Genomic DNA, 55,247 nt, shown 5'->3' on the forward strand with positions numbered 1-55,247 from the left:
AGCGTTAGGGAAACGCCCGGTTACATTCCGAACCCGGAAGCTAAGCCTTTCAGCGCCGATGGTACTGCAGGGGGGACCCTGTGGGAGAGTAGGACACCGCCGAACAATTTTTGAAAAAGGCCCGGTCGGGAGCTTCGGCTCCGGACCGGGCCTTTTCGTATATCTTCAGCACCTCCCCGGTGAGGGACCCCGGTGGCACTACCGGTAGAGTCATGGGGCATCATCGACTGATTCCCTCACAGGAGGCCCCCGGGTGGAGGTTCAGGAGACACGGGTCCAGACGGATCGTGTACTCACCATCCCGAACATCCTCAGCACCGCTCGCCTCTTCGGCGTACCGCTTTTCCTGTGGCTGATCCTCCGGCCCGAGTTCGGCGGGCCCAAGAGCGACCTCTGGGCCCTGCTGGTGCTGGCGCTCAGCGGTGTGAGTGACTATCTGGACGGGATGCTGGCCCGTCGCTGGAACCAGATCAGCAGCCTTGGCCGCATCCTCGACCCGGCCGCCGACCGGCTCTACATTCTGTCCACGCTCATCGGCCTCACCTGGCGGGACATCCTGCCGCTCTGGCTGCCGGTGGTTCTCCTCGCCCGCGAGGTCGTGCTCGTTGTCATGGTGTGGATCCTGCGGCGCCACGGCTATCCGCCGCCCCAGGTGAACTTCCTCGGCAAGGCGGCGACGTTCAACCTCATGTACGCCTTCCCCTTGCTCCTTCTGAGTGATGGAAGTGGCCCACTTCACACGACCGCCGCTATTTTCGGATGGGCGTTCGCCGGATGGGGTACAACACTCTATTGGTGGGCAGGAGTCCTCTACGTGGTTCAGGTCCGCCGGCTGGTGAAGGCGGACGCCGCGGCCGACTGAGTTCGCCGCCTTGGGCAGCCCAGGACCGGGTGCCCGTAGCGATTTCACGGGCCATCGGGCGCGCGCGGTCGGCATGACCGTCATCTCTTTCGAGGAGGACGCTTCCGACATGAAGGCCGTCGTAATGGCAGGGGGCGAGGGAACTCGTCTGCGCCCGATGACCGCGACCATGCCCAAACCACTGCTTCCCGTGGCCAACAGGCCGATCATGGAGCATGTGTTGCGGCTGCTCAAGCGGCATGGCCTGTCCGAGACCGTGGTCACCGTGCAGTTCCTCGCGTCCCTGGTCAAGAACTACTTCGGGGACGGCGAGGAGCTCGGCATGGAGCTCACCTACGCCAACGAGGAGAAGCCGCTCGGCACCGCGGGGAGCGTCAAGAACGCGGAAGAGGCGCTCAAGGACGACGCCTTTCTGGTGATCTCGGGTGATGCCCTGACCGACTTCGACCTGACCGAGCTGATCAATTTTCATAAGGAAAAGGGCGCGCTGGTCACAGTGTGCCTGACCAGGGTCCCCAATCCGCTTGAATTTGGAATCACCATCGTCGATGAGGCGGGCCAGGTCGAGCGCTTCCTCGAAAAGCCCACCTGGGGCCAGGTCTTCTCGGACACGGTCAACACCGGCATCTATGTCATGGAGCCCGAAGTCTTCGACTATGTCGACCCGGACGTCCCCGTCGACTGGTCCGGTGATGTCTTCCCGCAGCTCATGAAGGAGGGCAAGCCCATCTTCGGCTATATCGCCGAGGGCTACTGGGAGGACGTCGGCACCCATGAGAGCTACGTGAAGGCCCAGGCCGATGTGCTCGAAGGAAAGGTCGACGTCGAACTCGACGGCTTCGAGATCTCGCCCGGCGTCTGGGTCGCCGAAGGCGCGGAGGTGCATCCGGAGTCCGTGCTCCGCGGCCCGCTCTACATCGGTGACTACGCCAAGGTGGAAGCCGGGGCCGAGATCCGGGAGCACACCGTCGTCGGCTCCAACGTCGTCGTGAAGAGCGGCGCCTTCCTCCACAAGGCCGTCGTCCATGACAACGTGTACGTGGGCCAGCAGAGCAATCTGCGCGGCTGCGTGATCGGCAAGAACACCGACATCATGCGCGCCTCCCGCATCGAGGACGGGGCGGTGATCGGCGACGAATGTCTGATCGGCGAGGAATCGATCGTCCAGGGGAACGTCCGGGTCTATCCGTTCAAGACCATCGAAGCGGGCGCGTTCGTCAACACCTCGGTCATCTGGGAGTCCCGGGGACAGGCCCACCTCTTCGGGGCCCGGGGCGTGTCCGGGATCCTCAATGTGGAGATCACCCCCGAGCTGGCGGTGCGGCTGGCCGGTGCGTATGCCACGACCCTCAAGAAGGGCTCCACGGTCACCACGGCGCGCGACCACTCCCGAGGCGCCCGCGCCCTGAAGCGGGCCATGATCTCCGCCCTGCAGACCAGCGCCATCGACGTCCGGGACCTGGAGAACGTGCCGCTGCCGGTGGCCCGCCAGCAGACGGCCCGGGGCAGCGCCGGCGGCATCATGATCCGTACCTCGCCCGGCGTTCCCGACTCCGTGGACATCATGTTCTTCGACGAGCGCGGCGCCGATCTGTCCGCCGGTGGCCAGCGCAAGCTGGACCGGGTCTACGCGCGCCAGGAGTACCGCCGGGCGTTCCCCGGGGAGATCGGTGACCTGAGCTTCCCGTCGAGCGTCTTCGACTCGTACACCGGCTCCCTGCTGCGGGCCACGGACGTCAGCGGCATCGCCGAGTCCGGTCTCAAGGTCGTGGTGGACGCCGCGAACGGCAGTGCCGGGCTCGTCCTCCCCAGCCTGCTGGGGCGGCTCGGAGTGGACGCGCTGACGATCAACCCGGGGCTGAACGAATCGCGCCCCACCGAGACCGCCGACGGCCGCCGCTCCGGGCTCGCCCGGCTCGGGGAGATCGTCGCCTCGGCCCGCGCGGCCTTCGGTGTCCGCTTCGACCCCGTCGGCGAGCGGTTCTCCCTCGTGGACGAGCGCGGCCGCATCGTGGAGGACGACCGGGCCCTGCTGGTGATGCTGGACCTGGTGGCCGCGGAGCGGCGCAGCGGGCGGGTGGCGCTGCCGGTGACCACCACCCGTATCGCCGAGCAGGTCGCGGCGTACCACGGCACCCAGGTGGAGTGGACGACGACCGCGGCGGACGATCTGACCCGGGTCGCCCGATCGGAGACGACGATCTTCGGCGGCGACGGCCGCGGCGGCTTCATCATTCCCGAGTTCAGCAGCGTCTTCGACGGTACGGCCGCCTTCGTCAGGCTCATCGGACTGGTGGCGCGCACCCAGCTCACGCTCAGCCAGATCGACGCGCGGATTCCGCGGGCCCATGTGCAGCGGCGCGATCTGGCCACCCCCTGGGCGGTCAAGGGCCTGGTCATGCGGCATGTGGTGGAGGCCGCCGGCGACCGGTCCGTGGACACCACCGACGGGGTCCGGGTGGTGGAGGCCGACGGCCGCTGGGTGATGGTGCTGCCCGACCCGGCCGAGGCCGTCACCCATCTGTGGGCGGAGGGTCCGGACGACGCGTCCGCGCAGGCGCTGCTCGACGAGTGGGCCGGTGTCGTGGACAGCGCGGGCCGCTGATCCGGGATCTTCCATGGGCTCTTGAACCCGTTTGAACACGTTGGGGAGCCGTCTCCCGGCCCCGGATCCGGCACGCCGGTGGGGCCATTGGGAGACGGCGCCCCCGACGTGCGACGATGTGCGGCATGTCGCAGCAGCCCCCCGTTCGGAGCACAACAACGTCGAGCCCGCGGCCGCGCCTCGACGCGTCGATGTCGCTGCTGACCAACGTGATGGACCACAGCCTCGACGACGGCTACGCCGAGGCGGCCGCGCGGCGCGGCGAGACCGGCCGGTCCCGACTGCCGCGCACCCTCCGCGGGCGGCTGACCGTGGCCCTCGGCCTGGTGATGGTGGCGGTCGTGGTCACCATCGGGGCCGCCGAGGCCCGGATATCGGCGCCGACGCTGGCCAAGGAGCGGGGAGAACTCATCGACCGCATCGAGTCGGGGAACGCGAAGGCGGACCGGCTCGCCAAGAGCGTGGACACGCTCCGCGGCGAGGTGGGGGAGAAGCAGCGGCAGGCGCTGCAGAAGCACGGGGGAGCCAAGGGCGACCTGGTGGCGCTGCTCTCGGGGGCGACCCAGGTGTCCGGCCCCGGCGTCAAGCTGGTGGTCGACGACGCCAAGCAGTCCGCGTCGGGGAGCGGCGGGGGCCCCAGGGAGAGCAACGACTTCTCCGATACGGGGCGGGTGCGCGACCACGACATGCAGCGCGTCGTCAACGGCCTGTGGGAGTCGGGCGCCGAGGCCGTCGCGATCAACGGACAGCGGCTGACGGCGCTGTCGGCGATCAGGGCCGCGGGAGACGCCATACTGGTCGACAACAAGCCGCTGGCGCCGCCGTACACGGTGCTCGCGGTGGGGGACGGGCAGCGGCTGAGCACCGCTTTCCAGGACAGTGCCGATGGCCAGTACCTGCACGTGCTGCAGGAGAACTACGACATCCGCACGAGCATTTCCGCCCAGGACACGGTTCGGCTGCCGGCCGCGCCGAGCCTGATCGTACGTAGCGCAGAACCGATAGCCGGCGGCGCCGGCAAGGGTGGCACCGAAAAAGGGAAGGGCACATCGTGATCGCCGTATTGGGCCTGATCGTGGGAGTCGTGGTCGGACTGGTGGTCCGACCCGTGGTGCCGACGGTGGTCGAGCCCTATCTGCCGATCGCCGTCGTCGCCGCACTCGACGCCGTGTTCGGCGGCTTCCGGGCGATGCTGGACGGGATCTTCGACGACAAGGTCTTCGTCGTATCGTTCCTGTCCAATGTGGTGGTGGCCGCACTGATCGTCTTCCTCGGTGACAAGCTCGGCGTCGGCGCCCAGCTGTCCACCGGGGTCGTGGTCGTCCTCGGCATCCGCATCTTCTCCAACGCTGCCGCGATCCGTCGGCATGTGTTCAGGGCGTGAGGCCGATGACGACCGACGACACCCCCGAGAAGAAGCCCCAGAACTCCGAGCAGCCCGCACAGGCCGAGCAGCCCGCACAGGCCGAGCAGGCCGCACAGGCCGAGCAGGCCGAGCGGACGGGAACGCCCGAGCAGTCCGAGGCACCGCGCGAGCCGGAGCGCCCGGAGCGCCCGGAGCGGGCCGAGCGAGCCGAACCAGCCGGGAAGGCCGACCAGCCCGAACCGCCCCAGCGGCCTGAGCAGCCCGAGAAGCCCCGGTCGGCCGAGTCGCCCGAGAAGGGGGCCACGGCGGAGAAGCGCGACGCCGAGCCGCCCGCCGCGCCCGAGCGGCCCGAGCAGCCCGCGAAGCCGCGGCAGCAGAGCGCACCCCAGCGGCCCGGCGCACCCGAGCGGCCCCGTACCGCCGAGCGGCCCGCCGCCTCCGCGCCGCCCGGGAAGCCGCGCGCGCAGGGCGGGCCGGAGCAGCGGGCGGTCCCGCCGCGGCCGTCGCTGCCCAAGCCGCCGGAGAAGCGCGCCGCGACCGGGAGGCCCGAGCAGCCCGGGGCGGCGGAGAAGCGCAAGGCCGCCCCGCAGAAGCCCCCGGCGCCCCAGGCGACACCACCCGGGGCGGGCGGCCCCAAGGGCCCCGCCCGCCCCGCCCTGAGGGCCCCGCTGCCGCAGAGCGCCCCGCCCGGCGGTGCGGCCCCCGAGGGCGCCCCGCCCCGGGGCCCGGCCGCCACCGGCCGCCCTCCGGCCCCGGTGCCGAACGGGCGGCGCCCGTCCGATGGCGCGGGCAGCGGCGGCGGGCCGGGGAACGGACCGGGGCAGCGCGCCGGGTCCGCGCCCGGTGGGAAGCCCGAGGGCGCGGAGGAGGAGGCGCTGACCGGCCGGCAGCGCCTGCTGAAGGGCGTATGGCCGCCCCGGGTGACCCGGGCGCAGCTGATCGTCGCCGTGCTGCTGTTCGGGCTGGGTCTCGGCCTGGCCATCCAGGTGCGTTCGACCAACGAGAACAGCGTGCTGCGCGGGGCCCGCCAGGAGGACCTGGTGCGGATCCTGGACGAGCTGGACTCGCGCACCCAGCGGCTGCAGGACGAGAAGCGCCGTCTGGACAATCAGCGCACCGAGCTGGAGAACAGCTCGGACCAGGCGGAGGAGGCCCGGAAGCAGACGCTCCAGAAGGAGCAGCAGCTGGGCGTGCTCGCGGGCACGGTCGCCGCGCAGGGGCCGGGGATCACGATCACCATCCACGACGCCCAGGGCTCCGTGGAGGCCGACATGCTGCTCGACACGGTGCAGGAGCTGCGGGCGGCGGGCGCCGAGGCGATCCAGATCGGCTCCGTGCGGGTGGTGGCCAACTCCTACTTCTCGGACGTCGGCGGCTCCGTGGCGATCGATGGACGGAAAGTGACGCAGCCGTACGTCGTGAAGGTGATCGGCAAGCCCGAGGATCTGGAGCCGGCGCTGAACATTCCGGGCGGAGTGGTGCAGAGTCTGGAGAAGGAGCAGGCCACCGTGTCCGTCCGGCGGGAGAAGAAGATCGTTGTGGATGCCTTGCGGTCGGGGAAGAGCCCTGACTACGCTCGGTCGTCATCACGGTGAGGCGGTTCGATATGAGGGTCTCTCGGGGAGACCATGTGGATGCGGGGGGTCGACGCACCAGAAGAGTCGCGCGTGATGGAAACTGTCTGGTGGTCACGGACGTTGTGAGGATGTCCGGACCGTCTGCTGGTGTGTGCATCGAGGGTTTGTCCTGCCCCACGGGCGGGTCTGTTTCAGTCAAGGGGAATCGCCCGTGAAGTTGTTCGGGAAGTTGTTCGGGAAGAGTGCACGCCAGGACGGCGGCAGCGGCACCGCTCGCCACCGCGCGGGGCGTGCTGCGGACGAGAGCGGAGGGGGGAGCGAGGAGCGGCCGCTGTTCCGGGATCAGGTCGGCGGCCAGGGCGGTGACATTTCGGGCGGCCAGGGCGCGTCTTCTGTTGACCCCTCGGCGGCCGGGCGCATAGGTTTCGAGGACTCATCGGCCTCGCGGAGTGGTGGAGGTCCCGGATTGCCTGTTTGTACGAGGTGCGGGCATCGGAACGCGGAGGACAGCCGGTTCTGCTCCAACTGCGGCGCGCCGCTGCGGGGCCAGGCGCCCTCGGAGCGTGCCTCCGAGACCACGTCGACGATCTCCATCTCCGGCATCGAGGCGTACGACTCCGAGGTGACCGGGCAGAACCCGCTGCCGTCGCTCAGCCCGGAGGCCCAGGCCGCCGTGGAGGCGCTGCCGCTGGGTTCCGCGCTGCTGGTGGTCCGCCGCGGGCCGAACTCGGGCAGTCGCTTCCTGCTGGACAGCGATCTGACCACGGCCGGCCGCCACCCCCAGAGCGACATCTTCCTGGATGATGTGACGGTCTCCCGCCGCCATGTGGAGTTCCGGCGCGGCCAGGACGGCAGCTTCACCGTCGCCGATGTCGGCAGCCTCAACGGGACGTACGTCAACCGGGAGCAGATCGATGCGCCGGTGGTCGTGACCAGCGGCGACGAGGTGCAGATCGGTAAGTACCGGCTGGTCTTCTACCCGAGCCAGCGGGGCGTCGGCATCTGACCCGTCAGGGGAGGTCCGTCCATGCTTCAGACACCGTCGGGCGGTGCCGGTACCGGCACCGCCCCCGCGGGCGGCCGGTCCATGAGCATCGGCGCCGTCCTGAATCTGCTGCGGGACGAGTTCCCCGAAGTCACCATCTCCAAGATCCGCTTCTTGGAGGCCGAAGGGCTGGTGGAGCCGCGGCGCACGCCGTCGGGCTACCGCAAGTTCAGTCAGGAGGATGTGGAGCGGCTCGCTCTCATCCTCCGCATGCAGCGTGACCACTACCTGCCACTCAAGGTCATCCGGGAGCACCTGGATGCCCTGGAGCGAGGTGAGCGGCCGCAGCTTCCTGCCGTTTCGCAGGGGGCGCGGCCGCATGAGCTGCTGGAGCCAGGAGCCCGGGACATTCCGGAAAGCCCGACCGTGGCCCGGGTGGGCCGGGCCGAGCTGCTGGCATCCGCCCAGGTCAGCGAGGCGGAGCTGGCCGACTGGGAGTCGTACGGGCTGATCGCCCACGGCGAGGACGGCGGCTATGACGTCGAGGCGGTGACGGTCGCCCGGCTGCTCGCCGAGCTGGGCCGCTTCGGTCTCGAGTCACGTCATTTGCGGATCATGAAAGCGGCCGCGGAGCGCGAGGCCGGGCTGGTCGAGCAGGTGGTCGCACCGCTGCGGCTGCATCGAAACCCGCAGACCAGAGCGCATGCGGAGGCCAGCGCGCGCGAGCTGGCGACGCTCTCCGTCCGGCTGCACGCGGCCCTGGTGCAGTCGGCTCTGCGGGCCGCCGCACACTGACCGATCCGGCCCCGACTATCCAAACCGGCCGGGCACGTCCTAGGGTTGCTGTGTGAACGAGCTCGACGTCGTGGGTGTCCGGGTGGAAATGCCCTCCAACCAACCGATCGTGCTCCTGCGTGAAGTGGGAGGCGACCGCTACCTCCCCATCTGGATCGGACCAGGGGAGGCGACCGCGATCGCCTTCGCACAGCAGGGCATGGCTCCGGCACGCCCGCTGACCCACGACCTATTCAAAGACGTACTCGAAGCGGTCGGCCAGACGCTCACGGAGGTCCGGATCACGGATCTGCGGGAGGGGGTCTTCTACGCCGAGCTGGTCTTCGCCAGCGGTGTGGAGGTCAGCGCGCGGCCGTCCGACGCCATAGCGCTCGCGCTGCGCACCGGGACGCCGATCTACGGCAGCGACGGCGTGCTGGACGACGCCGGTATCGCCATCCCGGACGAGCAGGAGGACGAGGTGGAGAAGTTCCGCGAGTTCCTCGACCAGATCTCGCCCGAAGACTTCGGAAGCAGCAGCCAGTGAAGCGTTCTGCCGGTCCTCGCTAGCGCATTCGAGTAGCCTTTCCCGGACGAGGGACACGGGAAACCACTCTCAGGGTGATTATCACTCGGCGTGCCGAGTGTGGCGATCGTTGACGCACCCCGGGTGACTGCCTACCTTCGAGAAGGCAGGTCGAGGACGGAGGTCGGCGTGAGAAGCACCGGCGACGGCACGGCAGCAGGCGGTCCGTATGCGCTCCACGGGAGCGCACCGGCCGATCCGGCACTGAAGGCCCGGGTCGCGGCACAGCCCACGGCACCACGTGAGCCCGCCGCGGGGGGTACGGAGACGGTCGGCTACCGCGGACCCACGGCGTGCGCCGCCGCGGGCATCACCTACCGCCAGCTGGACTACTGGGCGCGCACCGGCCTGGTGGAGCCGAGCGTGCGACCCGCGTACGGGTCGGGCAGCCAGCGGCTGTACAGCTTCCGGGACGTGGTGGTCCTCAAGATCGTCAAGCGGCTGCTGGACACCGGTGTGTCCCTGCAGAACATCCGGGCCGCGGTATCGCATCTGCGCACCCGGGGCCTGGACGATCTGGCCCAGATGACGCTGATGAGCGACGGCGCGACGGTGTACGAGTGCACCTCGCCGGACGAGGTCGTGGACCTCCTCCAGGGCGGCCAGGGCGTCTTCGGGATCGCGGTGGGCGTGGTGTGGCGGGATGTGGAGAGCGCCCTGTCCCAGCTGCACGGGGAGCGGGTGGACACCGGCGAGACGCTGGTGGGCCACAACCCCGCCGACGAACTCGCCCGGCGCCGGAACCGGGCGGGCTGAGAGCGCTCCCTCCGGGCGGTTTCCCCTCCCTGCCGGCGCCGATTGTCAGTGGTGTGCGGCAGCATCGGAGATGTGAGGGGTGCGCCGACGATTCTGCATCTGGACATGGACGCCTTCTACGCTTCGGCGGAGCAGGCGGCCAAGCCCAGCCTGCGCGGAAAGCCGGTGATCGTGGGGGGCCTCGGGCCGCGCGGGGTGGTGGCCACCGCGTCGTACGAGGCCCGGGTGTTCGGGGTGCACTCGGCCATGGCGATGGCGCAGGCCCGCAGGCTCTGTCCGAACGCGGCCTACCTCACCCCCCGCTTCTCCCTCTACCGGCAGGTCAGCGACCAGGTCATGGGGCTGCTGCGGGCGCTGTCGCCGCTGGTGGAGCCGCTGAGCCTGGACGAGGCGTTCGTGGACCTGGAGGCGGGCGGCACCGAGCCCCGGGTGGCGGCGGCGCGGGCCGTGGCGGAGCGGCTGCGGGCCGACATCCGCGCGGTGACCGGGCTGACCGGTTCGGTGGGCCTGGCCGGTTCCAAGATGCTCGCCAAGATCGCCTCGGAGCAGGCCAAGCCGGACGGCCTGACGGTCATCGAGCCCGGCACCGAGCGGGAGCTGCTGGGCCCGATGCCGGTGCGCACCCTGCCGGGCGTCGGCCCGGCGACCGCGGAGGCGCTGCGCCGGGCCGGTATCCACACCGTCGCCGAGACGCGGGAGGCGGGCGAGGCGGAGCTGATCCGGCTGCTGGGCCGGGCCCATGGCGCTTCGCTGCACCTGATGGCCGGCGGGCGGGACGAGCGGCCGGTGGTCGCCGAGCGGGACGCCAAGTCCGTCTCCGTGGAGGACACCTTCGACGTGGACCTCACCGACCGCACCCGGGTGCAGCTGGAGGTGGCGCGGCTGGCCGATCGCTGTGTGCGGCGGCTGCGCGAGGCGGGCCGTTCGGGGCGCACGGTCGTGATCAAGGTGCGGCGGTACGACTTCTCGACGCTGACCCGTTCGGAGACCCTGCGCGGGCCCACCGACGACCCCGGCGTGGTCAAGGAGGCCGCGGCGCGGCTGATCGACGGGGTGGACACCACGGCGGGCGTGCGGCTGCTGGGGGTGGGCGTGACGGGGCTCGCGGACTACACACAGGAGGATCTGTTCGCCCAAGCCGCTCAGGCCGCTCAGGCCGCCCAGTCCGCTCAGGCCGCCGAGGCCGCCCACGAGGCCCTGGAGGAGCCGGAGGGGGGCTGGGGCACCCGGACGCCGGAGCCGGAGAGTCCGGGCGTCCCAGAGGCCGCTGAGGGCGCCGGGAGGCCGCGGGTCTGGCTGCCGGGGCTCGATGTGCGGCACACCGAGTTCGGGGCGGGCTGGGTGCAGGGCAGTGGGGTGGGCCGGGTGACCATACGGTTCGAGGTGCCCTGGTCGGGGCCCGGCCGGGTGCGGACGTTCGCCGTGAACGACCCGGAGCTCGAGCCGGGCGAGCCGCTGCCGCTGGTGCGGTCCCCCGAGGGCGCCGACGGCCCGGCCGGGGCGCCCGCGCCGGGCGAAGGCCGGGGGAGGGGTCAGCCGGTGACGTCCAGCCCGTAGTGGTGGTACAGCTGCAGTTCCTGCTCCGGGGAGAGATGGCGGCCGACCCCCAGGTCCGGGGCGTCCTTGATCAGCGCCCGGTCGTACGGCACCCGCAGCGAGTCGCCGACGACCTCGCTCGGTTCGAGCGGCACGAAGACGTCCCGGCTGAACAGGCCGGTGCGTACCGCCGCCCACTCGGGCTCGCCCGTCGCGTCGTCGAGGTAGACCTCGTCCACGGTGCCGATCTTGGCGCCCTCGCGGTCGAATGCCTTGCGGCCGATCAGGGTCCGCGGGTCGATGTCCGTCTGCACGCTCTCTCCCACAGGTGGCGATGGTCACGGTGGCGATGGTCCAGTGATACCTACCAAAAGCCACATCACCGCACGCGGCCACTCGAGCACCCCCTGGCCCAACCCCCCTCGGCAGACGCGCTGGTACGCTGGCTGTGGCTGCAGACCCCGTGCGGGAGAGTCCTCCGACGATCGTGTCGGAGGCGCCGAAGGAGCAAATCCTCCCCGGAATCTCTCAGGCACACGTACCGTGCGGGCGAGGTCACTCTGGAAAGCAGGGTGGGCCACGGGGAGCACAGCTCCGGAACCCCTCCTCACCGACGGTGAAAGCCGGTCGAGCGCCGCTGGACCGGTGAAGCTCTCAGGTTGAGATGACAGAGGGGGAGGCCGTCCGGGCACCCGCACCGCGGTGCCCCTCGCCGGTCGTACCAGACCAGGAGGCCCCCGCAGATGACCACTCACCGCATCTCGCTCGCCGAACTGGAGCGCGGTACTCCATTCGAGCAGCGCCATATCGGCCCCGACGCCGGAGCGCAGGCCAAGATGCTCGCCCAGGTCGGCTTCGGCTCCCTCGACGAGCTGACCGCCGCCGCCGTACCCGAGGTCATCAAGAGCGCCGAGGCGCTGCGGCTGCCGCCGGCCCGCAGCGAGGCGGAGGTCCTCGCCGAGCTGCGCGGCCTCGCCGACCGCAACCAGGTGCTGCCGTCCATGATCGGGCTCGGCTACTACGGCACCTTCACCCCGCCGGTGATCCTGCGCAACGTCCTCGAGAACCCCGCCTGGTACACCGCCTACACCCCGTACCAGCCGGAGATCTCCCAGGGCCGGCTGGAGGCGCTGCTCAACTTCCAGACCGTCGTCGCCGACCTGACCGGCCTGGACACCGCCGGTTCCTCGCTGCTGGACGAGGCCACGGCCGCCGCCGAGGCCATGGCGCTGTCGCGCCGCGTCGGCAAGGTCAAGGAGGGCGTCTTCCTCATCGACGCCGACTGCCTGCCGCAGATCATCGCGGTCATCGAGACCCGCGCCGAGCCGACCGGCGTCGAGGTCGTGGTCGCCGACCTGACCGACGGCATCCCGGACGAGATCGCCGAGCGCGGCGTCTTCGGCGTGCTGCTCCAGTACCCGGGTGCCTCCGGCGCGGTCCGCGATCCGCGCCCGGTCATCGAGCGGGCCCATGAGCTGGGGGCGATCGTCACCGTCGCCGCCGACCTGCTGGCGCTCACCCTGCTGACCTCCCCCGGCGAACTGGGCGCGGACATCGCGGTCGGCAGCACCCAGCGGTTCGGCGTGCCCATGGGCTTCGGCGGCCCGCACGCCGGGTTCATGGCCGTGCGCGCCGCCCACGCCCGCAGCCTGCCCGGCCGGCTCGTCGGGGTGTCGGTGGACGCCGACGGCGACAAGGCGTACCGGCTGGCGCTGCAGACCCGGGAGCAGCACATCCGCCGCGAGAAGGCCACCAGCAACATCTGCACCGCGCAGGTCCTGCTCGCGGTGATGGCCGGAATGTACGCGGTCTACCACGGCCCGGACGGGCTCGCGGGCATCGCCCGCCGCACCCACCGCTACGCCACCGTCCTCGCCGAGGGGCTGCGGGCGGGCGGCGTCGAGGTGGTGCACGGCGCCTTCTTCGACACCCTCACCGCGCGCGTCCCCGGCAAGGCCGCCGACGTCGTCGCCGCCGCCCGCGAGGCCGGGGTCAACCTGCGGCTGACCGACGCCGACCACGTGGGCATCGCGTGCGACGAGACCACCGGGCGCGCCCAGCTGGCCGCCGTATGGTCCGCCTTCGGCGTCGACGGCGGGGACGGGGACAGCGCTCCCGGCATTCCCGGCATCGACGAGCTGGACGCGGCGGCGGCCGACGCGCTGCCCGCGGAGCTGCTGCGCTCGGACGCGTATCTGACCCATCCGGTCTTCCACCAGTACCGCTCCGAGACCGCGATGCTGCGCTACCTGCGACGGCTGGCCGACCGGGACTACGCCCTGGACCGGGGCATGATCCCGCTCGGCTCCTGCACCATGAAGCTCAACGCCACCACCGAGATGGAGCCGGTCACCTGGCCGGAGTTCGGCGCGCTGCACCCCTTCGCGCCGGTCGAGCAGGCCCACGGCTATCTGACGCTGATCCGCGAGCTGGAGGAGCGGCTGGCCGGCGTCACCGGCTACGACAAGGTCTCCCTCCAGCCGAACGCCGGATCGCAGGGCGAGCTGTCCGGGCTGCTGGCCGTGCGGGCGTACCACCGGGCGAACGGCGAGCCCCAGCGCACGGTGTGCCTGATCCCGTCCTCCGCGCACGGTACCAACGCGGCCAGCGCCGTCATGGCGGGCATGAAGGTCGTCGTCGTCAAGACCGGCGAGGACGGCGAGGTGGACGCCGCCGATCTGCGCGCCAAGATCGAGCAGTACGGGGACCGGCTGGCCGTCCTCATGGTCACCTACCCGTCCACCCACGGCGTGTTCGAGGAGCACATCACCGAGATCTGCGCGGCCGTGCACGACGCGGGCGGCCAGGTGTACGTGGACGGCGCCAACCTCAACGCGCTGGTGGGACTGGCCGAGCCCGGCCGGTTCGGCGGCGACGTCTCCCATCTGAACCTGCACAAGACGTTCTGCATCCCGCACGGCGGCGGTGGTCCGGGCGTCGGCCCGGTCGCGGTGCGCGCGCACCTCGCGCCGTACCTGCCCAACCACCCGCTGCAGCCCGCCGCGGGCCCGGCCACCGGCGTCGGCCCGGTCTCGGCCGCGCCGTGGGGCTCGGCGGGCATCCTGCCGATCTCCTGGGCGTACATCCGGCTGATGGGCGCCGAGGGGCTGCGCCACGCGACCCAGGCCGCGGTGCTCGGCGCCAACTACATCGCCAAGCGGCTGGAGCCGCACTACCAGGTGCTCTACACCGGGCCCGGCGGGCTGGTGGCGCACGAGTGCGTGGTGGATCTGCGGCCGCTCACCAAGGCCACCGGGGTCACGGTCGACGATGTCGCCAAGCGCCTGATCGACTACGGTTTCCACGCGCCGACGATGTCGTTCCCGGTCGCCGGGACGCTGATGATCGAGCCGACGGAGAGCGAGGACCTGGCGGAGCTGGACCGGTTCTGCGAGGCGATGATCGCGATCCGGGCGGAGATCGACAAGGTCGGCTCGGGGGAGTGGCCCAAGGAGGACAACCCGCTGCGGAACGCGCCGCACACGGCCGCCACGCTGAGCGGGGCGTGGGACCACCCGTACAGCAGGGACGAGGCGGCCTTCCCGGCCGGGGTCTCGGCCGCCGACAAGTACTGGCCGCCGGTGCGGCGGGTCGACGGGGCGTTCGGGGACCGCAACCTGGTCTGCTCGTGCCCGCCGATGGACTCGTACGAGAACTGACGGGGACGGATCCCGGACACAACGACGGGGCCGGTTCGGCGCAAGCGCACCGGGCCGGCCCCTGGTGATGCCAACGTCGCCTGGGTGGTCGGCCTAGGCGGCGGTCACGACGTGCTCGGTGGCGAGCGGCCGGCACGGGGCGATGACGCGCCCGTCCGGCAGCAGCTCACCGGTGTCCTCGAAAAGCAGGACACCGTTGCACAGCAGGCTCCAGCCCTGCTCCGGGTGGTGCGCCACGAGATGGGCGGCCTCCCGGTCGGCGGAGTCGGCTGACGGGCACGGTGGTTGATGCTGGCACATGGCGAGGTTCTTTCGCTGCGGTGAGGTGTATGTCCTGCTGCTCGCTGCGGCGTTCATGTCGGCCGCCCCCCGTTGGTGTCGGTCGGATGCTCCCAGTGTTGCCCCGCGGCACGGATTCCGCAGGGATTTCGCGGCACCGGTCTTGCTAGATAATGACGCATCACCCGACCGGACGGTTCACCGTGGCGGGACTGTTACCCGCTCGCAGCGCGGCGCCCCGTGGCCCGGTGGGCCGCGGGGCGCTCGGTCCGGCGCGGAAGGGGCAGGTCAGGCCGGGGAGCCCAGCAGTGGGGCGGCGGTCAGCCGATGGGTGAGGACGGGCAGCAGATCGGCCGCGGGGTGCGGGTGGTGGGCCGCGATGCCGGGCGGTGCCGGGGCAAGCGGCACCAGCAGGTCCCCGGCGCCGAGTCCGCCCTCGGCGGCGTCCGCCGTGGGGTCGCCGTGCAGCCACAGCGCGACCATGTACAGCTCGGGGATGGACAGCAGCCTCGGCTGGTACGCGGTGGGCAGCGACTCGGCCTGGCGCAGGGCGAGTTCGGCCGAGGCCACGTACGGCCCCTCGGAGAAGTGCGAGAAGGCCCAGCCGTCGGCGGTGAGCATGGCCTCGGCGGCGGCCACCGTGCGGTCGCCGTCGCGGAGCATGAAGCGCCAGCCGGTCAGTCTGACCCGGGGCGGGCCGGCGGGGGTGGTGATGTCGTCCAAGAGGTGGACGGGAAGCGGGAGTTCGGGTTCGAAGGGGCCGGACAGGGAGCTGAGTGCCGGGGTACGGACCTCATGGACGGCGGTGGGGGAACCAAGGGCCGTGAGGACGCTGCGCAGGGCGGGCGCCGGGGCCGGGGGCACAAGCAGCGGCATGGTGGGTCGCCTCTCACTTCGGAGACACGGTGGAGCGATAGCGGGCCGGGGTAGGGGCGCGCGCTGTCGGTGTACGTAGCTCGGAACGCGGGTCAGAGGGGGCCGGGACGGACTGTCCGGGCGTTATCTCTCTGCCTCGTAAAGGGAGTTTATACGAACCATGTTCCGGGTGTGTTTCGGCTAGCTGTCCCCGATATTGCGCACAAGGTGATTTCAGGTCCGCGCGGGCGCGGGGATTTCCCCCGATTCGGTGCTGGATGCACGGATATGACCTGGCGGTTTACGCCCGCCGCGGTAGGCTGGATCCCGCCGATCCATTTTCATGGAGTAATGCGCCACTGTTGAGAGCCTAGCGGCTGGACGGGCCGCGCGGGGCGTTATCGATCACATTGGCGGGCATCATCGAGCGTGGTGTGCGCGGTGCGGGCACCGATGATCCACTCGAGGAGGTAGCTCCGATGGGGGAGAAGGTCGTAGCCGGTGAGTTCGACCCGTCGGGTCGGCAGCGGCAGCGCGGACGCTTGCGGCAGGGCCTCGACGCGCTGTCCCGGCTCCTGGCCGACAAGCGATTCGACCGCCCGAAGAATCTCATGGGCCTGGAGATCGAGCTGAATCTCGCAGGCGCCGACGGGCTGCCGAGGATGATGAACACAGAGGTTCTGGAGCGCATCGCGAGTCACGATTTCCAGACCGAACTCGGACAGTGCAACCTTGAAGTAAACATCGTGCCGCACCGTTTGCACGGGAGGGTTCTGGACCAGCTCTCGGAAGAGCTGCGGACGGGGTTGTCATATGCCGACCGCAAGGCGCGTGAGGTGTCCTCCGAGATCGTGATGATCGGAATTCTGCCGACGCTCGCCACCCGGGATCTCGGATCGGCCAACCTGTCCTACGACGACCGTTACAAACTTCTCAACGAACAGATGCTGGCCGCCCGCGGCGAGGATTTCCTCATCGATATCGAGGGCCGGGAGCGCATCAGCTACGCCAGCGCCACCATCGCCCCCGAGGCCGCCTGCACCTCCGTCCAGCTGCATCTCCAGGTCACCCCCGGGCGCTTCGCCGCCGTGTGGAACGCCGCGCAGGCCGTGGCCGCCGTGCAGATCGCCATCGGCGCCAACTCCCCCTTCGTCTTCGGCCGCGAGGTGTGGCGCGAGTCGCGCCCGCCGCTGTTCCTGCAGGCCACCGATGTGCGCGCACCGGAATACGCGACGCAGGGGGTGCGGCCGCGCACCTGGTTCGGCGAGCGCTGGATCACCGACGCGTATCAGCTCTTCGAGGAGAACCTGCGCTACTTTCCCCCGCTGCTGTCCACCGGCGCCGACGAGGAGCCGCTGCGGATCCTGGACGAGGGCGGTGTGCCCGAGCTGCAGGAGCTGGTGCTGCACAACGGCACGATCTACCGCTGGAACCGGCCCGTCTACCAAGTCGTGGACGGCGTGCCGCATCTGCGCGTGGAGAACCGGGTGCTGCCCGCGGGGCCCACCGTCACCGATGTCATCGCCAACGCCGCCTTCTACTACGGGCTGGTCAGGGCGCTCGCCGAGGAGCCACGCCCGGTGTGGACCCGGCTGCCGTTCAGCGCCGCCGCGGCCAACTTCGACGCCGCGTGCCGCCACGGCATCGACACGGTCCTGCAGTGGCCGAAGCCCGGCCGCTCCTCGTCCCTGGCGCGCACCCCCGCCGTGCGGCTGGTCCGCGAGGAGCTGCTGCCGCTGGCCGCCGCCGGACTGGACGCCTGGGGCGTCGAGCCCGCCGACCGCGACCGCTACCTCGGGGTGATCGAGCAGCGCTGCGCCCTGCGCGTCAACGGCGCGTCCTGGCAGGCCGCGACCTACCACCGGGCGCGGGACAGCGGGCTGGGCCGGGACGCGGCGCTCGCCGCCATGACCCGCCGCTACTGCGCCCTGATGCGCACCGATGCCCCGGTCCACACCTGGCCCGCCGACCTCTCGGCTTGAAGGGCTAGAAGTCGGGCGCTCCGGCCTCGCCCGCGGCGACGATGGCCTTGAGCATGGCCGTGTTGATCTGCGCGGGGTCGTTCACCCGCTGCGCCGATCCGCCGGTCGCCCGGGCGATCTCGCGGCACGCGGCCTGGTCGGCGTCCGGGCCGACCGCGATGGCGATGAGCGGCACCGGGCGGTCCGGGTCGACCAGCCCCTTCAGCTCCTTCACCAGCGCGGAGCGCGAGATGCTGCCCGGATCCTGGTTGGCGCCGTCGGTGAGGAGCACCACCGCGTTGAACTTGCCCCGTACGAAGGTGTCCTGGGCGTGTTGGTAGGCGGCCAGCGTGGTGTCGTACAGCCCGGTCGAGCCCTCGGGGAGCGGTTTCAGCGCGTCGAAGGCGGCTGCCAGCACCTCCCGCTGGCCGGTTCCGTCCGGGGTGCGCGCCCCGAGCTGCCGGGCCGCGACCAGTTCCCGGTAGTCGCGGTCGCCGTCCAGCTCGGTCGAGAACTCCCACAGCCCGATCTCGTCCCTCGTGGTGAAGCGCGAAAGGGCCTGCCGCAGCGATGCCTTGGTGACGTCCATCCGGCTCTGACCGGGACGGCCCGGCACCGGGTCGTTCATCGACGCCGAGGCGTCCACGACCGTGTTCAGCCGGGCGCTCTGCACGGTGATGGTCCACATGCCCAGGGCCGCTTCCACCTCCCGGGCGGATGGCCCGGGGGAGGGCGTGACCGTGTACGGCTGGGGGGTGCGGCCGCCCGCGGCCTGCGCCACGTCCTCGCTGACCTTGCCGTCCGGCGTCCGGAAGCCGTCCTTGCGCAGGGCGGCGCGGCCGCGGGCGTCGGTGAGCAGCGTCATGAAGCGGGTGGCGGCCCGCGCCCGCACGGTGGTCAGCTCGCGGTCGTTGAGCACCGTATACGGGTAGTCCAGCTCGGCCGTGCCGTCCTTCGGGTAGAACAGGCCCAGGCGGGACGCGTCGTCGGCCTTCGCGTTGTGGGCGAAGGCGGCCTGCTCGGACAGGACCACCGCCTGGTCGCGCCGGGGCAGTGACTTCAGCAGGGCGGCGTCGGTCGAGGTGGCCCGCTGGGACAGCAGCTTGGCGTTGGCCGCGGCGCGCGTATCGGCCGCGGCCTTTCCGCCGCCCGCGCCCGCCTTGGCGATGGACCCGTTGATCCGGGCGAGGGCGAGCAGCCCGGTGGCGCTGCGCGCCGGGTCGGCGGTGCTCAGCCGCGGGCCGTCGCCGCCGCTTCCGGCCTCGGCCAGTCGCGCCCAGTCGTACGTCTTCTCCGGCCAGCCCAGCCGGCCGGCCGCCGTGGACGTGGCGGCGACCGTGACCGGCGAGGAGGCGACCCCGCCGAGCGTGTCGAGTGGCGCGGCGCTGACCGGGGAGGTGGCCGCCCGTTCGACCCAGACGCTGGAGTCCGGCACCCATACCTGGAACCCCGGGGAGCGGCCCGTGTCGCCGAGCGCGTTCGCGACCTCGTACGCCGGGCGACTGGCGACCTTCACGTCCAGACAGCGGCCATCGGACCGGATGTCCGCCTTCCGGGCGTGGTCGGCCACGGTGCGCAGCGCCGGGGCGATGTCGGGGGACGCGGCCACGGAGAGCCGCACCGCGTTGCTGCGGCAGGACCCGGCGGACGGCAGCAGTCCGCCGCGTAAGACCACCACGGCGCCGGTCGCGACGGCCAGTACCAGCGCTGTGGAGATCGCCACGGTCCGGCGTCGGGAGGACGCGCCGGGTCTGGACCCCGTATTGTCCGGTGCGGAGTGATCGACGCGTCCGGTGTGATCCGCGGGATCGGTGTGATCGGCGCGGTCCATGGCATCGAAGATGCCGGAGTAGTCGGGACCGTCGGATTCGTCGGGCTGGCTGTGGCGTCCCATGGCGATCTGTCTCTCCTGGAAGATGACGCTGTCGGGCGGGACGGGCGCGCCAACGGATGGCGCCCGGCCCAGCCTGCTCGTGCGCGATCTCGGATGTGTTTTCGAGACCTTAGCGGGGCGGGCGCGCCGATGAGGTAGGAAGAGCGGAAGTGGAGGCAGGAGTGCAGTCAGAGGCGCGTGGGGCGATGCTGTCCGAGGGCGACCTGCCGCGGCGGATGCTGCGCAACGAGACGCTGCTCGTGCTGGCGTTGTCGCTCGGCGCGAGCGCCCTGTCCGCGCTGATCAGCTTTATCGGCTCGGTGACCAAGCCCGGCGGGCTCAAGGATCAGGCGGCCACCCTCAACGCCTCCCAGGCGCCCGGCCGCCCCTGGCTGGACCTCACCTGGCAGCTGTTCGGGATCGCGACCGCGTTGGTGCCGGTCGCGCTCGTGGCCCATCTGCTGCTGCGGGAGGGCGCCGGGCTGCGCGCGATCGGCTTCGACCGCACCCGGCCGCGCTCCGACCTGGGGTGGGGCGCCGCGGTGGCGGCGGGCATCGGCGGCACCGGGCTGCTGCTCTACCTGGGCGCGCGGGCGGCGGGGGCCAATCTGACGGTGGTGCCCGAGGCGCTGCCCGAGGTGTGGTGGAAGCTGCCCGTGCTCATCGTCTCCGCCGTGCAGAACGCCGTGCTGGAGGAAGTGGTCGTGGTCGGCTATCTGCTGCGCAGGCTCGGGCAGTTGGGCTGGACGCCGATGGCCGCGCTGCTGGCCGGCTCCGTGCTGCGCGGTTCGTACCACCTGTACCAGGGGATCGGCGGATTCTTCGGCAACATGGCGATGGGCGTCGTCTTCGTCCTGCTCTACCGCAGGTGGGGGCGGGTCGGGCCGCTGGTCGCGGCGCATGCGCTGATCGACATCGTGGCGTTCGTCGGCTACGCCCTGCTGGCGGGCAAGGTGGGCTGGCTGCCCACCGCCTGACCCGACCCCCCGGCGGGCCGTTCAGACCAGCAGCTCCCCGTCGATGACCGTGACGGCCCGGCCGGCCAGCAGCGTACGGTCGCCGCGCAGGGTGGTGCGGACCAGCCCGGTGCGGGCGGAGGCCTGGAGTCCGGTCAGTTCCTCGCGGCCGAGCCGGGCGGACCAGAAGGGTGCGAGCGCGGTGTGCGCGCTGCCGGTCACCGGGTCCTCGTCGATGCCGACGCCGGGTGCGAAGACGCGCGAGACGAAGTCATGGCCGCGGGCCGGGTCCTCGGGGAGCGCGGTCGCGATGACGGCCCGCTTGACGAGCCGCCCGAGCGTCGCGAGGTCGGGGTCGAGGGCCCGTACGGCCTTCTCGTCGGCCAGCTCCACCAGCAGATCGCCGACCTGGGGGCCGGTGTCGTGGGCGGAGACGACCGTGGCGCCGAGCGCGGCGGCCACCTCGCTCGCGACCGTGACCTCGGTCAGCGGGGCGGTCGGGAAGTCCAGCGTGATCGTGCCGCTGGGGTCGCCGGTCGCGGACAGCACCCCGCTCAGCGTGGCGAACCGTACGGTGCCGGTCGCGGCGCCCGTCGTACGCAGCACATGGGCGGTCGCGAGCGTGGCGTGGCCGCACATGGCGACCTCGGTGGCCGGGGTGAGCCAGCGCAGCGCCCAGTCGGCCTCGGCCCCTGGGGGGAGCGGGTGGGCGAAGGCGGTCTCCGAGAGGTTGACCTCGGCGGCGACCTCCTGGAGCCAGGTGTCGTCCGGGAAGGCGTCGGTGTCCAGGAGGACGACTCCCGCCGGGTTGCCCGCGAAGGGGCGGTCGGTGAAGGCGTCGACGATTCGTATCCGCATGGCCCGACCGTAGGCGGCGGCCGGCGCGCCGAACCATGGCCAATCCCTGAAGGGTGGACTCGTTCCGGCATTGCCATCCGATCGGTTCCGATATATCGTTGAGCCATCGTGATGGATCGACGATGAAAGGAGCGTCACGATGAGGCATCACCATGGACATGAGCACCGCGGACCCGGCCGGCGCGACCGGGGTGACTTCGAGGAGCGGCGGGCGGCCTTCGGTCCGTTCGGCCCCGGGCCCGGCGGCTTCGGCGGATCCCCCTTCGGCGGGCCTCCGTTCGGCGGCCGCGGCCATGGCGGCGGGCGCCGCGGCCGGGCGCGGCGCGGCGATGTGCGCGCCTCGATCCTGGCCCTTCTCAAGGACCGCCCGATGCACGGCTACGAGATGATCCAGGAGATCGCCGAGCGCAGCGGGGGAGCGTGGAAGCCGAGCCCCGGCTCGGTCTATCCGACGCTGCAGCTCCTCGAGGACGAGGGGATGATCAGCAGCGAGAGCGACGGCGGCAAGAAGCTGTACGCGCTCACCGAGGCCGGGCGTACCGAGGCCGAGGCGGGGCCGCAGGCCCCGTGGGAAGAGGCCGGGCGCGGCATCGACTGGGAGGCCATGCAGGAGGTCCGGCAGGCCGGATTCGGTCTGATGGAGGCGTTCGCGCAGGTCTGGAAGACGGGCAGTCCCGGGCAGCGGCAGAAGGCGCTGTCCGTCATCAACGAGTCGCGCAAGCGGCTGTATCTGATCCTCGCCGAGCAGGACGACGAAGAGAGCGACGAGGGCTGAAAAGGGGGTGGCGGGCTACGCCACCAGCGCGGCGAGCTTGCGCAGTGACTCGTTCAGCGCCGCGGTCGCCGAGTCCTTGAGCTTTCCGGCCATCAGGGACACCGCCGCCCCCGTGAAGTCGCCGTCGACGCGGACCGTCGTCGCGTCCCCGTCCGGCGCCAGCGCGTAGCGCATGCCGAGGTTCACGCCCATCGGGCCCTTGCCCCGGGTGGCGAGCACCCGCCCGGGTGCGTACTCCTCGACGGTCCACGTCACTTCGGCGGGGAAGCCCATCAGCCGCATGTTCTCCTGATACGTCGCCGCGGCCTCCAGCGAGGCGGGGGCGCCCTGGGGGAAGCCGGTGTGGGTGACGTTCCAGTCGCCGTACGTGGAGAAGTCCGTGAGCTGGGCCCACACCTTCTCGACAGGTGCCTCGATGCGTAACTGAGCGCTGACCTCGGCCATGGGGTCATGTCCCTTCCGGGTGTCCGGCGGCGGGGCTGCGCACCGTAGCCCCGCCGCCGGGAACATTCAATACTGACGGGCCGTCAGTCGTCGGCCTCCGGTGCGGCCGCGGGCGCCGCAGGCGGCGCGCCCGGGGCGGGCGCCGCAGCAGCCGGTCGACGTGCTCCCGGCGCAGCCCGTGCGCGGGGTCGACCGGCAGCAGCAGCCGGTCGCGCCGCAGTCGGGACCGGGTCACCAGCCGCTCGGGCATCACATCGTCCACCCAGGCGAACGGGCGCCCCGCGGCGTACCGCAGGATCGGCGCCCACTTGCGGCCCGAGAGGAGGTCGAGCACCGGCAGCTTCGGATCGTCCGGCCGCGGCTCGTAGCCCGTGAACTCCACGACCGGAAGCCGGGGCAGTTCGAGGAGTGGCGCGATATGGCGGTTGGCCTCGTGCTCCCAGGTGGTGGCCCAGACGAGTTCGTAGGTGGCGGACAGCTCGCGCAGCCAGTCGGCGTGGGTGACGGAGAGGAGGACGGTGAAGTCGAGTATGTCGTAGGCGGTGAACCCGTCGGTCGGCAGGACCGGGTTGAGGACACCGTCGATGTCCAGGAAGAGCAGCGGCCGGGCGGTCATCGGACTCCTTGGCGGCAAGGTGCGGCGGAAACGCGCGGTTGTGAGTGGGGGACGGCCCCCGGAGCGGCGGCGGTTGCGTGTCGCGGGGGTTTCGAGGGGTTTCGGGGTCGGGAGGAAGGCCGGGTCCTCTCCTCCCCGAGGATGATTTCCGGTCATCCATGCCCAACTACCGTGGGATCCGCACATGCTTCCCGCTGAGGATGCTTCGGCCTCAAGGGACTGATGGGGTGAGAGCGTGCGAAGTCCTGCCCTTTCCGCTTCCGTCGACCCGGCCGGTGCCGGGTTCGAGGACCGGCTGAGCGAGCCGTTGACCGCCGTGGTCACGGGGGCCCGCCGCCGCGTCGTACGCGACGGGGACAACCAGCTCGACACGGTCCATCTGCTGCACACCCTGGTGGAGAACGACCTCCGGGTGTGGGGCGCGTTCGCCGGCGGCCCGCCCCAAGTGGTGCGGCTGCTCGGCTATCTGGTGCAGCGCACCATCGGCTACGGGCTCCGGTGGAGCGGCACGGTCGAGACCTCCGCGACCGGCGCCGGTGACGGGGTGCCCGGCTGGTCTCCGGCCGCCGCTGCCGCCATGGCGTCGGCGGTCGGGCGCGCCGCGGCGCGGGGCGCGTTCCTCGCCGAGGGCCCCGACCTCCTCGCCGCGCTCACCTACGACCGGGAGTGCCGGGCCGTGGAGGTGCTGCGGCGGACCGGGGTGGACGTGGACCTGCTGGTGACGGCGCTGGACGGCGCGCCGTGCCAGGTGCGAACGGGGTGACGGTCCTGACATCGGGCTGACATGATGGCCCGATGCACCACACGCGAGGGCAGCACCATGATCAGGGCAGGGGTGTCGGTCTGGGGCTCGCCCTGGTCTCGGCGCTCGCGTTCGGCGGCTCGGGCGTCGCCGCCAAACCGCTGATCGGGGCGGGGCTCGAACCGCTGCAGGTCACCTGGTTGCGGGTGGCGGGCGCCGCCCTCGTCATGCTGCCCCTGGTCTGGCGCCACCGCCGGCTGCCGCTGCGGCGCCCCGGACTGCTCCTGGGCTTCGGCCTGCTGGCCGTGGCGGGCGTCCAGGCCTTCTACTTCGCCGCGCTGTCCCGCATCCCGGTCGGGGTCGCGCTGCTCGTCGAATACCTCGCGCCCGCGCTGGTGCTGGGATGGGTCCGGTTCGTCCAGCGGCGGCCGGTGAGCCGGGCGGCCGCGGCCGGCGTCGTCCTCGCGGTGGGCGGGCTCGCGTGTGTGGTCGAGGTGTGGTCCGGGCTGAGCTTCGACGCGCTGGGGCTGGCGCTCGCCCTCGGCGCCGCCTGCTGCCAGGTCGGCTACTTCGTCCTGTCCGACCACGGCAGCGAGGGGCAGGACGCGGCCGATCCGCTCGGGGTCATCGCCTACGGGCTGCTGATCGGCGCCGCGGTGCTGACGGTGATCGCCCGGCCGTGGGAGCTGCACTGGCCGGTGCTCACGGGGCAGGCCGACCTCGCGGGCACGCGGGTGCCCGCGGTGCTGCTGCTGTGCTGGATCGTGCTGGTCGCCACGGTGGTCGCGTATCTGACCGGGGTGCTCTCGGTGCGCCGGCTGTCGCCGCAGGTGGCCGGGGTGGTGGCCTGCCTGGAGGCCGTGGTCGCCACGGTGCTGGCCTGGGTGCTGCTGGACGAACACCTGGGCGTGGCCCAGGTCGTCGGCGGCGCGGTGGTGCTGGGCGGGGCGCTGATCGCGCAGACGTCGGCACCGAAGGCGGCGGGGACGGAGCCGGTGGCGGCGGGGCCGGCCCCCGCCGAGCCCGCGGCCGCCGCGGCCGAGCGGGGGCACCGCCACGCGGTGGTGGACGAGCCCCCGGAGGACCGCCCCGGGGACCCGGCCCCATAAGCCCCGTAAGCCTGTAACACCCGCTAGTCCAGCGCCGCGAGATAGCCGGGCAGGGGTGTGTCCGGCGCCAGGTCGTCCGCTGGGATGGGCGCGCCGTAGGTCCGGGCGACCGGGACCACGCCGCTCCAGTACGGCAGCGTCATGTCCTCCGGCTCGTCGTTGGGGCCGCCGGCGCGGATCTTGGCGGAGACCTCGTCGAGGTCGAGGCGGAGCACGGCGGTGGCGGCCAGCTCCTTCGCGTTCGCGGGGCGGGAGTCGGCGGCCCGGCCCGGCACCACGTGGTTCACGATCACGTCGAGCGCCGCCGCGCGCTCGGTGTCGTCGAGTACCTGACGGGCGGTGCCGTGCACCACCACCGAGCGGTAGTTGATCGAGTGGTGGAACGCCGAGCGGGCGAGCACCAGGCCGTCGACGTGGGTGACCGTCAGGCACACCGGCAGCCCCGGATCCTCGGCGCCCGCCATCCGCAGGGGGCGTGAGCCGGTCGAGCCGTGCACGTAGAGGCGGGTCCCGGACCGGGCGTAGAGGGTCGGCAGGACCACCGGGGCACCGTCGCGTATGAAGCCCAGGTGGCAGACGTATGCCGCGTCGAGGATCCCGTGCACCACGTCCGCGTCGTACGAGGCGCGCTCCCGGGCGCGGGTCGGGGTGGTGCGGTCGGTCGCCGCGTAGGCGGTGTCGTCCGGCTCGGTGGTCGCACTCATTTGCGCACTCCTATTGCATTAGTGCAAACTACGTTTTGTGCTAGGAGAATATCCGATCGAAGGCCGTGGCGCAGCAGAGATCGCGGCCAGTGTGGAGCGTGCGGTCGGCGGCGGATCGCTGTCGCCCGGTCAACCGCTGCCGCCGCAGAGGGAGTTGGCCACGCGGCTGGGCGTCAACCCGAACACCGTCGCGGCCGCCTATCGCGTGCTGCGCGAGCGCGGGGTGATCGAGACGGCGGGCCGCCGGGGGACCCGGGTGCGGGCGCGCCCGGCGAGCACACCCCGCGAGTGGCTTCGGGTCGAGGCCCCGGGCGCGCGCGACCTCGCGACCGGCAACCCCGACCCCGCCCTGCTGCCGCCGCTCGGCGCGGCCCTCGCGGAGACCGCCGCGCGCGCCGCCGACGGCCCCACGCTGTACGGCGCGCCGGGGGTCGCCCCCGCCCTCGGCGAGTCGGCGCGCACCGCCTTCGACGCTGACGGCGTGCCGGACGGGCCCATCGCCGTCACCTCCGGTTCGCTCGACGCCATCGAACGCGTCCTCGCCGCTCATCTGCGACCCGGTGACGCGGTCGCCGTCGAGGACCCCGGCTGGGGCAGTCTGCTCGACCTGATCCCGGCGCTCGGGCTGCGCACCGTGCCCGTCGCGCTCGATGACGACGGGCCGCTGCCGGAGGAGGTGGAGCGGGCGCTGCGTCAGGGGGCGCGGGCGCTGGTCGTCACCGACCGGGCGCAGAACCCGACGGGCGCGGCGGTGAGCGCGGCGCGCGCCCGTGAGCTGCGCGCCGTCCTCGCGGGCCACCCCGGCGTGGTGCTCATCGAGGACGACCACGGCCACGGCATCGTGGACCTGCCCCTGCATCCGCTGGCGGGCGGCACGGACCACTGGGTCCTGGTCCGCTCCACCGCCAAGGCGTACGGCCCCGATCTGCGCCTGGCGGTGCTCACCGGCGACGCCGTCACCCTGGACCGGTTGCGCGGACGCCAGCGCCTCGGCCCCGGCTGGGTGAGCCATCTGCTGCAGGACACCGTGACGTGGCTGTGGCGCACCGGCGCGGTGGACCCGGCGGCGGTCGCGGCGGCGTACGACGCGCGCCGCGACGCCCTGGTGAGCGCCCTGCGGGAGCGGGGAGTCGCCGCGCACGGGCGCAGCGGGATGAACGTCTGGGTGCCGGTGCCCGACGAGACGGGCGCGGTGGCCCGTCTGCTGTCCGCGGGCTGGGCGGCCGCGCCGGGCGCCCGGTTCCGGGTGGCCTCGGGGCCGGGGCTGCGGCTGACGGTCTCTCCGCTGCGCGCCGAAGAGGTGGCCGGGCTCGCCGGCGCGGTGGCGTCGGCGGTGGCGAGGGGACCGGCCCCGGCGGGCCGGATGGACTGATGAGTCCCGTGCTTCCCGGGGATCTACCGGCGCTGGGTGAGGGCCGCGCCGACGAGGATGATCAGGGCGCCCACCGGCGTGTTCCAGTCGAGGTGTTCGCCGAGGATCAGCACGCCCGCGGCCGTGGCGATCACCGGGACGAAGTACGTCACCATCATCGCCGTCGTCGGGCCGACCTCATCCACCAGGCCGTACTGGATCAGGAAGGCGACACCGGTGCCCAGGGCGCCGAGGGCGAGCACCGACAGCAGGGGGAGGACGGGGTAGGAGCCGGGGGCCGGGGCGGCGAGCGGGGCGGCCACCGCGAGCTGGACCGTGCCGAGCAGCAGCTGGCCGGAGGACATGGCCAGATGGGAGTTCCCGGTCCCGGCGAGCGTGCGGCGGACGTAGGCCCAGCCGATCGCGTAGCTGAGCGAGGCGGTGAGCGCGAGGGCCGTACCCACCGGGTCCTGGCCGGAGAAGCCCTGCCACGCGCCCAGCACGATCAGGACCCCGGCGAAGCCGAGGCCCAGGCCCGCGACGCGCTGCCGGGTCGGGCGGTCGTCGGAGACGACGGCCACCGCGACGACCATGCCCCACAGGGGCGAGGCGGCGTTGCAGATCCCGGCCAGGGTGGAGGGGATGGTCGTCTCGGCGTAGGCGAAGAGCGAGAACGGAAGGGCGTTGAGGAAGAACGCGGCCACGGCCAGATGGCCCCACACCCGGGCCCCGCGCGGCAGCCGCTCCCGCTTCGCCACCACCACCGCGAGGAGGACGGCCGTGCCGAACAGCATCCGGCCGAGCGTGACGTACAGCGGCGCGAACGCCTCGGTGCCCACCTTGATGAACAGGAAACTGAAGCCCCAGACCAGGGCGAGCACGCCGAAGCGGATCCGCCAGTCGAGCAACCGCCGTGGGCGGGCGCCGGGTTCGGGGGACTGTTCGGCGGGCTGCCCGGTGGCAGGGGAGGACGCCGCGGTGGTCGCTGAGGTCATGGCATCTACATTGCTGGCTGCAACTTCTTAGAACAAGCGAGAATTCATGTGCGTTTTCGCGTAGCATTCCTTACATGAATCTGGATCGCCTGCGCACCTTGTACGCCGTGGCCCGGCACGGTTCCGTGAGCGGCGCGGCCGAGGGGCTGCACGTCACCACCTCGGCCGTCTCCCAGCAGCTGTCCAAGCTGGAGCGGGAGACCGGACAGCAGCTGCTCGCGAAGAACGGACGCGGGGTGCGGCTCACCGACGCCGGGCGGCTGCTCTCCGACCACGCGGCCCGGATCCTGTCCCAAGTGGAGCTGGCCCAGGCGGACCTGGAGGCCCAGCGCGGACACGCCGTCGGCGAGCTGCTGCTGGGCGCCTTCCCGACCGCCGTGCGTGGCCTCTTCCCCGCCGCGCTGGAGCGGATGCGGTCCGAACACCCGCAGCTGCGCGCCCGGTTGCAGGAGATGGAGCCGGACGAGTCGGTGCCCGCGGTGGTGCGCGGCGACATCGACCTGGCCGTCGTCCTCGACTGGTACAACAAGCCGCTGCCGGTGCCCGGCGGGCTGGTCAAGGCGGCGCTGCTGGACGACCTGGTGGACGTGGCGATGCCCGCGGACCACCCCTTCGCCGACCGCTGCGCGGTCGAGCCGGAGGACTTCGTGGACGACGAGTGGGTGTCCTGGCCCGAGGGCGGTTTCTGCTACGACTGGCTGATGGTGACCCTGCGCGGCAAGGGCATCGAGCCGCACATCCGGCACACCGCGCGGGAGCACCAGACCCAGCTCGCGCTGATCGCCTCCGGGCTCGGCATCGGCGTCATCCCCCGGCTCGGCCGGGGCCCGGTGCCCGAGGGCGTGCGGATGGTGCCGGTGAGCCCGCCCACGATGCGCCGGCACGTCTACGCGATCTGGCGCGCCGACGCCGACCGCAGGCCCTCCATCCGCGCGGCGGTGGACGTGCTGCGGTCGGTGGGGGAGAAGATCGTCGACTGACCGGCGGAGCCAGGTCCGTACGACACGCTCAGCCCTGGGGCAGCTTGCGGAAGTCCCAGGAGCTGACCGTGTCCGGGATCAGCCGCAGCCACGCGTGGCGCCCGTCGTGCGGCATGGCGTCCAGCCCGAAGTACTTCGCCGCGAACATGCGCTCCGGCGCGTCGAGTTCGGGGCATGGCGCGCCCGAGCGCGGCGCCTCGCCGACGAAGGCGGCCTCGCCGCTCAGCTCGGCGCCGCGCAGCTCGCCGTAGTCGTGCCCGTCGTCGACGATCACCGCGAGCCGCGGATCGCCGCTCAGCTCGGCCCAGCGGCGGCTGCGGGTCAGGGAGTAGAGCCACAGGGCCGTGCCGTCCCAGGCGAACCACAGCGCGCTGATGTGCGGCCGCCCGTCCGCGGACACGGTCGCGACCCGGCAGGTGCGCTGTTCGGTGAGGAAGGCGTCCAGCTCGGCCGGGGTCATCATGATGCGGCGTCCCCGCCGCTGGGTGACGGTCATCCGCACAGGATCGCGACTCTTCCCTCCATGCGCAATGGCCATTACCCTCCCGGCGCGAGACGCCAGGAGGCCGCCGTGTCGCTTTCCGAACTGCTTCGGCCCGAGGGCTGCGCCCTGCTCACCGTGGAGTGCCAGCGTGGCGTCGTGGGTCCGGGCAGCGCGCTGCCCGAACTCGCCGCCGAGGCCCGGGAGTCCGGCGCGCTCGGGCGTGTCGCCCGGCTGGTGTCGGCCGCCCACGACACGCGCGTACCGGTGCTGCACGCGGTGGCCGAGCGGCGCGCCGACGGGCGCGGCGCGAACCGGAACGCGCCGCTGTTCCGGGCCGCCGAGCGGCTGCCGGTGCGGCAGCTCACCGGGAGCGACGCGGTACGGATCGCCGAACCGGTCCCGGTCGGCGCGGAGGATCTGCTGGTACGCCGGCTGCACGGCCTGTCGCCGCTCGCCGGGACCGGCGTGGACGCGCTGCTGCGCAACCTGGGCTGCCGCACCCTGGTCGTCGTCGGCGTGTCGGCCAATGTGGCGATACCCAACGCCGTCTTCGACGCGGTCAACCTCGGCTATACGGCCGTGGTGCCCGCGGACGCCATCGCCGGGGTGCCCGCCTCGTACACCCCGGCGATGGTCCGCCACACCCTCGCCCTCGTCGCGACCGTCACCTCGACCGAGGACGTCCTCGCCTCCTGGCAGCCGCTCAGGCCATCTTGATCGAGGTGCCCTCCACCTTGATCTTGGCGCCGGGCAGCGGCTTCGTGGCCGGTCCGCCCTTCGGGCTGCCGTCGCTGATGTCGAACTTGCTCTGGTGGCAGGGGCAGTTGATGGTGCCGTCCGACACGTCGCCGACCGAGCACCCCTGGTGGGTGCAGATCGAGGAGAACGCCTTGAACTGCCCCGACGAGGGCTGGGTCACCACGACCTTGTGATCCTTGAAGACCATGCCGCCGCCCTCCGGTATCTGGGAGGTCTTGGCCAGCTCCATCCCGCCGCCCCCCGCCGCGTCGCCTCCCGCTCCCGCCGCGCCCGACTGCCCGGCCCCGGCCGACTCCTGTGCGGAACCGGCGTTCTGCGAGTCGCCCGACCCGCCGCCGTCGTCCTTACCGCAGGCCGTGAGAGCGGCGGCCAGCCCGGCCGCTCCGGCAGCGGAGACGACGGCGCGACGGGTGGTGCCCCATCCGGTGGTTTCCGGCTGCGTCATGGTGGTGCCTCCTGATCCAGGGACGTTTCGCTTCCATACGCAGCCCGGCGCTCACGTGTTCAACCGTCGGGCGTCTTCTTGGACAAGCACGCCCGGAAAGGTTTCGCGATGATCAGGAGGACGATCGGCAGCCCGGGCGGATGCCAAGGGCCCCGTGGGCGGTGGGCTCGTCAGCCACGGCGCCGGTCTTCGACCGGGGACCGGCCGCGGACATGCAGGTGGCCGTCCAGGGGGTACGCGGGCGGCGCCGCGGGCAGCACTCTGTCCAACTCGTAGGCGCTCTTCTGAGCGACGCGGCATGACGCCAGGTTGTCCACTTGGTGCAGGAGTTCAAGGCTCTGAAGTCCGTCGGTGTGGAAGGTCTCGAAGGCCCACGCCGTGAGCGTCTCCAAGGCCCTGACGGCTATGCCGCGGCCTCGCGCTCGTGCCGATGTCCAGTAGCCGACCTCGGCGGACCGCTTGCCCGATGCGACCTCCTTGAGAATCACGTCGCCTACCAAGCGCTGTGAACCCATGCCAGGGTGCGCTTCCAGGACGGCGAAGCTGAACCGGTTGCCTGCCGTCCAGCCCTGCTGCTGGGCCTGCACCCACCGCAGTCCCTCGGCGTCATCGGTCACCCGCGTGCTGCTCCAGCGACGCAGGACCGGATCGCGGTATGCCTCGACCAGTTCGGGGACGTCCTCCGCGCACCAGGGGCGGAGAACCAGCGCGGGCGCGACCGGCGTCGCGGGTGCCTCGAGTATCACAGGAGTGGTCACCGACGGATCATCCCCAAGCGGCCATGTCTACGTCACGGTGTACGCGAGACCTGCCGACGGCTGCGCTGCCCCCGGTGACAGAACTGTGACGCGGTGAGGCCACAACCAACCCGGAGGCCGTCTGGTCTCACGTCACGGACCAGATCAACGAGGGACCACATCAACGAGGGGAATCCCATGAAGCTCGCACGTCGCACCGCCGCCGTCACGACCGTCGCCATCGTCGTCGGTGGCGGTGCCCTGGCCCTTGCCGGGCCCGCGTCAGCGGCGGAGTCGGTCGGCCCGGTCGCGAAGTACAACGGGGCCTGTGGCGCCGGCCACAAGGTGATCGACTCCGCCGACATGGAGAACCTGGGCACGACCTTCCTGACGTACAACCAGACGACCGGCGAGAACTGTGTGGTCACCATTCGCGCCAGGGCCGGGGTGGCGGTGTACATGTTCGCCTCGCTCAGCTCGGAGCGGGAGGGGAAGGCGACCGACAGCGGTCAGTTCACGACCTACGCCGGGCCCGTCTACCTTCAGGCCCGCGGGCAGTGCGTGACCTGGGAGGGCGGCATCACCACCTATTCCACGAAGGGCACCGGCCACTGCGGCTGATCCCGGTGGAGGATCGTGAGGTCGGCGCGTCGGATAGCTTGGGGAAATGCTGACCGAAGTCACCGCGACCCGCTACGTCACGCCGTTGCGTGAGGGCGGGTCGCTCCCCGGCATCGTCGAGGCCGACGATCTCGGTACGTACGTCATGAAATTCATCGGCGCGGGGCAGGGCCGGAAGACCCTCGTCGCCGAGGTCATCTGCGGGCAGCTGGGCCGCCGGCTGGGGCTGCGGGTCCCGGAGCTGGTGCGGATCCAGCTCGACCCGGTGATCGGGATGGGCGAGCCGGAGGAGGAGGTGCAGGAGCTGCTCAAGGCCAGCGGGGGGCTCAACCTGGGCATGGACTATCTGCCCGGTTCGCTCGGTTTCGACCCGCTGGCCTTCGAGGTGGGCGCGGCGGAGGCCGGACGGGTGGTGTGGTTCGACGCGCTCGTCGGGAACGTGGACCGGTCCTGGCGCAACCCCAACCTGCTGGTGTGGCACGGCAAGCTGTGGCTCATCGACCACGGCGCCACGATGATCTGGCACCACAGCTGGCGCGGTCTGGACGCGGCCGCCACCAAGCCGTACGACGCCTCCGACCACGTACTCGCCCCCTTCGCACCCGATGTGGCGGCGGCCGCGGCCGCGCTCGCGCCGCGGATCACCGAGGAACTGCTGACCGAGGTCACCGCCGACGTCCCGGACGCCTGGCTGGCCGACGAGCCCGGCTTCGACAGCCCGGACGCGGTGCGCCGCGCCTATGTGGGCGTGCTGCTGGAGCGGGCCGGGGCGATCGGTGAAAGGATCACGCTCGGGGAGCGCTCCGGTGACGGGCCGTCGAAGGCTCCTGACTGGCTGCGCGTATGGGTCGACGGAAAGGCAGCGAAGTGAGCGGGCTGCACCATGGCCGGGATGTGTTCGAGTACGCGCTGGTGCGGGTCGTTCCCCGGGTGGAGCGCGGTGAGCTGATCAACGCGGGTGTCGTCGTCTACTGCCGCGCCACGTCCTTCGTGGCGGCCCGCACCCATCTGGACGAGACCCGGCTGCTCGCGCTCGACCCGTCGGCGGACGTGGCGGGCGTACGGGCCGCGCTGCACGCGGTGGAGGGCGTCTGCCGCGGGGGAGAACAGGCCGGTCAGGCGGCCGGTGACGAGCCGGGGCGGCGGTTCCGCTGGCTGGTCGCGCCGCGCTCCACGGTCGTCCAGCCGGGGCCGGTGCACACCGGGCTGACCACGGACGCGGAGGCGGAGGTCGAGCGGCTGCTCGACCTGCTGGTGCGCTGACGGGCGAGGGTGAGCAAGGGCATCACAGCGGGTCGTTGACAGTGGGCGGCGGGCCTCATAGCGTCTCGTCTGCTGAAGCGACTAAGCGGTTGGTCACCCCCGGGGGCCGGGACGGTGAGCCGCCACCCGAGGCGAGGAGAACCCGCATGTCCACCAACGAGCAGCGTGTCGCCATCGTGACGGGCGCGGCCCGCGGCATCGGCGCGGCGACCGCCGTGCGGCTGGCCGAGGAGGGCCGCGCCGTCGCCGTGCTCGACCTCGACGAGGCGTCCTGCGCGGACACCGTGGAGAAGATCACCGCGGCGGGTGGCAAGGCCATCGCCGTGGGCTGCGACGTGTCCGACGCCGGGCAGGTGGAGGCCGCGGTCGGGCGTGTCGCCGAAGAGCTGGGCGCGCCGACGATCCTGGTGAACAACGCCGGTGTGCTCCGCGACAATCTGCTCTTCAAGATGAGCGAGTCCGACTGGGACACCGTGATGAACGTGCATCTGCGGGGCGCGTTCCTGATGTCGCGCGCCTGTCAGAAGCACATGGTGGACGCCGGGTTCGGACGGATCGTCAACCTCTCCAGCTCGTCCGCGCTCGGCAACCGCGGCCAGGTCAACTACTCGGCGGCCAAGGCCGGTATGCAGGGCTTCACCAAGACCCTCGCCATCGAGCTGGGCAAGTTCGGGGTCACCGCCAACGCCGTGGCGCCCGGGTTCATCGCCACCGACATGACCGCCGCGACCGCCGAGCGCGTCGGCATGGGCTTCGACGACTTCCAGAAGGCCGCCGCGAGCCAGATCCCGGTGCAGCGCGTCGGGCAGCCGGCCGACATCGCGAACGCCGTCGCCTTCTTCACCGGGGACGCGGCCGGGTTCGTCTCCGGCCAGGTGATGTACGTGGCCGGCGGCCCGCTCAACTGATACAGGAGCTGGACGAACCTCATGACCAAAGAGATCGCAGCGGACAGCGGCAAGGCCGCGCTCGTCACCGGCGCCAGCCGGGGCATCGGCTACGGCATCGCCGAGGCGATGGTGGCGCGCGGCGACCGGGTGTGCATCACCGGTCGCAACGAGGAAGCCCTGAAGGAGGCCGTCGAGCGGCTGGGCGCGGACCGGGTGATCGGCGTCCCCGGCAAGGCCCATGACGAGGCGCACCAGGCGGTCGCCGTCGAGCGCGCGATGGAGGCGTTCGGGCGCGTCGACTACCTCGTCAACAACGCCGGTACGAACCCCGTCTACTCGCCGATCGCCGATCTCGACCTCGCGGTGATGCGCAAGGTCTTCGAGACCAACGTCGTCTCGGCGCTCGGCTTCGCGCAGCAGACGTGGAAGGCGTGGCAGAAGGAGAACGGCGGCGCGATCGTCAACATAGCCTCGGTCGCCGGGCTGTCCCCCTCGCCGTTCATCGCCGCGTACGGCGTCTCCAAGGCCGCGATGATCAACCTCACGGCGCAGCTCGCCCACGAGTTCGCGCCGGGCGTGCGGGTCAACGCGATCGCCCCCGCGGTGGTGAAGACCAAGTTCGCCACCGTCCTGTACGAGGGGCGGGAGGCGGAGGCCGCCGCGGCGTACCCGCTCGGGCGGCTCGGCGTGCCGGAGGACATCGGGGGCGCGGCCGCGTTCCTCACCTCCGAGCAGGCCGCGTGGATCACCGGCCAGACGCTCGTCATCGACGGCGGTGTCTTCCTCAACGCGGGCGTCGGCTGACCGCCCCCCGGGGATCCGCTACGACGCGCGGGCCCGGCACCGCTTCCGGTGCCGGGCCCACGAGTCGTTTCCCCACGCCGCGTGCGGCGTTGTCAGTGGCCGCCGGTAGGTTCGTGACCGTGAACGGAACACGACCGGAGGTTGTTGACGTGCCCTACGTGCTGCCCGAGTCCTGGCGCGGCGTCCTCGGCGAGGAGCTGGAAAAGCCCTATTTCAAGGAGCTCACGGAGTTCGTCGAGGAGGAGCGGGCCAAGGGGCCGGTCTTCCCGCCGCGCGACGAGGTCTTCGCCGCCCTGGAGGCCACGCCGTACGACCAGGTGAAGGTGCTGATCCTCGGGCAGGACCCGTACCACGGCGAGGGCCAGGGGCACGGGCTGTGCTTCTCGGTGCGGCCGGGCGTGAAGACCCCGCCGTCGCTGCGGAACATCTACAAGGAGATGAAGGAGGAGCTGGGCCACCCCGTTCCGGACAACGGCTATCTGATGCCGTGGGCCCGGCAGGGCGTCCTGCTGCTCAACGCGGTGCTGACGGTCCGCGGCGGCGAGGCCAACTCCCACAAGAGCAAGGGGTGGGAGAAGTTCACCGACGCGGTGATCCGCGCGGTGGCCGCCCGCCCCGACCCGGCCGTCTTCGTCCTGTGGGGCAATTACGCACAGAAGAAGCTGCCGCTGATCGACGAGGAGCGGCACGCGGTGGTGAAGGGCGCGCACCCTTCCCCGCTGTCGGCGAAGAAGTTCTTCGGATCGCGTCCCTTCACCCAGATCGACGAGGCGGTGAAGGCCCAGGGCCACACGCCGATCGACTGGCGGATCCCCGACCTCGGCCCGGCTCAGCCCAGCTCGTAGTCGAAGACGTAGGAGACCGCCTGGATGCCCGGCGGGGCGGTGAAGGAGCCCGCACCGGCGAGCCCGGCCAGCTCGCCGGAGCCCGAGCCGGGCACCACCTCGAAGGCGCACCGCACGGTGCCGTCCTCGCCGAAGGTGCCGTGCTGGGCGAGGACGAAGCTGCCCCGGCGGCCGTCGAGCTCCCCGTCCACCAGCTCGTGGCCCGAGAAGCCACCGGTCTTGTCGGCGAGGTAGACGATGGCGTACTGACAGGCGGTGCCGGACGCCGTGATCGCGCCCGAGTAGCCGTTGATCACGGTGGCGTGGGCGAGCTTCGCCCCGCCCGCGGCCTCCCCGACCGGCTTCTCCTGCCAGTCGGCGAAGGTGAAGGTACCGGTGGCGTGCGTGGTCATGGCGGGTCCTTTCGATCAGGCCGTGCTGGTGAGGAGGACTCTGCCCGCCGTACCTGACACCTTCTGTCAGGTACGGGCGCACAATGGACCGCATGCGTGCCGACCGCCTGCTCTCCCTGCTCCTTCTGCTGCAGAACCGGGGCCGGATGACCGCGCCGGAGATCGCCGCGGAGCTGGAGGTGTCGGTCCGTACCGTCTACCGCGACATCGACGCGCTGAGCGCCTCCGGCGTGCCGGTGTACGCAGACCGGGGCCCGGCCGGCGGCTACCGGCTGCTGGACGGCTACCGCACCCGGCTGACCGGGCTCACCGGCGACGAGGCCGACTCGCTCTTCCTCGCCGGGATGCCCGGCCCGGCCGCCGAACTGGGCCTCGGCGCCGACCTCACCACCGCCCAGCTCAAGCTGCGGGCCGCGTTGCCGCCCGAGCTGGACGAGCGCTCGCGCCGCATCCAGGAGCGCTTCCACCTCGACGCGCCCGGCTGGTTCCGGGACGCCGAGCCGGTGCCGTACCTCGCGGCGGCGGCCGAGGCCGTGTGGCGGCGACGGGTGCTGCGGGTGCACTACCGGCGCTGGCGCGGCGAGGTGCACCGGGACCTGCACGCCCTCGGCCTCGTCCTCAAGGGCGGCATCTGGTACCTGGTGGCGCGGGTGGACGCGTCGATACGCAGCTACCGCGTGGCGCGGATCCTGGCCGCCGAGGTGCTCGCGGACGTTTTCGAGCGCCCGGCCGGGTTCGACCTCGCCGCCTACTGGCAGGAGTCGGCCCGCGCCATGGAGGCCGCGCGCTTCCGGGGCGAGGCCGAACTGCTGCTGACCGAGCGGGGCCTGCGGCTGCTGCCGATGAAGTTCGGCGCGATCGGCGCGGTGGCCGCCGCCGCTGCGGGCCCGCCCGACGACCGGGGGAGGGTGCGGGTGGTGCTGCCCGTGGAGTCGCTGCCCGTCGCCGTCGACGACATGCTGCGGCTGGGCACCGACGCCGAGGTGCTGAACCCTCCCGAGCTGCGGACGGCCGTCGCCCGCGCCGTCACCGAACTGGCCGAGCGGTACGGGCCGCCGGACTGACCCGATGGGCCCGCCTGACGGGCGTCGTACGGCTTCCCGGCTAGCGTCGGCCGCGGGCGGGGGCGACAACCGGCGGCGCGCAGGCGGGAGGACCCGATGGGAGAGGTAGGGCGGGAGGCGCCGGAGGACGACGCCGTGCTGACCCGGATCGGGCAGGCGGTCATGCTGCACCGGGGCGGTGACCGCGAGGAGGCGCGCAACCGGCTGGCCGCGCTGTGGCGGGAGATCGAGGGCGACGGCGATCCGTTCCACCGCTGCGCCCTCGCCCACTATCTCGCCGACACCCAGGACGATCCGGCCGATGAGCTGCTGTGGGACCTGCTGGCCCTGGCCGCGGCCGACGGGCCCGGCGCCCGCACCGCCGCGCCCCGGCTGCGCGCCCTCTACCCGGCGCTCCACCTCAACCTGGCCGTCGACTACGCCAAGCTCGGCCAGGAGGCGGCGGCACGCAGCCAGCTGGCGCTGGCCCGGGCGAGCGCGGGCACGCTCGGCGACGACCCGTACGGGGACCGGGTGCGGGCCGGGATCGCCCGGCTGGGGCAGCGGCTCGCCCCCTGAAGCCCCCTGTGGTTCCTAGTCGCCCGTGACCCCGTCGATGCGCTCGCGGATGAGGTCGGCGTGGCCGTTGTGGCGGGCGTACTCCTCGATCATATGGAGGTAGATCCAGCGCAGGTTGTACTCCCCGCGGCCGTCGCGGCGGGTGACGACCTCGTCCAGGGAGTGGCCCGCGGCCGCCGTGCGGGCCTCGGCGACCTCGTCCCGCCAGATGGCGAAGGCGGCATCGCCGGTGTCCGCCCCGGTGACCCGGAAATCGCCGTCCGGATCCTCCTCGCTGTACCAGATGGGCGGCGCCTCCTGACCGTCCAGCACCCGCCGGAACCAGCTGCGCTCGACCTCGGCCATGTGCCGTACGAGCCCGAGCAGGGTGAGCCCGGACGGCGGCGCGGTGGCCTCGCGCAGCTGCTTGTCGTCGAGTCCCTCGCACTTGAGGGCCAGGGTCTCGCGGTGGAAGTCCAGCCACCCCTCCAGGCTGGTGCGTTCATCGGCGGTGCGGGGCGCTTCGCGGCGTTCGGCAGTCGTCATGGCGAGCATCATGCGGCCCCGGCGCTCCGCCGCGCCACGGGTTATCGGCCCAGCAGCCCGCGCAGCAGCTCCTCGAACCCGGTGCGCAGCGCCGCGCGTTCGGGGACCGCGGCATCCTCGCGGCCGCCGAACCCGGCGCCGTCCTGCGCCACGACGTCCGGGCCACGACCGCACCGCTGCCCGCCTACCACCGGGACCGGACCGCCCTCCTCGGCGACGCGGCCCATGCCATGGCCCCCACCCAGGGGCAGGGCGGCAACCAGGCCATCGAGGACGCCGTCGTCCTCGCCCACCACCTGTCCCCGCACGCCGCCGACCCGGCCGCCGACCCGGGCGGTGCGCTCGCCGCGTACACCCGCGAACGGCTGCCGCGCACCATGGACGTCGTACGCCACTCCGCGCGCCGCCCGCGCGATCTCCCTGGCCGGCGCCCCCGCGGTGGCCCTCCGGAACGCCGCCGTCGTCGCCGCCACCCGCCTCGCTCCCGGCCTGGTGCTGCGCGGCTTCGACGGCATCGCCGACCGGCGTCCCCCGGCCGAAGCGGAAGCCGCCCCGGACTCGTCACCCCGGCAGCCGTCCTGAGTAGGGTGGACGCGGGCCGCCGGACACCGCCGGGACGTGGAACACAGGAGGCATCGTGAGGGTCGGCTGCATCGGTCTCGGCGACATCGCGCAGAAGGCCTATCTGCCCGTGCTCATGGCGCGGCCCGGGGTGGAGCCCCATCTGCACACCCGCACCCCCGCCACCCTCCAGCGGGTCGCCGACACCTACCGGGTGCCCGGAGGCCAGCGCCACCCCGGCCTCGACTCGATGCTCGCGGCGGACCTGGACGCCGCGTTCGTGCACGCCCCGACCGCCGAGCACGCCGGGCTCGTCACCCGGCTCCTGGAGGCCGGGGTGCCCACCTACGTCGACAAGCCGCTCGCCTACGAACTCGGGCACAGCGAACGGCTGGTGCGGCTGGCCGAGGACCGCGGCGTCAGCCTGATGGTCGGCTTCAACCGGCGCTACGCCCCCGGGTACACACAGTGCCTGGACCATCCGCGCGATCTGATCCTGATGCAGAAGAACCGCGTCGGCCTCCCCGAGGACCCGCGCACCCTCGTCCTGGACGACTTCATCCACGTCGTCGACACCCTGCGCTTCCTCGCCCCCGGCCCGGTCGACCAGATCGACGTGACCAGCAGGATCCGCGACGGACTGCTGCACCACGTCGTGCTCCGGCTGTCCGGCGACGGGTTCACCGCGCTCGGCGTGATGAACCGGATGAGCGGCTCCACCGAGGAGATCCTGGAGGTCTCCGGCCAGGACACCAAGCGGCAGGTCACCAACCTCGCCGAGATCGTGGACCACAAGGGCCAGCCGAGCGTGCGCCGCCGCGGCGACTGGGTGCCGGTCGCCCGGCAGCGCGGCATCGAGCAGATCACCGACGCCTTCCTCGACGCCGTGCGCACCGGCAGGCGGCTCGGCGCCGAGGACGCGCTGCGCACCCACGAACTGTGCGAACGGGTGATCAGGGACGCGGAGGGGTTCGGGAACCGGAACGGCGCCTGACCGCGCCCACGCCCTCCACCGCGCCGTACACGGCGAGCGCCGCCAGAGCCCCGTACACCGTCAGCGGCCCGGTCCGCACATACGGGCTGGTGCCCTTCGCCAGCGGCACCGAGTACATCGTCGCCGCGCTCGTGTCCGTACCCATGCGCTTGCCCACCGGTTCGCCGCGCGGGCCGAAGACCGCGCTCTCCCCGGTCAGCGTCGCGTGAACCGTCGGCCGCCAGGTCTCCGCGGCGCGCAGCGCGGCCAGCGTGGCGTGCTGTTCGGGCGCCCAGCTCCGCTGGAACGTCGAGGTCGCCGACTGCACGACGAGCACCTGCGCCCCGTGCCGGGCCAGATTGCGGCTCATGTCCGGGAACGCCGACTCGAAGCAGACCTCCGGCCCGATCCGCAAGCCCTGCGGCAGCCGCATCACCACCTGCTGCGTGCCGCGGTGCCGGTCCTCACCGGCCGCCTTGCCCACCGAGGTGGCCCAGCCCAGCAGCGGCCGGGCCGGGATGTACTCGCCGAACGGCACCAGCCGCATCTTGTCGTAGCGCTGCCCGGTCGGACCGTGCGGCCCGATCAGCACCGAACTCTTGTAGATCCCCGGCAGATCGCTGCGCCGCGCGTCCACGTTGACCAGCAGATCCGCGCCCACCGAACGGGACAGCGCGCCCAGCCGCTTCGCCAGCTGCGGCCGGTCGCCGAGGTCCGTGCCGACGCTGCTCTCGCCCCACACCACCAGGTCCGGATGGCGCCCGGCCAGCTGCCGACTCAGCTCGACGCCACGCTCCAGCCGCGGCCCCGGCCCCTTGATCACCCCGGGCTGCACCACGGCGATCCGCGCGGTCCCGGTCTCCTGCGGCACCGGCGCCCACGCCCACACCGCGGCCCCCGCCGCACCGCACGCGGTCAGCCCGGCCACCGCGACGACACGGGCCCGGGGCAGGACGATCAGCGCGGTGACCGCGACGTTCACCAGGACCAGCAGGAAGCCGACCAGCCACACCCCGCCCACCGACGCCACCCGCAGCGCGGCGGCCACCTGCCACTGGCTCGCGCCCAGCAGCGCCCAGGGCCCGCCGAGGTACTGCCAGGACCGCGCCAGCTCGGCCAGCAGCCACGCGGACGGCAGCAGCACCAGCGCGGCGCCCACCCGGCCGGGGCCCGGACGGCCGTGCAGCAGCCGGTGCGTCAGCGCGCCGAACGGCACCCACAACAGCCCCAGCAGCAGTGCCAGCAGCACGATGAACACATGCAGGCTCGGCATCAGCCAGTGGTGCGCCGCGAGCAGGAACCCGCTCCCGCCCAGCCAGCCGTCGTACGCCGCCCGCCGCACCGTGGGCGCCGAGCGCGTCAGCAGCAGCCAGGGCACCAGGGCTACGTACGCGAACCACCACACCGACGGCGCGGGAAACGCCAGGGCGGGCAGCGCGCCCGCCACCACCGCGGCGCCGCCGCGCACCCACCGGGAGGCGAGCCGCTGCCTCCACACCCCTGCACGCACGCCGCATGCCCCCCTCCCGTTGGCATGACTCCAGTGTGCGGGAGCAAGGCGATCATGGATAGGGCGAGGGCGGGCCGGAGCGTGCCTCATGCCGGATCCGGAAGGTCTTGTTCGGCCCAGATGAGCTTGCCGCCCTCGGTGTAGCGGGTGCCCCAGCGGCGGGTCATCTGCGCGACGAGGAACAGTCCGCGGCCGCCCTCGTCGGTGGTACGGGCATGGCGCAGCCGCGGGGAGGTGTTGCTGGCGTCCGCGACCTCGCAGATCAGCACGTCGTGCCGGATCAGCCGCAGCCTGATGGGGCCGGTGCCGTGCCGGATGGCGTTGGTGACCAGCTCACTGACGATCAGTTCGGTGGTCATCGCCAGCTCCGGCAGGCCCCATTCGGCGAGCTGGTGGACGGCGAGGGAGCGGGCGTTCGCGACCACGGCCGGATCGGAGGGCAGGTCCCAGGAGACGACATGGCCCGCGCCCAGGGTGTTCGTACGGGCCAGCAGCAGCGCCACGTCGTCCGACTGCGGACGGGTCAGCAGGGTGTCGATGACCGTCGAGCACAGCTCCTCCAGCGGCAGCCCGGGCTGGGCCAGGGCGTTGCTCAGCCGGCCGAGCCCGACGTCGATGTCCTGGTCGCAGGTCTCGATGAGGCCGTCCGTGAACAGCGCGATCAGACTGCCCGCGGGCAGCTCCAGCTCCGCCGACTCGAACGGCAGCGAACCGAGCCCCAGCGGGGGACCGGCGGGCAGCGGCGGGTAGGAGACCACACCGCCGGGGTCCACCACCGCGGGCGTGAGATGGCCGGCCCGGGCCATCGTGCAGCGCCGGGTGACCGGGTCGTACACCGCGTACAGACACGTGGCGCCCAGCACCGCCGTGCCCACCCCCTCCTGCGCCGACTCCTCCTCGGTGAGCCGGATGACCAGGTCGTCCAGATGGGCCAGCAGCTCCTCGGGCGGCAGGTCCATGTCGGCGAGGGTGTGCACCGCGGTGCGCAGCCGACCCATGGTGGCCGCCGCGGTGATGCCGTGCCCGACCACGTCGCCGACCACCAGCGCCACCCGGGCCCCGGACAGGGGGATGACGTCGAACCAGTCGCCGCCGACCCCGTTGCGCGCGTCGGTGGGCAGATAGCGCGAGGCCACGTCGAGGGCCTGGCCGCCGGACAGGGCGTGCGGCAGCAGGCTGCGCTGCAGAGCGAGGGCCGCGGTGTGCTCGCGGCTGTAGCGGCGGGCGTTGTCCACGCACAGCGCGGCGCGCGTCACCAGCTCCTCGGCGAGCAGCAGATCGTCGCCCTCGAAGGGCTCCGGATGCCGGGTCCGGACGAACGAGGCCACGCCCAGCATGGCGCCGCGCGCGCAGATCGGGACCACCATCAGCGAGCGCATCCCGAACTCGCGGACCTTCTGCGTCCGGGCCGGGTCGTCGCCGGTCCACGCGCCCAGCGAGGCGTCCAGCTCCGGATCCAGGATGGCCTCCCCCTCCAGGAAGCTGCGGGCGAACGGCGACCCCGGGGAGACGGCGACCGGGTCCCCGGGGGCCGCGATCGACTCCGGGCAGCCCTCTTGGATGGAAGCCTGGCCCGCCCGCCGGAACGGGGGCAGGCTCCGGGTCCGCTGCGCCGACGGCTCCTCGCCGCGCAGGACGGAGTCCAGCAGGTCGACGGTGACGAAGTCGGCGAGCCGGGGCACCGCGAACTCGGCCAGCTCCTGCGCGGTGCGCATCACGTCCAGGGTGCTGCCGATGTGCTCGCTGGCCCCGCTGAGCAGGGCCAGCCGCTCCCGGGCCCGCCAGCGGTCGGTGACGTCCATGCCCATGTAGCAGACGCCGACCGGATGGCCGTCCGCGTTGTCGAGGCGGAAGAAGGAGGTCGAGTACGCGTGCTCCTGGTGCGGCTCGGCCAGGGTCCAGCCCCGGTACTCGTAGTCGATCACCGGGACGCCGGTCTCCAGGACCTCGCGCATCTTTCCCTCCAGCGCCGCCGTGTCCAGCCCCGGCAGCGAATCCGCCATCCGGCGGCCCAGCCGCTGATCGCGCGGGACGCCGCCGTAGCGCTCCAGGGTGTCGTTCATCCACACGTACCGCAGGTCCGGGCTGAGCACGGCCATGCCGATGGGCGAGCGGGTCAGGAACGCCTGGAGCAGCGATCCGCTGACCGCCCAGGTCGGGATCGTCGCCACGTCGATCGCCGAAATCAGCCAGCAGGTGCCGTCACCGAGACCGGTGACCGGGGAGACCCGCAGGCCCACCGCGAGCCGGTGACCGGCCTGGTGCCGGACCTCCAGCAGCCCGCCCCAGCCGCCGTGCTCACCGCACTGTTCGGCGATCGACACCGCCTTCGCGGGGTCCTCCGGCGCCGCCAGCAGCATCGCGCCGGGCCGCTTCAGCACCTCCGGCGCCGGATAGCCGAGCAGCCGTTCCGCCGCCGTGGTCCAGCCGACGACGGTCCCCGTGGCATCGATCAGGGCCGTCGCCGCATCGGACATGTCGAAGGGGACATGTGCTTCGGTCGGCGCGATTCCCTCGGGGATGGCCATCGCACCCGTCCCATCTGCGGAGACATTCCCCTTAATACTATGACTCCTGGGCCTCCCCGGTCGTCAGTCGTGCCACGACCAGGGCGAGCAGGATGATCCCGCCGTAGATCGCCTGGATCCAGAAGGACGACACCTGGGCGAGGGTGAGCAGGTTCTCCAGCATGCCCAGCAGCAAGGTGCCCAGCAGCGCGCCCAGCAGGGAGCCACGGCCGCCGCGCAGGCTGATGCCGCCGATCACCGCGGCCGCGAACACCGTGAAGATCAGACCGCTGCCCTGGTTGGCGCCCACCGCGCCGACCCGCCCCGCGATGACCAGCCCCGCCACCCCCGCCAGCGCGCCGCCGACCACCAGCACCGCCCAGCCCACCCGCGCGGTGCGGATGCCCGCCGCCCGGGCGGCCGGGGCGCTGCCGCCGATCGCGTACACCGCGCGGCCGAGCCGGTGGTAGCGCAGCACGAACCCGGCCAGCGCGAAGCACAGCGCGGTCACCCACACCGAGACCGGCACCCCCAGCCACTCCCGCGAGCCGAGCACGAAGAAGGCGTCGGGCGCGTTGAACAGCGTCCTGCCGGAGACCAGGCCGATCAGCACACCGCGCAGCACGATGTTCATCGCCAGCGTCACGATGAACCCGTTGAGTCCGAGCCCCACGATCAGCGCGCCGTTGACCGCCCCGATGCCCGCTCCCGACAGCGGGATGACCAGCAGCCCCACCCAGGTCGGCAGCTCGGTGCCGAAGCCCGCCGAGGCGGCCGGGATGACGACCAGGAAGCCCAGGGCCGGGGCCAGACCCGCGATCGACTCCAGGGAGAGGTCCATCCTGCCGCTGATCAGGATCATCGCCTCGGCGAGCACCAGCAGCCCGAGCGCCGAGGACGCCCCCAGGATGTTCACCAGGTTGTCCCGGTGGAGGAAGTCGGGGTTGCCGACCGCGCCGATGACCAGCAGCAGGACCACCGCGGGCAGCAGCGCCAGATCGCGGATCCGGACCGGGAGGAGGCGCCGGGCGCGGCCCGCCCGCGGGGTGGCGAGGTCATGCATGGGCGACGTCGTTTCGACGGGTGAGGTCATTCATGGCCGAGGGTGACCCCTTCGATCGAGGCGACGAGTTCCCGGTCGGTCCAGCCGGCGCGGTGCGTGACGGTCACGAAGCCGCCCACCATCACCAGCACCCGGTCGCACGCCCGCAGATCCTCCAGCCGGTCGGAGACGATCAGCACCGCGCGCCCCTCGGCCCGCGCCCGCAGCGCGGTCTCCAGCAGATCGCGCTGGGACCGTACGTCCACCCCCGCCGTCGGGTCGATCAGCACCAGCACCCGGGGATCCGTGGCCAGCGCCCGGGCCATGACGACCTTCTGCTGATTGCCGCCGGACAGCGCGGTCACCGGCTGGGCCGGGCCGCGGGTGGTGATGCCGAGCCGCTCGATGGCGCGGCGGGCCACCGCGTCCCGGGCGGACGGCCGGATCAGCCCCCGGGGGCCTAGCCGGTCCCCGATGGGCAGCGTGATGTTGTCGGCCACCGACAGCTGCGGGATCAGCCCCTGCGTGCGCCGGTCGCGCGGTACGCAGCCGACCCCGGCGGCCAGCGCCGCGGTGACGCTGCCCGTTCGCAGCGGACGGCCGAAGACCTCGATCCGGCCGGCGGTCGGCCGGTGCAGCCCGGCCAGCGCCTCGCCGAGCTGATGGCTGCCCGAACCCGCGAGCCCGGCCAGCCCCACCACCTCACCGGCCCTGATGGTGAGGCCGACGTCGTGGAAGTACGCGCCGCTGAGCCCCTCGGCCCGCACCGCCACCTCGCCCCCTGGGCCCGGCGGGGGCGGAGCGCCGGGCCGGGCGGGGGCGGCCGGTTCACCGGTCATCTCCTCGATCAGGGCCCGGGTGGGCAGCTCCCCGACGGGCGCGGTGACGATCCTGCGGGCGTCCCGGAAGACGGTGACGGCCTGGCAGACCTCGTACACCTCGCGCAGATGGTGCGAGATGTGCAGAAAGGTGACCCCGGCGGCCTGGAGCCGCCGCATGTGCGCGAACAGCCGCGCCGTCGCCCGGCTGTCGAGCTGCGCCGTGGGCTCGTCCAGGATGACGAAGCGGGTGCCCCGCGAGAGCGCCCGCGCGATCTCCACCATCTTGGCGTCCTCGACGCTCAGATCCCCGGCCCGCGCGCCCTCGTACACCGGGATGCCCCAGGCGTCCAGCAGCGCCCGGGCCCGGCGGCGGGTCTGCCGCCAGCTGATCACCGAGGTGCGGGGGAGGACCGGCTGATGGCCCAGGAACAGGTTCTCCGCCACCGTCAGATCGCTGATGATCATGGACTGCTGGTAGACGCAGGCCACCCGGCGGCGCCAGGCCGCCCGGTCCGCGACGGCCGGGGCGGGCTCCCCCTCGAACCACACCGTGCCCGCGTCCGGCCGCTCCAGCCCGGTGATCACGGCCACCAGCGTGGACTTGCCCGCGCCGTTGCGCCCGACCAGGGCGTGCGTCTCCCCCGCCCGCACGGTGATCCCGGCCTCCCGCAGGGCCACCGTCGGCCCGTACCGCTTGGTGATCCCGCGCGCTTCGCACAGCGGTGGCCGCCCGGTGGTCATCCGCGATTGCCCCACAGCGCGGGGTCGTTCACATTGGCCCGGGTCACCAGCGGGGCCGGAAGCTGATCCTCCAGGATGCCTCTGCGCACCTCGACGATCGTGCTGCCGTGATCGGTCCGCCCCTTCCGGAACGGCTTTCCGGCCATCGCCCGCTTGATGTACACCATGGCGTACCGGGCGTACAGATCCGTCGGCTGGGAGACGGTCGCGTCGATCCACCCCTTGCGGATCGCGTCCAGCTCCTGCGGGATGCCGTCGTTGGAGACGATCGCGATATGGCCCCGGTGGCCTGCCGGGTGCAGCGCCCCGTGGCGCTGCAGCGTACGCAGCGTGGGCGCCAGGTACACGCCCCCGGCCTGCAGATAGATGCCCTTGATGTCCGGATGCGCGCTGTACAGCGCCTCCAGCCCGGCCGCGGCCTTGTCCGCCTGCCACCCGGCGGCGATGTCGAGAACCCGGACGCGCGGGTAGCGGCGCCGCATGCACGCGTCGAACGCTGCGGTGCGGTCCCGCCCGTTGACCGACGCCAGATCGCCCTCGATCTGCACCACCTTGCCGCTCCGCACGACCCGCCCCAGGCTGCGGCACGCCTTCTCGCCGTACGCCCGGTTGTCGGCCCGCACCACGATCGCCACCTTGCCCCGCTCGGGCGCCACGTCGACGGCCACGACCGGGACGTGGCGCCGCTGTGCCGCCTGCAGTCCGGTGACGATGGCGGCGGAGTCGATGGGGGAGACGACCAGCCCGTCGACGTTCTGGGCGAGCAGATTGCGGATGTCGCCGACCTGCTGGCTCGCGTCGTTGTTGGAGTTCACCGTCGGCAGCACCCGGACGCCCACCTTGGCCGCCTGCCGCGGGATATCGCGGTCGTACGCCTCCCAGAACGGCGACGTCAGGAACGGCACCACCACCCCGACCCGCCGCCCGCCGCCGGCCCCCTCGGAGCAGCCCGCGGCGGCCGGGCCGCAGACCAGCACGAGGACCGCGGCGGCGGTGGCGAGGCGGTGGCGCGTCGTGCGCATCGTGCTCCCGGCTCCAGGTCACGGAACGGCTGTGGCGACCATAAGCCGCCCGCCCGCCGTCTGATCCGGGGCACGCCGCCGGGGTCCCCGGCAGGGGTCACCCCGATACGCCCGCCGGTGGCTGGGGGCTTTTCCCCCACCCGCCCCTTCCCGAACCAGGGAGCTCCGCCCCCGGACCCCGGACGCCCCGCGCGTGCCCCGATCGCCGGAACGGGCCACCACGCAACCGCCCGGCACCTGCCGGGGCCTGGCACGCGCCGGGGGCCGGGGTCTGGCGGCCTCCTCGGGCCCGGCGTTCCCGGGATCCGGGCCGGCCGGGCCCTGGCGTCCCTGGGGGCTTGGCGCCCGCCGGGGACCGGGGACCGGGGTCCGGCGTCCGCCGGGGGCCTGGCCTCCTCGGGCCCGGCTCCACTGGGGTCTGACGTCCGCCGGAGTCTGGGGTCTCCGGGGGCAGGCCCCCGGGGCCGGGGGCGGCCGGGGGTCTGGCGTTTTCGGGCCCGGCGTTCCCGGGATCCGGGCCGGCCGGGCCCTGGCGTCCCCCGGGGGCTTGGCGCCCGCCGAGGTCTGGCGCCCCCGGGGGCTTGGTGTGCACGGGGCCCGGCGTTTTCGGGTCACGAGCGGTCGGACGGTCTGGCGCCAGGGGGCTGGCGTCTCCGGCGTCCGGTGCCCCGGGGGCCGGGGCGCGGTGCCCGCGGGGGGTCTGGTGTGCCCAGGGTCCGGCGTCCGCCAGGGGCCTGGCGCGCGGTACCTGGCGTCTCCGGGGCCCCGGGCGGCGCCGGGGTCTGGGGTTCGTCGAGTCCGGCGTTCCCGGGGTCCGGGCGGGCCGGGCCCTGGTGTCCCCGTCGGCTGGCGGCCGCCAGGGGCCTGGCGTGCCCGAGGGCCGGCCTCTACGGGGTCAGGAGCGGTCGGATGGTCCGGCGCCCGGCCGGAGCCCGGAGACGGCCGGGGTTCGGCGCCCGGCCGGGGCTCGGTGTCCGTGGGGCAGGCGCCCGGGGTCAGGAGCGGTCGGACGGTCCGGCGCCCCGGGCCCGCCCCCACGTCCCACGCGCCGGGCCCGGGGAGGGGCCCCCACGGCGCCGCGTGGCGCTACCGCCACGCCGCGCCGTCGGGGTAGGCGTAGGTCCGCAGGGCCTCCGGGCGCAGGGTCGCGCTGAAGCCGGGGGTGGTGGGGGCGTGGTAGCGGCCGTCGGTGACGATCGCCGGGTCGAGGAAGTGCTCGTGCAAATGGGCGGAGTATTCGACGGCCCGGTCCCGCCGGGTGCCCGAGACCGCCACGTAGTCGAACATGGCCAGGTGCCGGACCAGTTCGCACAGCCCGGCGCCGCCCGCGTGCGGCCACACCGGAACCCCGAACTCGGCGGCCAGCAGCAGGATCGCGAGATTTTCGTTGACCCCGCCGACCCGGCAGGCGTCCAGCTGCAGCACATCGAGCGCGCCCGCCTGCAGCAGCTGCTTGAAGACGACCCGGTTCGCCGCGTGCTCGCCCGCCGCGACCTTCACGGGTGCGACGGCGCGACGGATCGCGGCCAGCCCGATGATCTCGTCCGGGCTGGTCGGCTCCTCGATCCAGTACGGGTCGAACCGGGCCAGCGCCCGGGTGCGCTCGGCCGCCTCGCCGACCTCCCAGCGCTGGTTGGCGTCGAGCGCCAGCCGGATGTCGGGGCCGATGACCTCGCGGGCGATCCGGCAGCGCCGGATGTCGTCGGCGGGGTCGGCGCCGACCTTGAGCTTGATCTGGGTGAAGCCGTCGGCGACGGCCGCCCGCGCGGTCCGGGCGAGCCGGTCGTCGTCGTAGCCGAGCCAGCCGCAGGAGGTGATGTACGCCGGGTAGCCCTCGGCCCGCAGGCGGGCCTCGCGCCCGGCCCTGCCGGGGGCGGCGCGGCGCAGGATGCGCAGGGCGGCGTCGGGGGTGAGGGCGTCGGTGAGGTAGCGGAAGTCGGCCAGCGCGACCAGCTCCTCCGGGGACAGGTCGGCCAGCAGCTTCCACAGCGGCTTCCCGGCGCGCTTGGCGGCGAGGTCCCACAGGGCGTTCATCACCGCCGCGACGGCCATGTGGATGACGCCCTTCTCGGGGCCCAGCCAGCGCAGCTGACCGTCGTCGGCGAGCGAACGGTAGAGGTCCGCCAGACCGCCGGGCAGGCCGGGCAGTTCGGCGCCGACCAGCCGGGGGCGCAGGGCGTCGATCGCCGCGACCTCGATCTCGTTGCCGCGGCCGATGGTGGCGCAGAAGCCGTGGCCCTCCAGGCCGTCCCCGGCGTCGGTGCGGACGACGACGTACGCGGCCGAGTAGTCCGGGTCGGGGTGTGTGGCGTCGGAGCCGTGGAGCCAACGCGAGGTGGGGAAGCGGATGTCATGGGTGTCGAGTGCCGTGATCCGCGTCCTCGTCGTCCTCGTCACAGCGCGTCGTGCGGTCGTCATCGCGCGTCACACCCCGTCCCTTCGCCCCCTCAGTCGCAGTCTCCGGCCTGGACGGCGAAAAGTCCATATACGCATAAAGCGGGCATTGGGTGGCCGAATTCATTCGCCAGACGGCCGGATCATTCGCCGCATCAGAAGTCTTGACAACGCTTTGGCGCACGGCTCAGGATCCTCGGGTGAACTTGTCAGACAGCCAGACAGGCGCTGAATCGTTTCCTCGTCGGGTGAGTGCCATGGAAGCGGTGCTCAGCCACCTCCGGGGCGCCATCGAGCGCGGCGACTACGCGGTGGGGGACAAACTCCCCTCCGAGGCCGAGCTGTGCCGTCGTCTGGAGGTGAGCAGGCCGGTGCTCCGCGAGGCCCTGCGGGCCCTGCAGACCATGGGGCTCACCGCCTCGCGCACCGGCAAGGGCACCTTCGTCATCTCCAGCGGTCCGGTGGAGGACCCCACCTTCGGCGACTACGCCGCGAGCGACCTGCTGGAGGTGCGGCGGCACATCGAGATCCCCGTCGCGGGGTACGCGGCACTGCGCCGTTCCGCCGAGGACCTCGACCACCTCGCCCATCTGCTGGACCGGATGGAGCGGGAGACCGACACCACCGCCTGGGTGGCGATGGACACCACGTTCCATCTCGCCGTCGCCCAGGCGGCGCAGAACCCGGTCTTCCGCAGGGTGATCGAGGAGATCCGTGACGCCCTGGCACGGCAGTCGGCATTTCTCAACGAACTCGGCGGCCGCCGGGAGCAGTCCAACCGAGAACACCGGGCGATCGTCGAGGCGCTCGCCGACGGGTCCGAACCCGACGCGGTGGCGGCGATGACCCACCACCTCGAACGGGTCGAGACCACCCTGACCTCCATCGTGCGCCCCGCTTCGGCGGACGGCGTGTGATACGTACCAACGGAAGGCGGACAGCAGGCGTGAGCGAGCAGTCCCTCCGGCAGGAAGAACGCCACGACCAAGGGCCCGATCAGCCCCAGCATGTCGACGCCGGTGACGCCGGCTACAGCAAGTCCCTCAAGGCCCGGCATGTCAACATGATCGCCATCGGCGGTGCCATCGGCACCGGGCTCTTTCTCGGCGCGGGAGGGCGCCTGAAGGACGCCGGGCCCTCGCTGGCCCTGGCGTACGCGATCTGCGGCCTCTTCGCCTTCCTGGTGGTGCGGGCCCTCGGTGAACTGGTGCTGCACCGGCCGTCCTCGGGTTCGTTCGTCTCGTACGCCCGGGAGTTCCTCGGCGAGAAGGGCGCCTACGTCGCCGGCTGGATGTACTTCCTCAACTGGTCCACCACCGGCATCGCCGACATCACCGCGGTCGCGACCTACACCCACTACTGGGGCATGTTCACCGACATCCCGCAGTGGGTGATCGCGCTGATCGCGCTCGCCGTCGTGCTGACGGTGAACCTCATCTCCGTGAAGATCTTCGGTGAGCTGGAGTTCTGGTTCGCCATCATCAAGGTCGGCGCGCTGGTCCTCTTCATGGCGATCGGCATCTTCCTGCTGGTCAGCCGCCACCCGGTGGACGGCCACACCACCGGCCCCAGCCTGATCACCGACCACGGCGGCCTGTTCCCGCACGGTGCGCTGCCCATGCTGCTGATCATCCAGGGCGTCGTCTTCGCCTACGCCTCCGTCGAACTCGTCGGTGTCACCGCGGGCGAGACCCTGGAGCCCGAGAAGGTCATGCCGAAGGCGATCAACTCCATCATGTGGCGCGTCGCCGTCTTCTACGTCGGCTCCGTGGTGCTGCTGTCCATGCTGATGCCCTCCGGCTCCTACTCCGGTGACCAGAGCCCGTTCGTCACCGTGCTCTCCAAGCTCGGCGTGCCCGCGGCGGGCGGCGTGATGAACCTCGTCGTCCTCACCGCCGCGATGTCCAGCCTCAACTCCGGGCTCTACTCCACCGGCCGGATCCTGCGCTCGATGGCCATGGCCGGCTCCGCACCCAAGTTCACCGGCGCGATGAGCCGCACCCAGGTGCCCTACGGAGGCATCCTCCTCACCTCCGGCATGTGTGTGCTGGGCGTCGGCCTCAACTACGTCGTGCCCAGCAAGGCGTTCGAGATCGTGCTCAACTTCGCGGCGCTCGGCATCCTCTCCACCTGGGCGATCATCATGATCTGTCATCTGCTCTTCTGGCGCCGCGCCCGGGCGGGCCACCTCACCCGGCCCGGCTACCGCCTCCCCGGCTCGCCGTACACCGAAATCGTCACCCTCGGCTTCCTCGCCTCCGTCCTGGTCCTGATGTGGGCCGACGGCGGACCCAGCCGGCTCACCGTCATGGCGCTCCCGGCGATCGCGCTGGCGCTGGTCATCGGCTGGTTCGGCGTCAGGCGCCGGGTGGACGCCACCCGCGCCGAGGCGGCGCCGGCCGAGTAGACCGGCCCGACCGACCCGGGCCCCACCCGAACCGGGCGGATGAACCACCCCGTGAACCACCCCGACGACCGGAGCATCACCATCACCATGAACACCACCACCGGGCAGCACACCGACGACGCTCGCCACACCCCGGCCGAGCCCCCCGTCATCCGCGAACCGCGCCATGTGCCGCTCGCCCATGTCGTACGCGCCGGTGTGATCGAGGGCGTGCACCATGGGTCGGCGGTCGTCCTGGCCGCGGACGGCCGGGTCGAGTTCCAGGCCGGCGACATCGACGCCGCGTTCTACCCGCGGTCCGCGCTCAAGCCCGTGCAGGCCGTCGCGCTGCTGCGCGCCGGGCTGCCGCTGGACGGTGAGCTGCTCTCGCTCACCGCCGCCAGCCACTCCGGCCAGGACGACCACCTGGCCGGGGCCCGGCGCATCCTGGAGATGGCGGACCTCACCGAGGACGACCTGCGCAACACCCCCGACCTGCCCTACGGCTCCGCGATGCGCGAGCAGTGGCTGCGGGCCGACCGCCAGGCCTCCCGGCTGGCGCAGAACTGCTCCGGCAAGCACGCCGCGATGCTGTACACCGCGAAGCTGCGCGGCTGGTCCCTGGAGGACTACCTCGACCCCGCCCACCCGCTCCAGCAGGTGATCGCCGAGACCGTGGAGGACCTGACCGGACAGCGCGTCGCGCGGGTCACCGTCGACGGCTGCGGCGCGCCGCTGTTCTCCGTCTCCCCGCTCGGCCTCGCCCGCGCCGCCGCCGCGATCGCCTCCGCGGCCCCGGACACCCCCGAGGGCCGGGTCGCGGACGCCATGCGCACCCACCCCGAGATGGCGTCCGGTGACGACCGGGACGTCGCCCGGCTCATGCGCAAGGTGCCCGGGCTGCTCGCCAAGGACGGCTTCGAAGGCGTGCAGATGGCCGGGCTGTCCGACGGCCGGGCCCTCGTCGTCAAGATCGCCGACGGCGCCGACCGCGCCCGGATGCCGGTCACCGCAGCCGCCCTCGCGCACTGCGGCATCGACCCCGACGTCCTCACCGAATTCGCCACCACCCCGGTCCACGGCGGCGGCACCACGGTCGGCTGCCTGCACGCCACCGGAGCCCTCGCCCTGCCCGCCGCCTGATCCGCCCGCCCACCGTGAGGAACCTCGCACAGCCATGACCGCTGACTCCGGCACCCGCCGCGAACACGACCTTCTCGGCGACCGCGACGTACCCGCCGACGCGTACTGGGGCATCCACACCCTGCGCGCCTCCGAGAACTTCCCCATCACCGGCACCTCCATCGCCGCCTACCCGCACCTGATCAACGCCCTGGCCGCCGTCAAGGAGGCGGCGGCCCGCGCGAACGAGGACCTGGGCCTGCTCTCCTCGCTCAAGGCCGACGCCATCGCCGCGGCCTGCCAGGAGATACGCCGCGGCCGACTGCACGACCAGTTCACCGTGGACGTGATCCAGGGCGGCGCCGGGACCTCCACCAACATGAACGCCAACGAGGTCATCGCCAACCGGGCCCTGGAGATCCTCGGCCACGCCAAGGGCGACTACGGCATCCTCCACCCCAACGAGGACGTCAACCTCAGCCAGTCCACCAACGACGTCTACCCGACCGCCGTCAACGTCTCCACGATCATCGCCGTCCGTGAGCTGCACGCGGCCATGGAGACGCTGCGCCTGGCGTTCGCCGCCAAGGCCGAGGAGTTCGGCGACATCCTGAAGATGGGCCGCACCCAGCTCCAGGACGCGGTGCCGATGACGCTGGGCCAGGAATTCTCGGCGTACGCGGTGATGCTGGAGGAGGACCAGAGCCGGCTGCTGGAGGCCTCCGGCCTCGTACACGAGATCAACCTCGGCGCGACCGCGATCGGCACCGGCCTCAACGCCCCGAAAGGTTACGCCGAGGCCGCCCGCGGCCACCTGGAGAACATCACCGGACTGCCCCTGATCACCGCCGCCAACCTGGTCGAGGCCACCCAGGACTGCGGCGCGTTCGTCCACCTGTCCGGCGTCCTCAAGCGCATCGCCGTCAAGCTCTCCAAGAGCTGCAACGACCTGCGGCTGCTCTCCTCCGGCCCGCGCGCCGGGCTCAACGAGATCAACCTGCCTCCGGTGCAGGCCGGTTCCAGCATCATGCCCGGCAAGGTCAACCCGGTCATCCCCGAGGTCGTCAACCAGGTGGCCTTCGAGGTGATCGGCAACGACGTGGCCATCACCATGGCCGCCGAGGCCGGACAGCTCCAGCTGAACGCCTTCGAACCGATCATCCTGCACTCCCTCTCGGAGAGCGTCACCCATCTGCGCGCCGCCTGCCTGGTGCTGGCCGACCGGTGCGTCGCGGGCATCACCGCCAACGCCGAGAACCTGCGCGCCACGGTCGAGAACTCCATCGGCCTGGTCACCGCCCTGAACCCGTACATCGGCTACAGCGCGGCCACCAGCATCGCCAAGGAGGCCCTGGCCACCGGGCGCGGCGTCGCCGAACTCGTCCTGGAGAAGGGGCTGCTGCCCGCCGAACGCCTCGCCGAGGTGCTGAGCCCGGAGGAGGTCGCGGGCCGCGGCTGAGGCGGCTCACCCGCGCAGGCGGGCGACCGCGGGGGCCACGCTGAACGGCAGGAGATCCTGCCCGCTCTCCGGCCTCCGCACCTCGACGCGGATCCGGTCCGCGAACCGGTAGGGGCGG

At 72.4% G+C, this 55,247-nt stretch carries 55 protein-coding genes, 1 rRNA gene, 1 pseudogene and 1 riboswitch (1 of these 58 running past the window's edge); of the genes and pseudogenes, 35 read left to right on the forward strand and 22 right to left on the reverse strand.

What is annotated here, in order from left to right:
• The 11 genes from rrf to ACFZCY_RS37840 form a co-directional block, all read left to right on the forward strand.
• Positions 1-105, forward strand: a 5S ribosomal RNA gene (gene rrf / locus ACFZCY_RS37790); the annotation flags it as partial.
• A 148-nt stretch (positions 106-253) separates the two neighbouring features.
• Positions 254-862: a CDP-alcohol phosphatidyltransferase family protein gene (locus ACFZCY_RS37795; protein ID WP_361481618.1), complete on the forward strand. Its 609-nt coding sequence runs from the start codon at positions 254-256 to the stop codon at positions 860-862.
• A 109-nt stretch (positions 863-971) separates the two neighbouring features.
• Entirely contained in the window at positions 972-3,467 is a 2,496-nt protein-coding gene (locus ACFZCY_RS37800; protein ID WP_391184038.1) for a sugar phosphate nucleotidyltransferase, read from the forward strand.
• 116 nt (positions 3,468-3,583) lie between these two features.
• Positions 3,584-4,522: a DUF881 domain-containing protein gene (locus ACFZCY_RS37805; RefSeq protein ID WP_391184041.1), complete on the forward strand. Its 939-nt coding sequence runs from the start codon at positions 3,584-3,586 to the stop codon at positions 4,520-4,522.
• Positions 4,519-4,851, forward strand: coding sequence for a small basic family protein (locus tag ACFZCY_RS37810; protein ID WP_014058688.1), 333 nt, complete (start codon positions 4,519-4,521; stop codon positions 4,849-4,851). The genes ACFZCY_RS37805 and ACFZCY_RS37810 overlap by 4 nt, the downstream gene beginning before the upstream one ends.
• 737 nt (positions 4,852-5,588) lie before the next feature.
• Positions 5,589-6,428, forward strand: a complete 840-nt coding sequence (locus ACFZCY_RS37815; protein WP_391184289.1) for a DUF881 domain-containing protein — start codon at positions 5,589-5,591, stop codon at positions 6,426-6,428.
• Between the two features lie 133 nt (positions 6,429-6,561).
• A complete protein-coding gene (locus ACFZCY_RS37820; RefSeq protein WP_391184045.1) occupies positions 6,562-7,416 on the forward strand; it encodes an FHA domain-containing protein in 855 nt (284 codons plus the stop codon).
• A 21-nt stretch (positions 7,417-7,437) separates the two neighbouring features.
• Positions 7,438-8,190 (forward strand): MerR family transcriptional regulator, encoded by a 753-nt coding sequence (locus ACFZCY_RS37825; protein ID WP_391184048.1) that lies wholly within the window; start codon positions 7,438-7,440, stop codon positions 8,188-8,190.
• A 52-nt stretch (positions 8,191-8,242) separates the two neighbouring features.
• Complete coding sequence (locus ACFZCY_RS37830) at positions 8,243-8,716, forward strand: bifunctional nuclease family protein (protein ID WP_009713203.1); 474 nt, start codon at positions 8,243-8,245, stop codon at positions 8,714-8,716.
• A gap of 168 nt (positions 8,717-8,884) precedes the next feature.
• On the forward strand, positions 8,885-9,511 hold the full coding sequence (locus tag ACFZCY_RS37835; protein ID WP_391184052.1) for a MerR family transcriptional regulator: 627 nt from the start codon (positions 8,885-8,887) through the stop codon (positions 9,509-9,511).
• Positions 9,512-9,583: 72 nt separating this feature from the next.
• Positions 9,584-11,068 carry a DNA polymerase IV gene (locus ACFZCY_RS37840; RefSeq protein ID WP_391184055.1) on the forward strand — a complete coding sequence of 495 codons (1,485 nt, stop codon included), beginning with the start codon at positions 9,584-9,586 and terminating at the stop codon, positions 11,066-11,068.
• On the opposite strand, the gene ACFZCY_RS37845 is transcribed toward ACFZCY_RS37840, so the two are convergent.
• Positions 11,044-11,361: a PRC-barrel domain-containing protein gene (locus tag ACFZCY_RS37845; RefSeq protein WP_055551176.1), complete on the reverse strand. Its 318-nt coding sequence runs from the start codon at positions 11,359-11,361 to the stop codon at positions 11,044-11,046. The genes ACFZCY_RS37840 and ACFZCY_RS37845 overlap by 25 nt on opposite strands.
• Before the next feature lie 142 nt (positions 11,362-11,503).
• Positions 11,504-11,601, forward strand: a riboswitch (glycine riboswitch).
• A gap of 189 nt (positions 11,602-11,790) precedes the next feature.
• Between ACFZCY_RS37845 and gcvP the strand changes: the two genes are divergently transcribed.
• Entirely contained in the window at positions 11,791-14,706 is a 2,916-nt protein-coding gene (gcvP, locus tag ACFZCY_RS37850) for an aminomethyl-transferring glycine dehydrogenase (RefSeq protein ID WP_391184060.1), read from the forward strand.
• Positions 14,707-14,799: 93 nt separating this feature from the next.
• On the opposite strand, the gene ACFZCY_RS37855 is transcribed toward gcvP, so the two are convergent.
• Complete coding sequence (locus ACFZCY_RS37855; protein WP_055551180.1) at positions 14,800-15,006, reverse strand: DUF5999 family protein; 207 nt, start codon at positions 15,004-15,006, stop codon at positions 14,800-14,802.
• A gap of 267 nt (positions 15,007-15,273) precedes the next feature.
• Positions 15,274-15,861: a hypothetical protein gene (locus tag ACFZCY_RS37860; RefSeq protein ID WP_391184062.1), complete on the reverse strand. Its 588-nt coding sequence runs from the start codon at positions 15,859-15,861 to the stop codon at positions 15,274-15,276.
• Positions 15,862-16,319: 458 nt separating this feature from the next.
• Between ACFZCY_RS37860 and ACFZCY_RS37865 the strand changes: the two genes are divergently transcribed.
• Positions 16,320-17,822: a glutamate--cysteine ligase gene (locus tag ACFZCY_RS37865; protein WP_391184065.1), complete on the forward strand. Its 1,503-nt coding sequence runs from the start codon at positions 16,320-16,322 to the stop codon at positions 17,820-17,822.
• A gap of 4 nt (positions 17,823-17,826) precedes the next feature.
• Here ACFZCY_RS37865 and ACFZCY_RS37870 read toward each other — a convergent pair whose 3' ends face one another.
• The gene (locus ACFZCY_RS37870) at positions 17,827-19,632 is read right to left on the reverse strand and encodes a substrate-binding domain-containing protein (protein WP_391184292.1); all 1,806 of its coding nucleotides are present in this window, start codon (positions 19,630-19,632) and stop codon (positions 17,827-17,829) included.
• 248 nt (positions 19,633-19,880) lie between these two features.
• Between ACFZCY_RS37870 and ACFZCY_RS37875 the strand changes: the two genes are divergently transcribed.
• Positions 19,881-20,651, forward strand: a complete 771-nt coding sequence (locus tag ACFZCY_RS37875) for a type II CAAX prenyl endopeptidase Rce1 family protein (RefSeq protein ID WP_391184295.1) — start codon at positions 19,881-19,883, stop codon at positions 20,649-20,651.
• Between the two features lie 21 nt (positions 20,652-20,672).
• Here ACFZCY_RS37875 and ACFZCY_RS37880 read toward each other — a convergent pair whose 3' ends face one another.
• Entirely contained in the window at positions 20,673-21,488 is an 816-nt protein-coding gene (locus ACFZCY_RS37880; protein WP_391184067.1) for a PhzF family phenazine biosynthesis isomerase, read from the reverse strand.
• 139 nt (positions 21,489-21,627) lie between these two features.
• Here ACFZCY_RS37880 and ACFZCY_RS37885 point away from each other — a divergent pair, with 139 nt between their 5' ends.
• Positions 21,628-22,263 (forward strand): helix-turn-helix transcriptional regulator, encoded by a 636-nt coding sequence (locus tag ACFZCY_RS37885; RefSeq protein ID WP_391184070.1) that lies wholly within the window; start codon positions 21,628-21,630, stop codon positions 22,261-22,263.
• 15 nt (positions 22,264-22,278) lie between these two features.
• On the opposite strand, the gene ACFZCY_RS37890 is transcribed toward ACFZCY_RS37885, so the two are convergent.
• Positions 22,279-22,707 carry an SRPBCC family protein gene (locus tag ACFZCY_RS37890; protein ID WP_391184072.1) on the reverse strand — a complete coding sequence of 143 codons (429 nt, stop codon included), beginning with the start codon at positions 22,705-22,707 and terminating at the stop codon, positions 22,279-22,281.
• A gap of 4 nt (positions 22,708-22,711) precedes the next feature.
• The gene (locus tag ACFZCY_RS37895) at positions 22,712-23,323 is read right to left on the reverse strand and encodes an HAD domain-containing protein (RefSeq protein WP_391184075.1); all 612 of its coding nucleotides are present in this window, start codon (positions 23,321-23,323) and stop codon (positions 22,712-22,714) included.
• Positions 23,324-23,558: 235 nt separating this feature from the next.
• Between ACFZCY_RS37895 and ACFZCY_RS37900 the strand changes: the two genes are divergently transcribed.
• Together ACFZCY_RS37900 and ACFZCY_RS37905 are read left to right on the forward strand one after the other, a co-directional pair.
• On the forward strand, positions 23,559-24,086 hold the full coding sequence (locus ACFZCY_RS37900) for a Clp protease N-terminal domain-containing protein (protein ID WP_391184078.1): 528 nt from the start codon (positions 23,559-23,561) through the stop codon (positions 24,084-24,086).
• 32 nt (positions 24,087-24,118) lie between these two features.
• Positions 24,119-25,174: an EamA family transporter gene (locus ACFZCY_RS37905; RefSeq protein ID WP_391184081.1), complete on the forward strand. Its 1,056-nt coding sequence runs from the start codon at positions 24,119-24,121 to the stop codon at positions 25,172-25,174.
• A 23-nt stretch (positions 25,175-25,197) separates the two neighbouring features.
• Here ACFZCY_RS37905 and ACFZCY_RS37910 read toward each other — a convergent pair whose 3' ends face one another.
• Positions 25,198-25,878 (reverse strand): pyridoxamine 5'-phosphate oxidase family protein, encoded by a 681-nt coding sequence (locus tag ACFZCY_RS37910; RefSeq protein ID WP_391184084.1) that lies wholly within the window; start codon positions 25,876-25,878, stop codon positions 25,198-25,200.
• 37 nt (positions 25,879-25,915) lie between these two features.
• Between ACFZCY_RS37910 and ACFZCY_RS37915 the strand changes: the two genes are divergently transcribed.
• Positions 25,916-27,250: an aminotransferase class I/II-fold pyridoxal phosphate-dependent enzyme gene (locus tag ACFZCY_RS37915; RefSeq protein ID WP_391184086.1), complete on the forward strand. Its 1,335-nt coding sequence runs from the start codon at positions 25,916-25,918 to the stop codon at positions 27,248-27,250.
• Between the two features lie 23 nt (positions 27,251-27,273).
• On the opposite strand, the gene ACFZCY_RS37920 is transcribed toward ACFZCY_RS37915, so the two are convergent.
• Positions 27,274-28,224, reverse strand: a complete 951-nt coding sequence (locus ACFZCY_RS37920; protein WP_391184088.1) for an EamA family transporter — start codon at positions 28,222-28,224, stop codon at positions 27,274-27,276.
• A gap of 74 nt (positions 28,225-28,298) precedes the next feature.
• On the opposite strand from ACFZCY_RS37920, the gene ACFZCY_RS37925 reads away from it, so the two are divergent.
• Positions 28,299-29,204 (forward strand): LysR substrate-binding domain-containing protein, encoded by a 906-nt coding sequence (locus ACFZCY_RS37925; protein ID WP_361481557.1) that lies wholly within the window; start codon positions 28,299-28,301, stop codon positions 29,202-29,204.
• Positions 29,205-29,232: 28 nt separating this feature from the next.
• Here the strand turns inward: ACFZCY_RS37925 and ACFZCY_RS37930 are convergent, their stop codons facing one another.
• Complete coding sequence (locus ACFZCY_RS37930) at positions 29,233-29,700, reverse strand: pyridoxamine 5'-phosphate oxidase family protein (protein WP_391184092.1); 468 nt, start codon at positions 29,698-29,700, stop codon at positions 29,233-29,235.
• Between the two features lie 27 nt (positions 29,701-29,727).
• Here ACFZCY_RS37930 and ACFZCY_RS37935 point away from each other — a divergent pair, with 27 nt between their 5' ends.
• Complete coding sequence (locus tag ACFZCY_RS37935; RefSeq protein ID WP_391184095.1) at positions 29,728-30,405, forward strand: isochorismatase family protein; 678 nt, start codon at positions 29,728-29,730, stop codon at positions 30,403-30,405.
• Here the strand turns inward: ACFZCY_RS37935 and ACFZCY_RS37940 are convergent.
• Together ACFZCY_RS37940 and ACFZCY_RS37945 are read right to left on the reverse strand one after the other, a co-directional pair.
• On the reverse strand, positions 30,392-30,892 hold the full coding sequence (locus ACFZCY_RS37940; protein WP_391184098.1) for a Rieske 2Fe-2S domain-containing protein: 501 nt from the start codon (positions 30,890-30,892) through the stop codon (positions 30,392-30,394). The two genes, ACFZCY_RS37935 and ACFZCY_RS37940, sit on opposite strands and share 14 nt — an antisense overlap.
• Positions 30,893-31,062: 170 nt before the next feature.
• Positions 31,063-31,650 carry a GNAT family N-acetyltransferase gene (locus tag ACFZCY_RS37945; protein WP_391184101.1) on the reverse strand — a complete coding sequence of 196 codons (588 nt, stop codon included), beginning with the start codon at positions 31,648-31,650 and terminating at the stop codon, positions 31,063-31,065.
• A 177-nt stretch (positions 31,651-31,827) separates the two neighbouring features.
• On the opposite strand from ACFZCY_RS37945, the gene ACFZCY_RS37950 reads away from it, so the two are divergent.
• From ACFZCY_RS37950 to ung, 6 genes are all read left to right on the forward strand, one after another.
• Entirely contained in the window at positions 31,828-32,250 is a 423-nt protein-coding gene (locus ACFZCY_RS37950; protein WP_391184104.1) for a spore-associated protein A, read from the forward strand.
• A 46-nt stretch (positions 32,251-32,296) separates the two neighbouring features.
• Positions 32,297-33,121, forward strand: coding sequence for a HipA family kinase (locus ACFZCY_RS37955; protein ID WP_391184107.1), 825 nt, complete (start codon positions 32,297-32,299; stop codon positions 33,119-33,121).
• Complete coding sequence (locus tag ACFZCY_RS37960) at positions 33,094-33,513, forward strand: DUF3037 domain-containing protein (RefSeq protein WP_199830964.1); 420 nt, start codon at positions 33,094-33,096, stop codon at positions 33,511-33,513. Before ACFZCY_RS37955 ends, ACFZCY_RS37960 begins: the two co-directional genes overlap by 28 nt.
• Before the next feature lie 146 nt (positions 33,514-33,659).
• Positions 33,660-34,421: a 3-oxoacyl-ACP reductase FabG gene (gene fabG / locus ACFZCY_RS37965; RefSeq protein ID WP_361481476.1), complete on the forward strand. Its 762-nt coding sequence runs from the start codon at positions 33,660-33,662 to the stop codon at positions 34,419-34,421.
• A 21-nt stretch (positions 34,422-34,442) separates the two neighbouring features.
• Positions 34,443-35,207, forward strand: coding sequence for a glucose 1-dehydrogenase (locus ACFZCY_RS37970; RefSeq protein ID WP_391184112.1), 765 nt, complete (start codon positions 34,443-34,445; stop codon positions 35,205-35,207).
• A 149-nt stretch (positions 35,208-35,356) separates the two neighbouring features.
• On the forward strand, positions 35,357-36,052 hold the full coding sequence (gene ung / locus ACFZCY_RS37975; RefSeq protein ID WP_391184298.1) for a uracil-DNA glycosylase: 696 nt from the start codon (positions 35,357-35,359) through the stop codon (positions 36,050-36,052).
• On the opposite strand, the gene ACFZCY_RS37980 is transcribed toward ung, so the two are convergent.
• Positions 36,037-36,444 carry a DUF3224 domain-containing protein gene (locus ACFZCY_RS37980; protein WP_391184115.1) on the reverse strand — a complete coding sequence of 136 codons (408 nt, stop codon included), beginning with the start codon at positions 36,442-36,444 and terminating at the stop codon, positions 36,037-36,039. The genes ung and ACFZCY_RS37980 overlap by 16 nt on opposite strands.
• Positions 36,445-36,527: 83 nt before the next feature.
• On the opposite strand from ACFZCY_RS37980, the gene ACFZCY_RS37985 reads away from it, so the two are divergent.
• Positions 36,528-37,508: a WYL domain-containing protein gene (locus tag ACFZCY_RS37985; RefSeq protein ID WP_391184118.1), complete on the forward strand. Its 981-nt coding sequence runs from the start codon at positions 36,528-36,530 to the stop codon at positions 37,506-37,508.
• Positions 37,509-37,604: 96 nt separating this feature from the next.
• Positions 37,605-38,066 carry a hypothetical protein gene (locus ACFZCY_RS37990; RefSeq protein ID WP_391184121.1) on the forward strand — a complete coding sequence of 154 codons (462 nt, stop codon included), beginning with the start codon at positions 37,605-37,607 and terminating at the stop codon, positions 38,064-38,066.
• A 15-nt stretch (positions 38,067-38,081) separates the two neighbouring features.
• Here ACFZCY_RS37990 and ACFZCY_RS37995 read toward each other — a convergent pair whose 3' ends face one another.
• Positions 38,082-38,591 carry a DUF664 domain-containing protein gene (locus ACFZCY_RS37995; RefSeq protein ID WP_391184124.1) on the reverse strand — a complete coding sequence of 170 codons (510 nt, stop codon included), beginning with the start codon at positions 38,589-38,591 and terminating at the stop codon, positions 38,082-38,084.
• Between the two features lie 41 nt (positions 38,592-38,632).
• Entirely contained in the window at positions 38,633-38,818 is a 186-nt protein-coding gene (locus ACFZCY_RS38000) for a hypothetical protein (RefSeq protein ID WP_391184127.1), read from the reverse strand.
• Positions 38,819-38,821: 3 nt separating this feature from the next.
• Here ACFZCY_RS38000 and ACFZCY_RS38005 point away from each other — a divergent pair.
• The 3 genes and pseudogenes from ACFZCY_RS38005 to ACFZCY_RS38015 form a co-directional block, all read left to right on the forward strand.
• Positions 38,822-38,926, forward strand: a pseudogene (locus ACFZCY_RS38005) (hypothetical protein); the annotation flags it as partial.
• A gap of 103 nt (positions 38,927-39,029) precedes the next feature.
• Positions 39,030-39,173, forward strand: a complete 144-nt coding sequence (locus ACFZCY_RS38010) for a hypothetical protein (RefSeq protein WP_391184311.1) — start codon at positions 39,030-39,032, stop codon at positions 39,171-39,173.
• A 55-nt stretch (positions 39,174-39,228) separates the two neighbouring features.
• Positions 39,229-40,146, forward strand: coding sequence for a Gfo/Idh/MocA family oxidoreductase (locus tag ACFZCY_RS38015; RefSeq protein WP_391184130.1), 918 nt, complete (start codon positions 39,229-39,231; stop codon positions 40,144-40,146).
• Here ACFZCY_RS38015 and lnt read toward each other — a convergent pair.
• The 6 genes from lnt to ACFZCY_RS38045 all read right to left on the reverse strand — a co-directional run bounded on the left by lnt (position 40,106) and on the right by ACFZCY_RS38045 (position 50,186).
• A complete protein-coding gene (gene lnt, locus ACFZCY_RS38020; protein WP_391184132.1) occupies positions 40,106-41,725 on the reverse strand; it encodes an apolipoprotein N-acyltransferase in 1,620 nt (539 codons plus the stop codon). The genes ACFZCY_RS38015 and lnt overlap by 41 nt on opposite strands.
• Positions 41,722-44,163: a SpoIIE family protein phosphatase gene (locus tag ACFZCY_RS38025; RefSeq protein WP_391184135.1), complete on the reverse strand. Its 2,442-nt coding sequence runs from the start codon at positions 44,161-44,163 to the stop codon at positions 41,722-41,724. Before ACFZCY_RS38025 ends, lnt begins: the two co-directional genes overlap by 4 nt.
• 37 nt (positions 44,164-44,200) lie before the next feature.
• A complete protein-coding gene (locus ACFZCY_RS38030) occupies positions 44,201-45,205 on the reverse strand; it encodes an ABC transporter permease (protein WP_391184138.1) in 1,005 nt (334 codons plus the stop codon).
• A gap of 26 nt (positions 45,206-45,231) precedes the next feature.
• A complete protein-coding gene (locus ACFZCY_RS38035; protein ID WP_391184141.1) occupies positions 45,232-46,746 on the reverse strand; it encodes an ATP-binding cassette domain-containing protein in 1,515 nt (504 codons plus the stop codon).
• Entirely contained in the window at positions 46,743-47,768 is a 1,026-nt protein-coding gene (locus ACFZCY_RS38040; protein WP_391184144.1) for a substrate-binding domain-containing protein, read from the reverse strand. Before ACFZCY_RS38040 ends, ACFZCY_RS38035 begins: the two co-directional genes overlap by 4 nt.
• A gap of 1,086 nt (positions 47,769-48,854) precedes the next feature.
• Positions 48,855-50,186: an enolase C-terminal domain-like protein gene (locus ACFZCY_RS38045; RefSeq protein WP_391184147.1), complete on the reverse strand. Its 1,332-nt coding sequence runs from the start codon at positions 50,184-50,186 to the stop codon at positions 48,855-48,857.
• Between the two features lie 233 nt (positions 50,187-50,419).
• Between ACFZCY_RS38045 and ACFZCY_RS38050 the strand changes: the two genes are divergently transcribed.
• The 4 genes from ACFZCY_RS38050 to aspA all read left to right on the forward strand — a co-directional run bounded on the left by ACFZCY_RS38050 (position 50,420) and on the right by aspA (position 55,129).
• Complete coding sequence (locus tag ACFZCY_RS38050) at positions 50,420-51,079, forward strand: FCD domain-containing protein (RefSeq protein ID WP_391184301.1); 660 nt, start codon at positions 50,420-50,422, stop codon at positions 51,077-51,079.
• Positions 51,080-51,108: 29 nt separating this feature from the next.
• A complete protein-coding gene (locus tag ACFZCY_RS38055) occupies positions 51,109-52,569 on the forward strand; it encodes an amino acid permease (RefSeq protein ID WP_391184150.1) in 1,461 nt (486 codons plus the stop codon).
• Between the two features lie 87 nt (positions 52,570-52,656).
• On the forward strand, positions 52,657-53,691 hold the full coding sequence (locus tag ACFZCY_RS38060) for an asparaginase (RefSeq protein ID WP_391184304.1): 1,035 nt from the start codon (positions 52,657-52,659) through the stop codon (positions 53,689-53,691).
• A 34-nt stretch (positions 53,692-53,725) separates the two neighbouring features.
• Complete coding sequence (gene aspA, locus ACFZCY_RS38065) at positions 53,726-55,129, forward strand: aspartate ammonia-lyase (RefSeq protein ID WP_391184153.1); 1,404 nt, start codon at positions 53,726-53,728, stop codon at positions 55,127-55,129.
• Positions 55,130-55,135: 6 nt separating this feature from the next.
• Here aspA and ACFZCY_RS38070 read toward each other — a convergent pair whose 3' ends face one another.
• A protein-coding gene (locus tag ACFZCY_RS38070; RefSeq protein WP_391184156.1) for a GAF domain-containing protein crosses the window boundary here: on the reverse strand, positions 55,136-55,247 show its 3' portion. The gene runs 1,193 nt beyond the window's last position; only the last 112 of its 1,305 coding nucleotides appear in the window; its start codon lies beyond the right edge, outside the window — the gene reads right to left on this strand; its stop codon occupies positions 55,136-55,138.

Origin of the sequence: Streptomyces sp. NPDC007983 (assembly GCF_042958345.1) — a bacterium.
Lineage (GTDB): Bacteria > Actinomycetota > Actinomycetes > Streptomycetales > Streptomycetaceae > Streptomyces.

Excerpts from the sequence above, each read along its gene's own strand:
- ACFZCY_RS37800 (WP_391184038.1), top strand. The coding sequence starts at position 972 with ATGAAGGCCGTCGTAATGGCAGGGGGCGAGGGAACTCGTCTGCGCCCG.
- ACFZCY_RS37805 (WP_391184041.1), top strand. The coding sequence starts at position 3,584 with ATGTGCGGCATGTCGCAGCAGCCCCCCGTTCGGAGCACAACAACGTCG.
- ACFZCY_RS37825 (WP_391184048.1), top strand. The coding sequence starts at position 7,438 with ATGCTTCAGACACCGTCGGGCGGTGCCGGTACCGGCACCGCCCCCGCG.
- gcvP (WP_391184060.1), top strand. The coding sequence starts at position 11,791 with ATGACCACTCACCGCATCTCGCTCGCCGAACTGGAGCGCGGTACTCCA.
- ACFZCY_RS37855 (WP_055551180.1), bottom strand. The coding sequence starts at position 15,006 with ATGTGCCAGCATCAACCACCGTGCCCGTCAGCCGACTCCGCCGACCGG.
- ACFZCY_RS37860 (WP_391184062.1), bottom strand. The coding sequence starts at position 15,861 with ATGCCGCTGCTTGTGCCCCCGGCCCCGGCGCCCGCCCTGCGCAGCGTC.
- ACFZCY_RS37865 (WP_391184065.1), top strand. The coding sequence starts at position 16,320 with ATGGGGGAGAAGGTCGTAGCCGGTGAGTTCGACCCGTCGGGTCGGCAG.
- ACFZCY_RS37870 (WP_391184292.1), bottom strand. The coding sequence starts at position 19,632 with ATGGACCGCGCCGATCACACCGATCCCGCGGATCACACCGGACGCGTC.
- ACFZCY_RS37875 (WP_391184295.1), top strand. The coding sequence starts at position 19,881 with ATGCTGTCCGAGGGCGACCTGCCGCGGCGGATGCTGCGCAACGAGACG.
- ACFZCY_RS37880 (WP_391184067.1), bottom strand. The coding sequence starts at position 21,488 with ATGCGGATACGAATCGTCGACGCCTTCACCGACCGCCCCTTCGCGGGC.
- ACFZCY_RS37885 (WP_391184070.1), top strand. The coding sequence starts at position 21,628 with ATGAGGCATCACCATGGACATGAGCACCGCGGACCCGGCCGGCGCGAC.
- ACFZCY_RS37890 (WP_391184072.1), bottom strand. The coding sequence starts at position 22,707 with ATGGCCGAGGTCAGCGCTCAGTTACGCATCGAGGCACCTGTCGAGAAG.
- ACFZCY_RS37895 (WP_391184075.1), bottom strand. The coding sequence starts at position 23,323 with ATGACCGCCCGGCCGCTGCTCTTCCTGGACATCGACGGTGTCCTCAAC.
- ACFZCY_RS37905 (WP_391184081.1), top strand. The coding sequence starts at position 24,119 with ATGCACCACACGCGAGGGCAGCACCATGATCAGGGCAGGGGTGTCGGT.
- ACFZCY_RS37910 (WP_391184084.1), bottom strand. The coding sequence starts at position 25,878 with ATGAGTGCGACCACCGAGCCGGACGACACCGCCTACGCGGCGACCGAC.
- ACFZCY_RS37920 (WP_391184088.1), bottom strand. The coding sequence starts at position 28,224 with ATGACCTCAGCGACCACCGCGGCGTCCTCCCCTGCCACCGGGCAGCCC.
- ACFZCY_RS37925 (WP_361481557.1), top strand. The coding sequence starts at position 28,299 with ATGAATCTGGATCGCCTGCGCACCTTGTACGCCGTGGCCCGGCACGGT.
- ACFZCY_RS37930 (WP_391184092.1), bottom strand. The coding sequence starts at position 29,700 with ATGACCGTCACCCAGCGGCGGGGACGCCGCATCATGATGACCCCGGCC.
- ACFZCY_RS37935 (WP_391184095.1), top strand. The coding sequence starts at position 29,728 with ATGCGCAATGGCCATTACCCTCCCGGCGCGAGACGCCAGGAGGCCGCC.
- ACFZCY_RS37940 (WP_391184098.1), bottom strand. The coding sequence starts at position 30,892 with ATGACGCAGCCGGAAACCACCGGATGGGGCACCACCCGTCGCGCCGTC.
- ACFZCY_RS37950 (WP_391184104.1), top strand. The coding sequence starts at position 31,828 with ATGAAGCTCGCACGTCGCACCGCCGCCGTCACGACCGTCGCCATCGTC.
- ACFZCY_RS37955 (WP_391184107.1), top strand. The coding sequence starts at position 32,297 with ATGCTGACCGAAGTCACCGCGACCCGCTACGTCACGCCGTTGCGTGAG.
- ACFZCY_RS37960 (WP_199830964.1), top strand. The coding sequence starts at position 33,094 with ATGGGTCGACGGAAAGGCAGCGAAGTGAGCGGGCTGCACCATGGCCGG.
- fabG (WP_361481476.1), top strand. The coding sequence starts at position 33,660 with ATGTCCACCAACGAGCAGCGTGTCGCCATCGTGACGGGCGCGGCCCGC.
- ACFZCY_RS37970 (WP_391184112.1), top strand. The coding sequence starts at position 34,443 with ATGACCAAAGAGATCGCAGCGGACAGCGGCAAGGCCGCGCTCGTCACC.
- ACFZCY_RS37980 (WP_391184115.1), bottom strand. The coding sequence starts at position 36,444 with ATGACCACGCACGCCACCGGTACCTTCACCTTCGCCGACTGGCAGGAG.
- ACFZCY_RS37985 (WP_391184118.1), top strand. The coding sequence starts at position 36,528 with ATGGACCGCATGCGTGCCGACCGCCTGCTCTCCCTGCTCCTTCTGCTG.
- ACFZCY_RS37990 (WP_391184121.1), top strand. The coding sequence starts at position 37,605 with ATGGGAGAGGTAGGGCGGGAGGCGCCGGAGGACGACGCCGTGCTGACC.
- ACFZCY_RS37995 (WP_391184124.1), bottom strand. The coding sequence starts at position 38,591 with ATGACGACTGCCGAACGCCGCGAAGCGCCCCGCACCGCCGATGAACGC.
- ACFZCY_RS38000 (WP_391184127.1), bottom strand. The coding sequence starts at position 38,818 with ATGGGCCGCGTCGCCGAGGAGGGCGGTCCGGTCCCGGTGGTAGGCGGG.
- lnt (WP_391184132.1), bottom strand. The coding sequence starts at position 41,725 with ATGAGGCACGCTCCGGCCCGCCCTCGCCCTATCCATGATCGCCTTGCT.
- ACFZCY_RS38025 (WP_391184135.1), bottom strand. The coding sequence starts at position 44,163 with ATGGCCATCCCCGAGGGAATCGCGCCGACCGAAGCACATGTCCCCTTC.
- ACFZCY_RS38030 (WP_391184138.1), bottom strand. The coding sequence starts at position 45,205 with ATGCATGACCTCGCCACCCCGCGGGCGGGCCGCGCCCGGCGCCTCCTC.
- ACFZCY_RS38035 (WP_391184141.1), bottom strand. The coding sequence starts at position 46,746 with ATGACCACCGGGCGGCCACCGCTGTGCGAAGCGCGCGGGATCACCAAG.
- ACFZCY_RS38040 (WP_391184144.1), bottom strand. The coding sequence starts at position 47,768 with ATGCGCACGACGCGCCACCGCCTCGCCACCGCCGCCGCGGTCCTCGTG.
- ACFZCY_RS38045 (WP_391184147.1), bottom strand. The coding sequence starts at position 50,186 with ATGACGACCGCACGACGCGCTGTGACGAGGACGACGAGGACGCGGATC.
- ACFZCY_RS38050 (WP_391184301.1), top strand. The coding sequence starts at position 50,420 with ATGGAAGCGGTGCTCAGCCACCTCCGGGGCGCCATCGAGCGCGGCGAC.
- ACFZCY_RS38060 (WP_391184304.1), top strand. The coding sequence starts at position 52,657 with ATGAACACCACCACCGGGCAGCACACCGACGACGCTCGCCACACCCCG.
- aspA (WP_391184153.1), top strand. The coding sequence starts at position 53,726 with ATGACCGCTGACTCCGGCACCCGCCGCGAACACGACCTTCTCGGCGAC.